The sequence below is a fragment of the Anabaenopsis tanganyikae CS-531 genome (genome assembly GCF_029891675.1).
In the GTDB taxonomy this organism is placed as follows: domain Bacteria; phylum Cyanobacteriota; class Cyanobacteriia; order Cyanobacteriales; family Nostocaceae; genus Anabaenopsis; species Anabaenopsis arnoldii.
This window is the reverse complement of record NZ_JANQDF010000092.1, coordinates 1-57,671: the sequence shown is the minus strand read 5'-3', so window position 1 is coordinate 57,671 and position 57,671 is coordinate 1. Positions and strand designations below refer to the sequence as shown.

Here is a 57,671-nt window from a genome sequence, read left to right as displayed (position 1 = left end):
AGGCTCACGTTTTTTAGTCGCCCAAACAACAGCTTAATATAACCGCCATAAAGCCATAATTAAATTGATAAATTAAATCAAAAAATCACAGAATAAATCAAAATCACCTCAACCTCCTTCCAAGTCGGTTTTTAACCGACTTGAGCTTTGAGACGGGGAATTCATTCCCCGGCTCCGGTGTGTGGATAAATATCGACTATACCTAACGTGTGGAAACCCATGGACTGGCTCCGGTGTGTGGATAAATATCGACTATACCTAATGTGTGGAAACCCATGGACTGGCTCCCCCGTATGGATAACGATCGCCCCTGCGGTGTGTGGATAACTATTCACCGGCTCCCCCACATGGTTGTACGCGGTTATAAAAATTAATCAGGTCTTCCCCCATTTTCAGGGAACTAAAACGTTGAATATTTTCCAGTCCCGCTTGCACTAGCTTTGTTGCTTCCTCCGATTGGTTGAGTAAAAAGTCACACTGTGCAACTATGGCTGATAAATCATCAGGACTGGCCATCAGAGCAGCATTACCAACTATTTCAGGGAGAGAACCACTGTTAGAGCAAACAACTGGACAGCCAAAAGCCATCGCTTCTAAAGGAGGCCAACCAAATCCCTCATAGTAACTGGGAAAAAGCAAGATGGAAGCCTTCAGGTATAGGGAAGATACCGCCCCATCATTGGGATGGGAAACAAAGGTAATTTTGTCACCTACTTGCAGTTCTTGAATGATCATTTGCAGCTCCATATCTGGAGGAGACCCAGCCATCACCAATGACAGGGGGTGACTCTTGACCAGTTCGGCAAAAACTCGAATTACCGTTGCTCGGTTCTTATAGAAGCCATTGTTACCAATGTGCAAAATTATTCTTTTCCCATCCCGCACTCGTTCCTGCCATCCGGGTATTTCTGCCGGAATTAAGTCTAATAAGCTACTCCTAATACCCGGAAAAATGACGGTGGGAACAAGATTGCTAACATTCTGTTGAAAGTCCTGACCTGTGCAGGTGCTGTCAACACATATATTTTTCTGGGATTTGAGGGATTTTAGGTTTTCTCTAATTAACCAGCGGGCGAAAAAACCAGGCGGGGGTATGGGGAATTCCCCTTTTTGTTGCAAAACCGGAATTAAATCATGAAGGGTGACCACACATTTTTCTGGCGGTATTCCCCTGAGAACATAGCAGCTACTACCATCCATCAGGTGAAATATGTCCCCATTGTATTTGCGCATATATTTGCGCAACTGTAGCGGGGAAATCAAGAGTAACCAAAGCTGTTGAAACCGTTTTTTCAGTTTAGCCGGGAGAAAAAAAAGATCGGGGACAAGGTTCAGTAAGTCAATCCTGGTCAGTCGGACTTTTTGTGAGTAAGAAGATAAGGTTTCCGTCACCATTTCCACATAAATCAGCATACTGCCTACAGACTCAGTTGAACAAGTGGTGATTAATGCTACTTCTATCCCAGTTTGATTATCGTTAAGGGAAGGTAAGAATCCAGCCGATATTTCGGTCAATTTATCGGTCAATTTCAGAGTTTCCTATTGTTAGATTTTGGTTTATATTCTGGGTTTGATGCCATAAAAAAGCTTGCCAATACTTGGCGAAGGACAATACTAACCCCAGGGAGAACGCAATAAAAAAAGCAATAAAAGGGTCTGCCAATATTTGCCCAGAGACCATCAAGCTGCCAATGTTTGCCAGGAAAAAGGCTAAAATTCCACCTGTGTAAACCCCTAAGTACATTTGCAACTTGAATAGGGACTGCACTTGTGCCCATGCTGAAAGGACTAAACTGAGCAGCAGAAGGACTAAGGCTATAAAACCCGGTACTCCCAGTTCGACCATCACCCTACTGGTGCCACTTTCTTGCCAAGTTCTCGGTCTTTGGACATTGAAGATGGCAAGATTCTGGCTTCCTGGGGAAGCTGACCCCAGACCGGCTCCAAAAAATCCCGACTGACGCACTGTTTCGATCAAGGCATCAAAATTATGCTGTTGAAATTGTTCACCCGCAACAGCAAAATTATCTTGGTAATATCTGACATAGGTGGAGTCTTCTCCCAGATTGTTGCCAATATATGTCATAATTAACAGTGGAATCAGTAGAACGGGCAAAACGGAAAATATCCGCCCTCCACGGGCTTGGGCATAGATCAAAGTAAAAACTATTGCCGCTACGGGTAACATATAAAGCATCTTGCGACGACCACAGAAAAACAGGGCGGCGATCGCTATGACACAAATAGCTAACCAGAGGTAGCGTTGGCTCGGTTTCGAGGTGGTGGACAGAAAAAAACTGAGTATAGAAGTTGCTGAAGCGTGCCAGCCCATCACATCTGGGGAACGGTAAAAACCTGCTATCAGCTTGACAACGTAGCCAGTACTATGTCGCACCCAATCAAAGTCTAAGGCACTGGTACCTATAAGAGTCCATCCCGGCACGACATTAAAGTATTCTAAAAATGTACCACTCAGCATGACCACGGAGAGGAGACAATAAAAACTAAATAGTCTTTGGATATCTTCCAGGGATTGGGCAAAGTGAAAACCCACCAAAATCGCCGCCAAGAAAACGCCATAGTTAAAGATGCCAAAGACTGTCAGGAGCCAGGAGTTGGCACTATAGGTCAGAGAAATCAAGGCTGGTGGGATGCAGGCCACCAAAAACCAGTTAAAACTGCGGTTTACATTGGGATACATTCGCCAGAATGAATGCAACCAGCCTTTTTGTCCCGACATACCCACTATTATACCTAATATAATTGGCACACTTGCTAACAGGACACTGGCGGGGGCACCGGGGATCATTTTTCTCAGGGGGTCCTGTACTGCTGCTAGGAATACTAGCCAGTATATCCCCCGCCGCCAATTGCCTAGGGCGAGAATCGCCCCTAAAACTGAAATAAGTAATACTATACCAGATGCCATAAATCACTTTCCATTGTTGCTGGTAACAGTTAACTCCGCACATAACGAATGGCTTCTGTAATACCACAGACTACTTTTTGGTAATTATATTCCATCATCACTTTTCTCTGGGCGTTACTTCCCATCTCAGCCAGCTTTTCTTGACCTAGTTTGATCGCAGTGGCTAGGCGATCGCCTAGCTTGTCTATTTGTCCCATGGGGTAAGTCCAACCGGTTCCCGGTGCAATCAGGTCAAGATGACATCCCACTTGATCGGAAACAATCGCTGGTAGTCCACAAGCCATGGCTTCATTGACCACTAGCCCCCAGGTTTCACCGGCATCAGAGGGGAGGACGAGACAGTCGGACACCAGGTAAGCAGCAATGATTTCACTCTGGTTGAGGAACCCGGCAAACCTAACTGGTAGTTGGTGCTCTCGGACAAATTGTTCACAGATGGGGCGTAATTCCCCGTCTCCCACCATCAGTAGTTGCCCTGTGGGTTGATGGTTTTGTTGTAATAGGGCGAGCGCCTGGAGTAAATCTAGGGGATGTTTTTTAGGGATAAACTTAGCACAGTAAAGGAAGGTGACGGTGTGGGGGTCTAAGCGGAATTTTTCTAGAAGAGAGGATTTTTCACCAAGGATCTGACTGGTATGGGCAGTAAATCTCTCGTTGTCTATACAATAGGGGGTAGAAAATAGTTTTTGTGGTGCTACACCATTGTTGAGATAAAACTGTTGGTTAGCTCTTCCAATAGACAAACAGGCACTATACTGACTAATTAATAGCCGTTGCAGTTGTTTTTTCCACCATGCCCTATGGGCAAGATGATTAGATTCCCCCCGGACAATACAGGGAATGCCATACAACCGGCAAGCTACCAGGAGTTGCAGGCAGCTTTTAACAACCCAACCATTGACGATAAAAGCATCCCAATTGCCGTTTTTGACGATCGCAAAAATTTCTGGGGTATCACAGCCCCCAGAGTTGGTTACAGATGGTGTTTGGGCAATATTTGTTAAAACTTGATATTCATAGCCATTTAATAAAGGAACATCCCACTCAAAAGCCACCCCAAATCCATCCCCCTGCTGCATAGCATTGGGAATCATACAGAAAAAGACGTGCAGATCGATGTCGGCGTTCTGGGCTAATAGGCGAAACCAGGGTACTTGATATTGAATTGGGTGGGTGGTGAGAATACCGACTTTAAAGACCATAATTAAAAGACATAATTTAAAGTTAAAGGTAGCTAATTAAAGGCTTGGAAACTTTGTGCCATCGGAATCGCTCTGTATTTTCTAGTGCCATGGTAGAATAATTTCTCCAAGTTTCCCTATCAGTCAGCAAACATTGAATTAGTGGAATCTGCTCCTGGATTTGTTGTGGATCAATGACTATACCACCCGGTCCAGCCACTTCGGGTGGAGCGCACACATCCGCCACAATAGTTGGAGTCCCAAAGGCTTGGGCTTCTACTGCGGGTATACCAAAGGACTCTGAACGGCTTAAAAGACAAAATGCCCGAGCGCGGCGATAGTGTTCCCGTAGTTGACTGACAGATACTTTACCAGTAATTGTGACAAAATTACTGAGTTTGAGGGCTTGTATTAATGTTTCAATTTTCGAGCGGTAATCATCCGTACTCCAAGGACCGACTAGGCTTAAATGGGCACGGGTATTCAATTCGTGGAGTCTTGAGAGTACTTTGACAACATCTTCAATGGCTTTGTGGGGTGTCATTGCGGAAACAGTCAGGATTTCTAATGGACGTTGTTCAAAGGTTAGGTATTGACTTTGAGCGATTTGGTAGGTTTCGTCATCAATACCAACATAAAGAATTTTACCAGCTTGAGGTTTTACCCCCGCATCGTTTTCGTAGAGTCTGGCGACATATTCAGATAAATAAAACATGGCCTGTGCTTTTTTTTGGGCTTGTTTGTAGCCCTGTCTTTGCAGCCGCGCCTTCAGTCGATCGCCAATTGTGTAGTGAAATTCCCTAACATAACACCAGGGATTCTGGGCAATAACCACTTGGGGTAATTTAGTTCCCGGAACCAGAGCGCCGGAGGTTGAGATCATCAGTTGAGCTTCTAGTTGGGTCAGAAGGGACTCTAACTGAGTAAATTGCCACCAAAGTCGAGCCGGCCAGTTTTCACCAAAATTAGGGCACTCTATCCAGTGAAAACTCGAGCCTAGATCGCAACAAAGATCCCGATTGTTGTGGTGATGTAGAACAAAAAATTGATGGCGATCGCCATGATACTTGGCCAACATTCGTAAATGCCCAGAAATGACGTGTCTACCTGACATATGATTAATGGGCAGAGCATCTATGATGATGTTCATATATAGGAATCCGGTTTGATTTATGAATCTTTCGCAGAGGCAGGGAACAGGGAACAGGGAACAGGGAACAGGGAAAGAAGGGTTTCAGTATGTACTGGGTCTTGTTCAATAATCAAATAGAAGTCCTATATAGGACTTTTTGTCAGTAGTCCGTACTGGATAACGGGGAACGGGTCGAGGTCAAACAATATTTGATACACTAATCATAACTTGACAAACATCCTCTTAGTTAGCGAAAAACTATCGGGTAGGATGGTCCTTGACTAATCTTATGAATGGCTAAACTTAGCCCTCTGGCCTCTGCAATTAACGTGGGGAAGATCCACCAAGGATGAGTGATATGGTGTTTTGTGCGAATGGAACGCAATGGTCGCCAAAGTATTTGCCATAGCCAGCCATTGGGTTTTGACTTTAACAGGTAATAGTAAGCTCCCACAGCATGGGCGGGTTGGGCAGTTCTCAGGTGGTGACCATAGCTGCGTGTTCCTCCCCTTTCTACCCGTAGGTGGTGAATCAGGGCTTTCGGTTCGTAGGTAATCAAACCGTATTTTTGACAGTAGCGATGGGCAAATTCAGCTTCATAGCGGTACGCAGCCCCTATGAAGTTTTCATCAAATCCCCCCAGGGCGATCGCCACAGTGCGCTTAATGGAAAAATTGCCCCCCATGAACTCCGTAATTTGCCTGGGAATGTTACTAGTAAAGCGAAATGGATCCCCTGGTTGTAATGTCAGAGATTTTTCCCCGGGCTGTAGTACCTGTCCTGCAACCAGATCAGCTTGTTGATGGGCTTGCTGGTGAGCCTGTAGTAAATCCTCATGGGGGATAATATCATCATCGAGGAAAAGGACTATCTCACCTTTAGCTTCCAAGATTCCCCGGTTCATGGCCATGGGAATAGATGGTTTAGGTAGGCGAATCCAACGAATAGAGCCTTGTTCGGCCAAGCTGTTTAATCTCGACTCAATTGTTACAGAATGATTTAAGGTCTGGTCAATCACCAAAAGTTCAAATTCTGGTGCCATTAGTCGCTGTAAGGACTCAATGGTATCAAGCAGAACTTCTCCCCGCTCATAGGTGGGGATGATCACGGAAAGTTTCATTAGTTTTTTCCCAGTCAAAAGGTTAGTTAAATATTATTATGTGGTTGATAGTTGGGATTTTCAACGATTACCGTTTTGACCTAGGAAACTCGCTGGACGACTGTTAATGAGTCACAATGATCAATTTCTTTATATCGTTCATCTTTGAGAATAACGTTTTGTGTATACTGGGCAGCACCAACGTGATCGATGTTTCTTCCTTCATAAGATCGGCTATCATGCAATGCAATTATTCCTCCACATCTAACTAAAGGTGACCAGAGTATCCAGTCGTTTTTTATTCCTTCATAGCTATGATCGCCGTCAATAAACATGAAGTCTATAGGTTGAGTCTCTATCTGCTTAAATTTCTCAATTGCTTTATGGGAAAACTCTTCTAACCATATGATATTGCCATTTTGGGTTTTAGATGCTTCGGAATGAGCAATCAGCTTTTGCCAAGAAATCCCCAACTTACCCGGCTCAAAAGGGTCAATTGCATAGATGGTTCCCTCGGTATTCATGACTTCTCTAAGTTTTCTGGTATTAACTCCATGCCCAATGCCGATTTCTACCAGGCAAGTTTTATTTTTCGCATACTTAGTCAAACATTTTGACTCAGAAGAAGTTGTTTGTGTCAAGGCTGGCTGAATAGCCACTAAGTAAGTAAGATAGTATAACAATGGGTTGTTTTTAAACATGAGAGATGCAAGAATTAGCGTTTAAATACTAACTGAGTTCCGTTTCGAGGGTATTCAAAGGGTAGTGCTTGAACCAGAATCAATCCTGATGTTTCAATTTCAGTCTTCAAAGAATCGACAGTCTCATAGCTCATTGTTGCCCACAAGTCAGGACTAATTCCTTCATTTGACCCAGGGTCGGCTTCAATTATCAAGTAACCATCATTTTTAAGTAATCTTTTTATTTCTGAAAGTATTAATTTCAACTCATAACAATGGTCAAGGGAGTTTGAATAGATTACATCAACAGAATTATCGGAAAATTCTAATTTGTGGAAATCACCGTACATGACATAAGGATTGTTGTTACCAGGATTTAAATCAACGCCAACGGCAAAATAGCCTAAATCTCGAAAGGCCGCAACTTCAGCACCTAATCTTGCACCAAGACACAATGCTGTACGGTTTGAGGGTTTAATATAATCCTGTGAATGTAACTCTGATAATCTTTGCCTTAAGGATGTCCTAAATTTTTTTTCATGGCTAGATAGGTCTAGGTATTCAAGCTTAGATTTTTGAAGCTTGATATACTGGTCATAGGATGGGACATTTCTCTGAGAAATGTTTCCCGTGTTTTTCCAGTCATTCCTGGCAATAACTCTAATCTCTTGAAATCTCAGCCATTTTTTGAGAGATGAATAATCAAATAATTTGCCTAAGCGTTGCGGGCGATTGAGTGTATCTTTTAATTCTTTGACTACTATTTGTATGAGGTTCATATTCAAAATATGTTCTATTTAAACAGGGCTTGTATGTAAAAACGAGTTGCCTCGGTGGCACATTTCTTCCATGTGTAGGATTGTGAAGTAGTCACAGCCTGTTTGCTCAATTTGGTGGAAAATTCTAAGTTTTTTAAAAGTAAGGATATTCGGTTAACAAATTCCTCTGAATTACCAACTTCACATAAAAACCCATTTTCTCCAGATTTTATATAATCTTTCATTCCTCCTTGATTACTGGCTACTACACAAAGACCCCTTGACAAGGCCTCTAATGAGGTTTTCCCTGCTCCTTCTACGAAGGAGGGAAAAATAAAAATTCCACATGAATCATATAAAGCAATAAGTTTTTCTTGGGGTTGCCAATCTAGAAATACTACACGAGATAAAATCTGGGCATTAAGCAAGGATTTTAAATAATTATGGGAGTTAACAGGAGTAACCCATGTCATTGTGACATCGCGATTAGAAAGTAATATTTTGTTGATGATTGCAGCTAAGATGAGTGGTGCTTTAAAAAAAGCAGATTGCCCGACATAGAGAAGTTGCTGATGTCTTTCTAAGGAATATGATTGATTCGGTGTATTGAAAAATGCTTCAGGAACTCCATGGTGTATGACTTTAATTTTCTCCGCATTGATATTAAGCTTACTTACAAGACAGTGGCTATCATCTTCACAAGTAACAATGACACCATCGCAGTATTTAATCACTTCATGCCACTGACGCTGTAACAGACTACGCAGCCCTGTTGTTAATACTGCAGGAAAACGCGATTCCGGAACACCGAGTTTCTGATACCAGTAAGGTAACACTTCATCCACTCTTAACTCAACCCCATGACTGCGATTGATTACCAATCCTTTAAAGCCCCCCTGTTTTAAAGCCTTGGCGGCTAAATAAGCTTGAGGTTGACTCATTTGAATAACATCATAATCTTTTGTGGCGATCGCCTTCATAACAGCCTGACGGTAGGCTCTAGGTTGCTCTAACAAGGAATGGAGATTACCGTGAGCAATGCGCCTGGGTCCTAAATCATCAGCCCAAATTTCATCTACCTCATGACCAATTTCTCTCAATGCTTGGTTGGTGTAATAAACTGTTCCTGCGGCTCCAGAGTTAGGATCGCAAGGAGTATCGGCAACTGTCAGAATGCGTAAAGAGGACTTCATCATCAATAGGGTATTGTGTGGACTTTAGCAAAGGGAAATTGCAGAATACTTTGCCCCAAACGAAACCATCCTTTCCAGTGCCAGGGACACAGACGTACTGTTTGCCACAGGTAGTTAACTGCTCGGCGATCGCCGTTGGTTAGTAATTGAGATCCCAAAAAATAGGCAGCTTTAGCAACAGCCAAGGGATCGGGAGGATGTTTTGGCGATTTGTTGGCGAGGAGTTGGCTGCGTAGTTGTTTTGCTTGTTCTAGATAAACAGATTCTGACTGGCTGTTTAAACGGGCGGTTTTACACAGTTGACCCAGTTCTCCAAATCGCAGTTGTATGGCACGATTAACACCGGAGGTAGAGTTAATCTCCCTGCGGTGAAGATATAGTACCTGGGACAAGCTGGCAAACTGGGCTTTTTCTGCTATCCTTAACCATAAATCTGAATCTTGAGCAAAATAGAAATCAGGGCGGTAACCACCGACGGCATTGTACAGTGATTTGCGAAACAAAACACTACCATGGGCACCCGGACCCTGGCGGCGATGAAGTAATTCCTGGGTGGCTATTTCCGGCGTTTCAGCTCGTTGAATAATGGTCAGTGGCTCTCCTTGAGGTCCGATATATTGGGTAGAGCAGGAAACCATACCAATCTGTGGGCTACTTTGGATTTTAGCCAATTGCAGTTCCAGACGTTGCGGGTGGGAGTAGTCATCAGCATCCTGACGAGCAATGAATTCACCTTGGGCTTGGTTACACCCCCGGATTAAGGCCTGGGTTAGCCCAGTATTTTCTTGGTGAATTACTCTGATCCGCGAGTCCTGACTGGCTAGGCGATCTAAAATTGTTCTTGTTTCATCTGTTGAACCGTCGTTGATGATAATGAATTCAAAATCTGTGAAGGTTTGGTTCAAAATACTGTCTACTGAGGTTTTAACCCTCTGAGCATCGTTATAGACGCTCATAACAACGGAAATGATAGGCATACAGAAAGATTTTTATTTGGCTGAGTTTTTTAGCGGGGGGAAGACCGTAACCATAGCACTGTGAAAATGACTCCTAAACCAGCCCCCCAATTACGTCCGGTTAATGCTCCCAGGAATATAGCATGGCGACTGGGGTTAGGTAATCGCCAGTTGCTCGGTTGCCATAGATCAGTTTGATATACTGTGTGGGCAATTAACCCTCCCAAACCTATACCAGTGCCAGTGATTGTAGCCACTAGTATTAATCCTAACAATAGTTGAACCAGTGAAAGGGGCTGTCTCCTGTCGAGTTTGTGGGATGCTGTTAATATTGTGCCCACAAACAGACCAAACCGGAGTCCCCAATCTTGATGTTCTTGGGGGATGACAATGTAATCATAGCTGAGGCGATATAAACCGTAACCCAGCACTCTACCACCGATGGCACCAAACAATCCGGCGACAAGGATAATGAATATATACACCCCAAGGCGGACTGACTTGCTGCTCATGTTATATTGGTTTTCATATGATCGCCCTCCACGAGTTTGAATAACTCGCTCGCTGCCAGCAAAAAACCTCCAACTGCATACGCTTCTGTGGTTTGGTATTCTGCAGCCCCGGGTTGAACTGACATGGGTTGAACATAGCCAAGTTTGCCATTGGGATGAACTGCTTGAATTAAAGCTTGCCAGCCACGCTCAATAAAGGGACTGTACTCTTTTAGCGTTAAATAATTGTGATTAACTCCCCAAGTTAACGCATAAACAAAGAATGCCGTGCCACTGGTTTCTGGATTGGGCAGATGATTTGGATCAAGTAAACTAGAGGGCCAGTAGCCATCTGACCGTTGTAAACTGGCTATCTTTTTTGCCATCTCCCGGTATAGTTTTTCATAACTAGGGCGGGCAGTAAAATTTTGTGGCATGGCTTGTAGTACCCGTACTAAACCTGCCATAACCCAGCCATTTCCACGGCTCCAAAATACTTTGCTGCCATTAGGAGTGCGTTGGTCAAAGAATCGACTGTCGCGGAAATAGAGATTTTCTTGTGGGTCATACAAATACTTAGTAGTTTTCCACCATAGGCGGTTCATCAGTTGTAAATATTTTTCATTTCCCGTGGACTGGCTGACCATTGCTAATGCGGGAGGAGCCATAAATAATGCATCGCACCAAGCCCATTCGCGATTGTGGATCTGGTCGTCCCAGGTTAGGGGTTCGTCAAAAGGGAGGGTGAGGAGCCAATCAAATAGTTCAAGTGTGGGAGCGAGAATAGTTGGGTCTGGGTTCCGCAGATATAGCTGGGCATAGGTTTGGATGACAGCTTGGTCATCGGCAAAGCGTCGGTTGGGTCCAGGTTGATATTGATTGCTGCGGGCCATTTTTTTCATGGCCTTCAGATAGCGCTCATCCTTGGATACATCCGCAAGGGCCATCATACCAGTGTAGTAAGCCGCCTGAGACCAGTGGGTGGGAGGATGTTTAGATGGATTTGCCAACTGCCAATCGGCAACATACTCCATCGCTTCTATTATGGAGTCAGACTTGAGTTGGAATGACAGGGTTTTAGGTGTTTGACAACCCTTGACTAGCAGTAAAAATAGTAATAAAAGGGAGACTACTAGTTTCATATGCAGTTAGAACTTGAGTAACAATTTCAACGTAACTCTTTGTTTTTCTTACCACCATAACTCCCAAACAAATCTGGGGATAAAACTTTATCAATATCCACAGTTGCTGGATGATCTTCATATTGAAGCCAACCAGGTCCAGGTCGGGGTATTGACCAACCTTGGAACCATTGAGGATTTGTGCCGGGGTTAGGATATTCCTGGGGTAATGTAATCATTGTATTATTGCGCACTGTCACCTGGGGATGCCAAGGGGGATTATTCATCCCTTCCACGGCAAAGAGATTTTTTTCCACCCATACATCTTTAACAGGTGGACCCCAATAGGCAAGATAACGCCCAACAAAGGTATTATTGCGAATCTGAATATTTTGAATCGGGCTTTGATTATTGGGCGAACCGGGTTTATACCAAGGATTGAGTAACTTGACTTGGGAGCCATTGACCCCACCAGCAGGATGCAGGAATCGGTTATTTTCTACTAAAACTGGCCCGGTTAAAACTGGACTTAATCCTAAGTTTTGTTCAAAGTCGTAAACTAGGTTGTGATGAAAATGAACTTTTTCAGCCAGTCCATCCATTTCGATGGCATCATCCGTACCATACATTAAAAGATTACCATAGATATTTGCCCCATTCTGCCCGGGTTTATCCAGATGGGGGGAAATCTGCAAGGCATCACCACCGTGGCTAACCACATTATGACGAATTACTAAATTAGGAGAACTCGCAGAAATCAGTGTAGAGTCTGAGTAATGAGCGTATACTTCATTCCAGGGAAGCCAATTCTTTAGCCAGTTGTATTGGGGATAATTATGGTAAAGGTTATATTCAACCACGAGATGGGATGGTGCATTGATGTGAGGTGAAGCACTAATTCCTGTGCCAGCGCCTGTCAGCAGAGTATTTTTAATAGTAATGTAACCACTATCCCACAGCAAAAAGCCAGAACCAACGCCAAGTTCTAACCGTAGACCGTCAAAAACTAGATGTTGTGCCTCTAGCCAAATATTGGCCACCCGACTATTGCCCCACTCTCGCGGTGACGGAATTTCTCGGTGAAATACTAGCTTTTGATTATTTGGTATTTCTCCATGGGGTAGAAAAAGATAAAAACGCTTTGTTTCCCTATCGTAGGTAAAAGTACTGTAGGAGTTGGGTTGACTTACTAAGGTTTTCAGTCTTTCTATTCCCCCCCAGCGAACATCATAAAGAACACTGCCGTTATACAGGGCATAGTAGATAGGCCAAGGGGTCTGGGTTGAATATAGTCCATTGCCATGCGATCGCCAGGTTAGATATTGGGTTACCTGTGGTGGAACAGCATTAGTGATGGTTACTGTTCCCGGTTGTTGGGCGCGAAAGGTAATGGGGCGATTGGGTGTTCCCCCACGGCGAACCCGCAGGTCTTCCCGATAGATACCGGGTAAAATAACTACCTCTTCTCCCGGTGTGGCCATATTCGCAGCCCGTTGTATAGTTTTAACAGCCCTTTGGGGACTGTTGCCTAGATTCCAGTCAGATCCCTGGGGAGAGACGTAAATTTTACCCTGGCGCAACCAAGGGGTTGGGGGTTGCCATAGATTGATGGCGGCTAAGAGGGTGCTAATTATTAGCAGTGTATCCCGCATCTGCTATACTGTATACATAGGATATAGCAAGAGTAGCACTGAATCATTCTTCAAAACCTAATAAGAATTGCTACATTAGTTATTAATGCAGTTAAGTATGTAATAAAGATTTTAAATGGGTGTAATCAACTTTGCCATTTTGCGTTAGGGGAAGGGATTCCAAAAACAGGAAGTCAATATACTGTGTGGGAATTCTCAAGTTTTTATAAAGGTAATCACATACTTGAATCTTAAGATTTTCACAGCCTATTTTCATGATGATAAACAACTTTTCATCTGCTTGAGAAAGGCATACAAAAAAGGTTTTATCAAGAAAACGATTACATAAAATATGTTCAATTTCATCTAGATTTATTCTTTCTCCTAATAACTTGATAAAACGTTTGCTACGACCTACGAGGTAATAGAATCCTGACTCATCCATTCGTGCGATATCTCCAGTATTTAGAGACTCCTGAAACAAAAAAGTATCTAAATCTAAATAGGAAGAGGCATATCCACCAAAAATGTTTTGTCCATGAAAAATTAACTCTTTACTTTCTGGGTCAATTTCAAAAGAACCATTTTTAACAGGCTTACCTATTGAGTTTGGTCTATGCTTTAAATCTAAATGCTTTATATAAGACATTCTAGGAGATGCTTCAGTTTGTCCATACATTACAAAAAAGTCTTTGTCATTCATATCTGAGTACTCAACCAGCGTGTTCACAATATCTGCTTTGAGTTTTCCTCCCGCCTGAGTAAAATAGCGAAGACTGGGTAAATTAGTGCTTAGAAAGCCAAGACTCAGAAGCATCTCGTATAAAGGCGGAGTCCCTGCAAAACTCGTCATTTTGAATTCAGTAAAATCAGACCAAAACCTCTTGTCAATATTATTTTTGCAAGAGGAAATAATAGTTCCACCGGAAATTAAGTTAGTTGTTAAAATTGACAGTCCGTAAGAGTAGTCTAGGGGTAAATTCAAAGGTGTTATATCACTGGATTCGATGGGTAAGTAATCAATGATTGAAAGCGCATTTTCTAGAAGATTTTTCTGAGAAAGCTTGACAAGCTTAGGTGAGCCAGTCGATCCAGATGTGCTTATTAAAGCATCGATATGTGGCGAAACTGTGTATTTTTCGTTTTGTTCTAGTCTAAGGAAAATTTTAGATTCCCGGCTATTAGGTAGAGTAGTTAATAACTGGAAACCATCAATAAAGTTTCGAGTATTGTCGTAAATAAAATGAGGCTGGAAATCATATTCTAGCTTTAACTTTAAATCAGAAGCTAGTTTATCCTTAAATAAGGCAATAGTTTGACCTCGACTCAAGAAACCAAGAAGAGCGGATACAGATATAATAGAGTTATCTAAATATAAAAATGCGAGTTTTTTGGGAAATTCTTCAATTATAGTATATGGATCAATCAAGTCCCAAAGTGTAAATGAAGTAGCTAATGAAATGTCATAAAAAATGCTGGTTTTTTTAGATTTAATAAGATTAATCAGATCTAACGTCATAGGTCTATTAAGGGTTTAATTTTTAGTAATGTGGGATTTTATTGAATAGTAATCAGCAAAGGTCAAATTTCTTCAATAAACTTTTTTATCATTTGTGATGCTAACAAGTTAGTTTGTGAATTATTTCTAACTCCCATATGGTCTGAGCCAATGATAGAAATGTTTACAGAGCTAACTGTGGTAGACCACTGATGATGATACAGTTGCATATTTAACAAGCTATTTCCAAATTCTGAACGAACAAAAAGATGGCATTTACAATTGATATTCATATCAAAAGTTTCTTTTTCAAATTGACGAAAATTTTTAATATTTTCTCGAAGATAGATTCTGTTTAAAAGGTTTTTTTTCACTGGTTTAATGATATCCAACAGTGGTAGTGAGACTTTTATAAGAACGTATAGATAATCAATAAGCTTACTTTTTATATTTTTCAAATCTAATTTTTGTATGTTTTTTTGACGAGGATAACTTTCAATTAGCCCTAGAAACACAACTTTCTTACCTTTTTCAATAAGCTTGTTAGCAATGGAAAGGGCAATCCATGATCCATGACAAAATCCTCCTAATAAGTAGTCCTCTGTTGGATTTAACTTAATGATTTCTTCAACACAAGAGTCAACGATATTATATATATCCCCCAATTTTAGATTTTCCTTAACTCCATGTATTTTTTCATAAATTCCAGGAGAGTAGTAAACCGGCCTTTGATCCTCAAAATTGGGTGCAAAAGCAAAGGCAAAAAATGGAGAAATATGTTGCTGTCCACTCACTAATGGATAGAAGTAGTGACAAGCGGTAGATTGCTCTACAACAGTATTTTCAGTCTCTACACTGCTAAATTTTGAACAATATGAGCAAAATTCTCCTAGGCATGGGTTTGAGAATATACTCGATATAGAAAGTTTGATGTTTAATTGTAATTCTACCTCATACAAAATCTCAAGAGCTTCCCGTGAAGATCCCCCTAAGTCAAAAAAGTTATCATTGGGATTAATATCTTGTATATTAAGAACTTTCTCCCAAATTTTAGCGATTGTTTGGCTGATATTCATGTAATTCTTAGTGTAATAGTTTTTTATATTTTCCGACATCTAACGGCTTTTTTTCAAGGCTGCTGTCCAGGTTACTGCTCTTGGCCAACCCAAGACTTTTGTTAACGCTTTGAAGGTTCTTATTTCCCAAGGTGCATGGTGGGTAGCAACCATCTGTGTGGCAAAGCTGAGGGCTTCCTTAGCCTCTGCTATCAGTTGTCGTTCGCCGCATAGTCGAGCAATCCAGAACATTTTACGAGAAAATTGTTCTAGATAACTCCAATCAGTTAAGCCCTGGGATTTCATCCGCAGCCAAATGGATTTATGGGCCCGGAAGAAATCACGGGTCAAGGCTGGGGTAAACCCTGTTTTCATCCCACTGGCCCGATCGCCTTGATGGTCTCGAACAATAACGGCAACTTCCGGCACATGGACGGTTTTGACACCTAACATCCCGGCTCTGAGATCGTGTTCCCAGTCTTCCATACAGCGGAAGTTACCCCACGGACCTATAGCATCGCAGACGCTACGTCGCCACAGAGGTGCATTGGTATCCCAGCCTCGTTGGGGCAAAAAGTCGGGAAAAATATTGTCAATTTTTTCGTTTGTTCTCGCCCAGGGTTTAATTTCACCTGTCACCATGTTTTTGCGTAGGGTAATACCGTAGGCTACCCCAGCATCTGGATTCTCTCGCAGGGCTTTGACCTGTAGCTGTAATTTTGTCGGTTCTAACAGGTCGTCTGAGTCTAAATATTGAATAAATTCTCCTTTGGCATGGGCTAAACCGGTATTTCTGGCGATCGCCTGGCCAGAGTTTGGTTGGTAGATATATTGAATTACACTTGTGTCAGTAGTTGACAAAGAAATTACTAGATCCTTGGTTTTGTCGGTAGAACCATCATCAATTACAATTACTTCAATGTAAGAATGGCTTTGTGCTAGCACACAATGTAATGCTTCCCTAAGCAACTGATAGCGATTAAAAGTAGGAATAATAACAGAAACTAATTCCTGTTTTATCATAGATAAAATATTCAATTTAAATTTAACTAGTTGATCGAGAGAATAATATGTCCGCTTGTAATGGGTTCCCTTCAGAATCAAAACAAAAGCCATCCATCAAAATAGGCTGAAAATCAAATAATCTTAGATAATCGACAATTTCTGTCCAAATAGGAGCACCTTCGTATAGTGGGATGAATTGAATTTCGCTAACAATGTATTCAACATCCTTAATTCTTTCACCACATCCTCTTAATGCATATAGCTCAAATCCTTGAATATCAAGTTTAAGTAATTTAACATCCTTAATATCATGCTCATCAAGATAAGAATCTAAGCGAATGATATCAACATAGTACTTTTTATGTTCGGAAAAATCAATATAACTCCAACCTTTTTTGGTTGCCTCAGCCGTGGGTAAAAAGGAACTGGAAGCATGAAATTTACTCACTGTAAACTCTCGCTTTTCATTATTTTCACCAACTCCAACCCCGACAACATGGCAACGTGGTTTTCCTAAGTTTCGCCCAAAAAGCGTTGCTTTATTCTTGAGATCTAAATACAATTCTTGATTTGGCTCAAAGCAATGAACAGTAGCAAGGGGAGCGTGTAAAAGAATATTGCCAGCAAATCCCCCTCTATTTGCGCCCACATCTAAAATCACACATTCTTTACTACCAAAATCAATCAAGTCTAGGACTGGCCTTGAAGGAACAAGATTTAATTTAAATTTTTGTTTAATCTTGCGGATATAGTATTTAATCAGATCCATAATTTTATTTGCAGATGATGTTCAATAGATAAAAATCATTACAACCAATAGTTGTTATTTTAACATAACCATATTGTTGCATATAACACGAAACAGATTTGTCAGAGCCACCAGAGTTGTCCTCTATGACTAGTAAATTTGGCTTGTATTTAGAAAAATTAATTCCTTTTAAAACATCTAGTTCTACTCCCTCAACATCAATACTTATAAAGTCAATATTCTCTATTTCATACTCTTTCAAAATGCTATCCAAGTTACGTGAAGGGACATCCACTGTTGTGATTATTCCTTTTTGGGATTGAATTCTCTGTAATTGCTTATCATTTGCTGATACAAAGCTTAGAGTGTCAACCCCCCCATTACCTGTAACCACAGAGAAATTAATATTACCACCGTCTGTTTCTCCTAATGCTGTATGGAGGGTAATAGAATTAGGTCGATTGACTTTACACTGTTTAGCTAATTCAGGATGGGCTTCAACCAAGATTCCCTTCCAACCAATTTTCTCAAAAAAGTAACTATTACTTAATCTAATTCCGTCATAAGCGCCAATCTCAATAAAAAAGCCATCAAGTTTAAAGTCAAGCAGTTGCCATATATATAGTTCTTCTCCATGTTGAGAATAAGTTGAAAGCTGACTGCAAAAATTTGGTACTCGAGCGCGAGCCTCAGCCAGACAAGCAATACGACTAAGATTAATACACTGCTTTTCTTGTTTGAGTAATTTAGACTCTATCTGGAATACTCTCAGGTAAGTATCTCGTATCTTGCTATACAGCCAAACAAATAGAATTGCTAGAGCAGTTATTAAGAAAAGGAAAGGTATAATAATTGGTATATTCATTTAATTTAAATTGATTTGGATATTTTCCCACCATTTACGGCTTTTTCGGATGATTTTATCCTGTAAAGATAATTCTCGATCAAAATAGCGCTGACTTGAATTCAGAAGATTTAATGGAATTTGAGAAGATAAACGTGAGAGTAAACCCTGATGATTATGCCAGTTTTCCTGAACTGCCTTGAGTTTGTTTTCAATCAAAAATGGATACATTTCATCGTAAAGATTTGGAGATAAGTTATCTAAAATTGATATTAGTTCCTCTTTGGTCTTGAAAGTCAGTATCCCTTTTGGATTAAACAATTCAGAAATATCGGGAAAACCATAATAAATTGGAACAGTCTCTAAAAGCAGGCAATCAACAAGTTTTTCAGAAAAGTAATAATTACTAGCCACATTTTCCATTGCAATCGAAAAATAATAAGGGGCGATCGCCTCTCGTTTCCCTGGTACAGGATTAATTGATTTACCAAAGCACTCAACATTATTTGCAGTTAAACACAGATCGGCGATTTCTCGACGAAATTTATAAGCCCCATCATCGGGATGAGCTAAACTCCCCATAAATGATATTAATTTTGATTTTGGTGGATGCTCGGCTAAAATCTGTTCTGAGTCTATCTCATTTCTAATGCCTAGCCAGTTGGTTCCAAATATTAGAGGTTTAAAAGGCTTTCCCAAATCCAGTAAGTGTTGTTGGTGTGTGAAGACAATGGGAAACCTGCGGACAATTTGGGCAATATGCTGGTAAGAATAATCAATTGGACTTTCTGTTAACATAGCAATGCGCCGATCTCTTGGATAGCGAAATACTTCATTGGATAAGACTGCCTTGCTTGCAAAAAGTCCCAGGACAAACTCCTGACCAATTTTTAAACTCGGTTCAAAAATGAAGTTAAAAGTTTGGTCTTGGAACCTGACGGTAATCGAGTCTTGACTTACCTGCTCGCCATATACATCGATGTTATAGCATTTCATTTTTTTGCTTGAGTGTATTAATCCGAACCTGAGATGAACAGGTCATTTTTTGAATAAGAATTTGATTATTGCGATCGCCGTTGGCTTTTTGAGGGGACGCAGGATGCCAAAGATGGATAATAGGCAGGTAAGCTCCTTCTGAAATCTTGAAAGTTCTTAATCTATCCATAAACTCATCATCTTCGCCTCCCCAACCCCAAAAGTCTTCATCATGTCCGCCAATCTCTAGATAAACATCCTTCGTTGTGGCGATGGGTGTTCGGTTATTGGCTATTACCTCACTAACGGCAAATTGCGTCGGTAAGATATGTTTTTTTTGAATAAACTCAGAAGTATGTTGATCTAAATAAAAAATGAATCTAGGCAAACGAACTGCATCTAGCCCCGTACTTAAAATATTGGCTATTGATATCGCAAATTTTTTAGGCACAAGCATATCAGCGTCATGAAGAACAACATTTTTTCCTTGAGCTTTTTTTACCCCAAAATTAAATGCCCATGAACGATTGTATGGTGCATTGCTAGTAGGGGATTTTTGGTGGAAATACTTAACGCCTCTGGGCAATATCTTTTCAAATTCGTTTTCCCAACTTTGCTCTACAACAATAATCTCATAATCTATTCCTTCTTGAGCTTGTAATGAAGCCAAGCAAGCAAAAAACTGGGGCAGGCGACTTTTTCCTCGTACACCAACAATAATACTAACTTCAGGATTACGGCTCTCCCGAATAGTATTAACGGGTTGTAAATTAATTGGCCAATCAGTTAAACAATGATGAAGTAACCTTCCCCCAACTTCTGGAAAAAATCTAGCAACAGTTAAGCGAGAACTGAATTGCCACTGACAAATTCGCCCCCCGGTAATTAGATCAGGTTGCAAAACTTCAGAACGATTACACAGATCCAACCAGCTTAAACCCAGCAATTGGGCTAATTTAGGGGATCTTAAAACTAACTCCGTTTTCCAGCGCTCGTTCAGCCAACATCCTAACTGCTCTTTTAATGTTGCCATCGGTTATCTGTCTCCTAGTTTTTTGGCAGGGACTCCACCCCAGATTTCGTAGTCAGGAATATCATGATTAACAACTGCATTGGCAGCAACCACAGCACCATTGCCAATAGTAACCCCTGGCAACACGGTTACACCAGCTCCCAACCACACATCATTCCCTAGGATTACACCAGTACGGTTTTGATCCGATGGTTGGACTTTAATCGGTAAACTCCTGTGTTTTTGATGATTACTGGCAACTAATGTACAGAATTGGCTGATCAGACAGTCTTGGCCAATCTGGATGTCACCACCCCCAGCTCGTAAATTATTGTACTGCCCAATCCAAGTGCGATCGCCAATGATAATATTGCCGTAGCCATTCAGGGGATCCCCAAATGCCAGTATATTTCCTTGACTGATGGTGACTTGTCCTGTAAGTTTTAGTCGTTGAGGTTCGTGATTGATCAAAATCACATCATTACTAATTTTCGCTTTGGGAAACCCTTGACGTATTCTATCAACCTTAGCCAAGTGAAAACGACGTTCTCCTAAATCTCGGATCAACAGCGGATCGCGCAGTTGCCAGATTCCTTGAAACCAAGTTTTTAGCATTGGTTACTTAATAAGGTTCTCCATATATTTTTTCACTTGTTGAGCACCAGTCTGCCAGTTTAGAGATCGAGCAAATAGTTGATATGAAGAATGGACTAATTCTGTGTACTGTTCAGGATTGGAAGTAATCTTTATAATCCAGTTTGTAATTTCTTCAACCGAAGCATGAAGGGGGAACAGCTTACCATTTTGATTGTTTATGACTGCTGAACTCACTCCACCGACATCGTGCGCAATAGATGGAACTCCATAGGCGATCGCTTCACAATAGACAATTCCAAAGGTTTCTGCTACTGAGAGCATTATAAAAAAGGTAGACTGCTGAAAAATGCTCTCAAATAATTCCTTGCCTTCAACAGTTGATTTATCTACGAAACCATGATTGATGATAAAAGGCTCAAATGGTAAAATGTTAGGGTCGATCCATCTAGCACCTAAAATATGGAGTTCAGCCGGATATCCTTGTTGATTAAGTGTACGGACAACTTCAACGACTTTATTGCCTCCTTTTCTCGACCAGTCTGTTCCCATGTATAAAAACTTTAAAGGAGTCTCTAGGCGGGCGGAAATAATCGAGTCAAAACTATCAAAGTTAGGGTTGCTCAGTAAGTTTGCTCCATAAGGAATTGTTTTGACTTTTGACGCATCTACACCGTAATGATTAATTGCGTTGTTTACTGCCCACTCTGAAGGGAAAATTAGTAAACTCGCTTTTTCATACGCCAACCTGTCCGCTTTTTCTGCTTTGATATAGGACTCTTTACATAAATTTTTGTACCAAGGGTAAAAGTTATAACAATTATTAAACGTTGCTTCACCCCAAATAACTAAAGGCGCGTTAATTTCAGTGTTTACTGAGGCAAAAGGTAGTGAATCAATGCTGAATATAATATCAGGCTTTATCTCTAAAAGTTTCGTTCTTACTTGATTCCAATACTGTCGAATAATCGGAGGTTCACGATCTCGCAAAAAACTTTGCTTTATGTATTTACGATAAACGTAATGCTTTGCCTTAATGCCAAAAGTTGCTTGATCCTCTAACGGAGTGATGTAGTGAATATCACAGCAAACACTCTGTAGTGATTGGGCGATATTATAGGGAATTCCAGAGTAAGCATTGATATCTAAAGCATTGGGACGACTGACAAAAGCTAATTTCATATTTATTGCCTAAATCAAAAGAGAGAGCAAGTTAAGTTATAATCGAAACACAAATTATTTTTTCTTCAACCTCGTCCAGGTACGGACTTGTAGTTTTTGAGGAACTCTGTTAGGCTGTAAGTCTTGCCCTATAGTTATTTAAGCCTTTGCAGTAAAACTAGGGTTTTCAAGTTGGACAAGGTTTATACTAAAAAGACAGAAATCTTCAGAGAAGTTTATTTGGCTCTCCTAGACTAGATATGACCATTTAACACTTAATCCTTGGTTAAATTCATTATGTATCAAGAGATTCAATAAAATCAAAATCAATTTTTATTAAATCTATTATTTTTGATTGATGGAATCGTTATACAGTAATGGTTTTAACCGTTGTTTTTTATTAAATTACCATAGCAACTCTAGGAAAGGCGTTTATTTTAAGACAAAAAATAAATCGGAATTGTTGCTATACATATGATAATTAGGACTAAACTTTTTTATTAATTTTAAGCAATCATGATACTTTAAATGCCTAAACTCGATAAGGAGCATTTGAGGAGGACACTGCTTTAGACTGATTTGTCTTGCAACTTGATAGTCATAACCTTCAACATCAATATGCAAGAAATCGATCTTTTGAGATTCATAATCATGCTTGGCAAGCAAATCGTTAAAAGACAATGCTTGTAATTTTTCTTGCTCAATATAAGGAGTAATTTTTTTTACCCAAGTGCTTTATTATATGCTCTTGAGAGAGACTACTTATTTGATCATAATACCAGGGGAGATCAAAAACTTCTTGAGCAGCAGGATTAACAACGTAGAAATCTACTGTTTTCGCTTTATCTGAAATAACGCTCTGCTCAAAAATCAAACCAGATCGCATTGAATAGTTTTTAATTAGTCTTTCGTATAACAGAGGAATAGGTTCAACTAGAATGCCCTTCCATTTACTTGATATACTGACAATTTCATAGATAGGATCTCCAGTTTTTCCATCATTTGATCCTATTTGAACAAAAAATACGTCTTTTTTGTCTTCGCTATATTTAATGATAACGTTTTTTATTTCTTTGTCTGAAATTTTTGGTATTTTTAGAAGCTCTACTAAATCAGTAGCAGATGCTTTTTTGGTTTTAAAAGCTCTGTACGCTTCTCTTAGCGAGAAGATGTAAGGGAAAATAATACTTGGGATGATAAAGCTAAACAGAGAAAATATCATATTTATTGAGTAATGGTTGCAAATATTTTGTTTTCATCAATATTATTCTTGATAAGCAATCTCTATTTTTTTTTGCGAGTACACACTTTTTTGTTCTTTGGTTATTTGCCACTTTGTTATAAGTTGAAATCTTCTAATTTAGATAATTCAAAAAAAACTTCTTGATGTTCTTCGTAAGCTTGCCAACTGTGGGGCCATTCTCCTCCTGCTCCCGTATTTGGGCAAGTTTTCCCCAGAAATTGACGAATATATTCACCTGTTGATTTACCAAGCCATCGATCTAACCTAGATTGACCCCCTGTGGCATTTTTGCTGTTAAAAACACTAACAGCTTTCAAAGGCATTGAAATGACAGACTGAAATACCTCGTTCCATTGTTTGATCGAGGCTTCCTCTGAATATCTTAGCCTTGCTAGATCCCAAGCATTCTGACGGATATTTTGCCAACACTCTGGATCTGAATATAGTGTAATCAATTGCTGGGTTGCTGTTTCCGTATCTCCGACATTAAAAAGCAGACAATTTTCTCTATTTTTGAGGGCATTTTCTAGACCGCTTCCTATATAACGAGAACTAACCACAGGTACCCCCATTGCCATTGCTTCCCAAATAACGATTGGGCCTGTTTCCCAACAGGATGGCATTAACAAGGTATCGGCCTGAAAATAGGCTTTTTCCCACAGTTCATGGGAAGGGACATGGCCTAAAAATGAAACCTCTCCTGAGTTAATGAATTGTGATAAACGATCACGTAGTCTGATTTCTTCAGGTCCAGTACCCACAATTTTCAAGTGGAAGGGAATCTGCTGACTGCTTAAGTTCTCCAGAATAGCGGGTAAGTCATGTACTCTTTTTTGTTGCTGCTCTAGTCTTCCGACAAAAATAATTTTAAATGTTTGTTCAAATTTCCGTGGGGTTAAAGGCCGAGTTGGCGCTCCACAGGGAGCGTAAAATACTGATGATTTATCTAGGCTAGAATAATCCTCTGCTAACTTACAAGCCAATTTATTTGTACAAACTACGGCATCCAGGGAATTTTTAAATAGTTTCATATCGGCAAATAGGTCTTCCTGAATGCCGTGACAGGTCATCACAATTTTAGCTTGAGTTTTACCCCGACTTCTGAGTTCTGCTGTAGCGGCGATCGCATCAGGAATATTAACCGTCACCACAATATCCGGTGAATATTCTTGAATTGCCCTTTGCACCGCCCACCGTCGTCCTTGGGGAGTTCCAGTTTTGCAGGTAATGGCGATCGCGGTTTCACAGGGATGAACTGCTAAATATTCAGCGACTCGATGATACCGAGCCCCTTCTACTAGCCCCAAGGTAGTGCGCCACCCCAGTTGTTTTAGACCAGGTAACAGGTAGTCTAACCAGGTTGCCAAGCCACTAAGGGTGTAAGCGGAGGGTGCAATAAAAAGAATGTGAGGATTCATATAATAATACTAGCATAAATACATAAATACTTAAGTATCAAGGTCTTTCAAAACTTGGGAAATTTCCTCCAGCAAAGACTCAGAATGATGACGATAAAATAACGGCCACTCTTCTCCACCAGGGGGAATGGGTGACCCCAACAAAAACCGACGGAGGCGACGTAACCCGTCAATGACACTGGCTGGAATCCCCAACTGTTCTAATCGTCCAGTTGTGGTGGGAATCTTGGGTAAAGGAGACGAACTTAAAAGCGGAGGGCGAGCCATGACTTGTTCTAAAATTATTTTCCAATTAGTGAGGGAATTTTCCCAAGTATAGGGCTGTCCATGCACTTGCCCATTGCTAGACAGGCGGTGTCGTAAATCACCATCCTCGGCTAAACGCTGAATTTGTTGAGCCGCGCCAGCCATATCTCCCACAGGGAAGGACAAACCGGTTTCGTTTTCTTTGACTAAACCTTCGGCGTAAAAGCCGACATAACGGGAAGTGACCGGGATTACACCGTGCATCAAGGCTTCCACAATCACAATGCCAAAGGCTTCCGATGAGGATAGTAAAATCAGTACGTCAAGGTTGGGAAATATCTCTTGATAAACAACCTCGCGAGACAAAGCTCCGTGGAGTTTAACTTGGGGAGCCTTACCCAAAGCTTCATGGAGTTGAGCAAAACAAGGGCCGTCCCCGACAATATCTAATTGATAATTTAGGTTCAGCTTTTCGAGTTCTTGATACAGGGTAATTAAATCCGGCGATCGCTTGTCAAGGGTGGTTAAGCGGCCAATATATCCTATGCGAATAGGCTTTGCTTTTCCTGATGAGATGGGACGTTGTGAACTGCACTTTGGCTGATTAGCACCGTTGGGGATATGAGTCACTCTGTCTGATGGAAACCCTCCCCAGTTAATTAAAACTCGTTTGGTTAGCTCTCCGGGGCAAATTACTTGGTCAATCCCATCCCGGTAACTCCTGAGATCGGCAAGCATTGGCTCTAAGTTTCCCTGAGCATGAATTACTAAACGAGTATCTAGCCCTTTTTGCTTGCTGCGAATCCCAGCCTCATAAGCATCGGCGATTCCCAATGGAATCACTATGTCAGGTTTAACTCCTTCAATACAGCGCATTAATGCCTGAACTCTACCTTCCCGATTACAGCCCCGTCCATCGACTTCAATGGTTTTTAGCTGGGGATGAACAGCACGATAGCGCTCTGGTTGGTTAAACTGCTGTCCTCGCAATAACCCGACTAATACTTCAAATTGATGCGTTGTTAAGTAGTGATAAATTTCATCAAGCCATGTCTCCACGCCGCCTGCGACAGAACTAGTTGGCATCAAAAACAAGAACCGTTTGGGATAACTCATTTGAGAAACACAATAATTGTACTGTACTAACTAGTTGGGGGTTCCAATTCAATAAACTGTTTTACCTGCTTGACAAAATTTTGGTGACTTAATTCTTTTTCCCCAACCCAAGCAACCGTTTTAGCAGAGGCTTCATAAAGGCTGGTATCTTCTGCTAGGGCGGTAATTTGTTCAGCAATGACTTTTGGATCTAACGAAGTACAAAGCGCACCTAATGGATACTGCGCGTAAAAATCCACCAATGAAGCATATTCAGGCACGTGGGCAAAAATTGGGCGACCGAGGTTAACATAGGTACTGAGTTTAGTGGGGAAGGAGAGTTGAGCCAAGGGTTTGAGGTAGGAAGTAAAGGGATAAGGAACATAGAGCAAATCGCACTCAGCTAGTCGTTGTCTAACTTCATCAGTGGTTCGCCAACCTAAGTATTCAACATGGGCGGGGCTTGTACAGGGTAGGGTGATTTTTCCCGACATGACAATCAATTTAATTGGCTTGTTGTCTGCGATTTGCCAATTGATATAAGCCAGAGCTGCAAACAATGCCTGCCAAGCATCAGGGGCATACATCCCCCCGGAAAAGCCGATGCGGAATTCATCGGTTGATGAATATTCAGTCCGAGCTATTACCTGATTAGGTAGTCCATGACGGATAATTTCACAACGGGCTGTGTAGCGTTGTTTATAGCTTTGAGCCATAGTCTCACAAATCACACCAGTCTTAACTGATTTTTTCAGGAGTAGACCAAATCTCTTTCGGGTGCGAAATCGCATGGTAGCGTCGAGTCCACGCTGTTGGGTGAGGTAATCAATGTCATCCCAGACCTGGGTGTATAAAGGTAAATCACACTTTCCCATCAAACCAAACAGGGCATCAACCACCACGGTTGTATTCAAAATGCCCCAGATACGAGTGATACCTAATTCCCTCACTTGCTCCTCGATCTGGCTAACTAGGACTTTGATCTGTCTATCGTAAAATAGTAATCGTTCACCCGCACAGACTAAACCCCCCAAACGTCCACCCCAACGCCGAACGGCATGTTCTGGGGGAGATTTTAGCGGAAAAATTGTATTCAACTGCTGACTATTACCCCTGGCTTCTTCGGTAAAGGTCTCCCCAGTTAAAAGAGGAGCAACAATAAACTCTTCTCTTTTGAGACAGGTCAACATATCCCGCAACAAGATTTCTCCCACGTTAGCCCCTCCAGGGACAACGGAACCAATAACAATTAATGTTTTTGTCATCGCTGCAATAGGTACATGGTAGCCATTTCCTGGAAAATGCTATCTAAACTGCGGGTGATTTGCCAGTCGGGAAAATGGTTGTGAATTTTCGTCAGGTCACTGATATAGCAGATGTGATCGCCTTCACGATTTTTGTCAATGTAGGTGGTTCGGAAGGGTTTATTTAACAGCTGTTCCGCCTTGGCGATCGACTCCAGGACGGAAATACTGTTTTTTCTACCACCACCCAGATTATAGACCTCACCGCAACGGGGATGTAAATAAAATTGATGCAACAAAGCACAGACATCAGATGCGTGGATATTATCCCGCACCTGTTTACCTTTATAACCGTAGATTTTATATTCTCTTCCTTCTGCACAGGCTCGCACCACGTAAGCTAAAAAACCATGGAGTTCAGCAGCGCTGTGGGCTGATCCCGTCAGGCACCCGCCGCGAAAACAGGCGGTTTTCATCCCAAAGTAGCGGCCATATTCCTGTACCATCACATCCGCTGCTACTTTACTCGCACCAAATAAACTATGTTTACTCTGGTCAATGCGACAGGTTTCGGTAATACCGCCATAGTCCTGGGGATTGGCATAGTCCCAACGGCTCTCTAGTTCCACCAATGGCAACTCATTGGGGGCATCACCATAGACTTTGTTAGTGCTAAGGAAACAAAACACTGCTTCAGGGCAAGCCCTTCTGGTGGATTCCAGGAGGTTTAGTGTGCCAACGGCATTAACATCAAAATCATCAAAGGGACGACTGGCGGCTAAATCGTGGGAGGGTTGGGCTGCGGCGTGAATAATCAGGTCAAATTTTTGTTCTGAAAAGAGGTTCAGAATAGAGGGGCGATCGCGGATATCAAGGGAGAAATGCTGATACTCCGGACAGTCAACTTGTAACCGCTGCAAATTCCAGGTAGTGTCACCGTCTTTGCCAAAGAAGTCGGCTCGCATATTATTGTCAATACCTGTAACCTGCCAGCCCAGTTGGGTGAAATAACGCACCGATTCAGAGCCGATTAAGCCAGCGGAACCGGTGACTAACAGTTGCTTATCAAAAGGCATATTTAGAATTTAAAAAGGTTTATACTACCAAAATAACCCTATATCTAAAAAAACAAATTTCCCCTAAATTAGGGAGAGTAACTAGATACCGATATTTTCAAAAATCGCATCTGCGAAAAGTATTTTATCGCCGGATCGAGAGCGAAATTGCTCCAGGTTGCCCCGATAAACAAAACCCAAATTGCATAGGTATTTGTAGATATCATCAAACAGGGGTTGTTTTTCATAAAACTCATAAAAAGAAACCTCAATAATTACTAGCTTGGCACTTTTGAAAGTCTTCTCTCCTCCTTTAATAACAGAAAGTTCATAGCCTTGTACATCCAGCTTAATTAAAAGATCATCCCCAATAGTTTTATTGTTCTCTTTTACCCATTGGTCTAAACAAGTTTGTTGAACCATAACACTGGTATTAACTGATGATTCTGGCCATTCTTCTTTATGCAGTTTAGACATATTCAACATCGAAGAACTAGGGGAAAAGGAACTTGAGAACATTTGCTTTGTGCCAACTTCGTTTCCTAATGCTAAATTAAAAGTTTTAATGTTAGTATCTTCTGCTACTGATGAATAAAGCACCTTATAAACATCAGGTAGGGGTTCAAATGAATAGATAGTTGCAGCCGGAAACACATTACGAATTGTCCTAGCAAACTGTCCCTCGTTGGCACCAATATCGATAATACTTTTTATATGAAAATTCCCCAGAAATTTATAATCTTCTAATTCTTTCATTTTCTTTTCTCGTTTTTGTGCTTCACGAATATTCTTTAGAAGCCTAATTTCCAAACCAAGAGAATTGAATATTTTATGCATCACAGCTTTAATCATAGGGCTAGAAGATTGAGTTTCAAAAGATGGGTTTTAAACATATAACTAGGAAGTGATCGACAAGTTTCATAGTCCAAGGCACACTGGTTAAATGCTTAAGATGTGAGTATTGCGGGATTGAAAAGATGGCTCTTTGAGGAAGTCGCCAAAAACCACCCCGTTGCCAACACTCATAATAAGCAGCCTTGACGCGATCATCCCAAACCTCCCGACTGCTTCCCAATTGATGAGGAATCTGATACACACCTTTAACTTTAAGGGGCAATTTTTTCTCAACATAATCAAAAAATTGCCTTGTAGCAAAAGACAAATGCAATGGCGTTTGTAAGTACCAATGATTGCCCTTAAACCAACGCCAAGTCCAAGCATCCATATCGCCAGTGCTAATCAGCAATACCCCCCCCGGTTTAAGTAAATATTCTGCTTGATCTATTCCCTCTAGTGGATTGATGAGATGCTCAAACACATCAAACATTGTTACCACATCAAAACAATGATGCCACTTTGAATCTATATCTTGTAATCGCTGTGCAATAACATTAACTCCCTTAGCGCCAGCTGATTTAGCCGGTTGAATTCCCCCCTCAACGCCAAACTTGTGCCAATGAGTGGGTAAATTATGCAGAAACTTGCCCTCATTACAACCTACGTCGAGGACAGAAATAGACTCTTGATTCTGGAAATACTCTAGCAATAACGTCTTACTTCTTGACCACCCTGCATTCTTTGCCAACTCATAATCCATTGCTCCACCCGGCGCTGTGGCATAAACCTGTTTAAGTTCATCCGCTGTTAAGCAAGGTAGCCGTTGTCCTAACCCACAGTCCTGACAACGATATAACTGACCGGGGGAAAGATCCGATAGTCCGACCTGTTCGAGTAATCCATTGGGAAAGGGGGCACAATCCCATAAATAAACAAGACGATCAGAACCACAGGCCCGACACAGTATTTTTTTAGATTTTGTTAACACTGAATTTACACTCTATATATTTCAAGTATTCTGTGAAGGTGACAACGGCACTCTCTTTTGGCTTGACTGTAACTGCCAATAATTCCTATAAATACCCGACAACCCCAGTAACTCACTGTGGGTTCCCCTTTCCACAATGCGTCCCTGCTGAAGCACCACAATCTGATAAAATTGTACCTGGGGTATGTTGACTAATAGTTTGTTGTTGCAATATTTGTTTTTTATCATCCGTGAGTGTTAGTTTTTCTCGGATGTGTTCTGGAACAAGAGAAAATACGTTAATCATCTGAAGTCAAAGGTGGAATTTATTCTAGAATGAGAGAATATAGTTTATTCATCTGAGTTTAAAGGTGGAATTTGTTCAGGAGTTAAGGTAACAACTTGGCCATCTTGCCAAATGCTAATCGCCTCGCCTAATTTACGGTGTCTTTCAATAGCTTTAGCAATAGCGAGTTTAACACCTGCATCAAGGCTAGATAATTTCTCAGGAATTGGTTTATTTACAGAAATTGGCTTATTCATTAGTAGTAATTTGACTCCATAGTTGAGGTTGATAAATGATAGGTTCTTGATTTAAAGGGCGTTCAGCTATTAGCTGTAAAATTGGGTTAGAGTTATCATAAACAATCCATCTATAGTGATCCGATTTGATTCATGAATTTTTCGTAGAGGCAGGGAACAGGGAACAGGGAACAGGGAACAGGGAACGGGAAAGAAGGCTGTCAGTATTTATGGTGAGCGAAGCCGAACCATGTACGGAGTTCTGTTCAAAAATCAAATATTAGTCCTACATCACATAAAGGTAAGTATAATTCAATTAAGTTCTTTCTACCACGTTCGTAGCGACGGCGAATAGTGTCTTCTGGGATGTTGTGACCGCCACTTTCTACCCGTCTGCGTACCCTGGCGATCGCTAATTCTGGACTTTGCAACCAAAAGTAAATTAAGTTAATCATATAACCTTTATCTTGACATTCTCTCAAAAATCGGGCAAAGTTACGGGCTGCTAATGTAGTTTCAAAGGCAAAATCAGTGTTAGCATTTACCAGTGTTTCTAATCTTGCTAACATTAATCTTCCGGCTTGAACTGCTACAGATTCGGGGTTAAAAGGAGAAAGTCCGGCTGCTATTTCATCAGCGTTGACGTATTCAAATACTTCTAGAAAATAGGGGAGAATTTGCATAGCGGCGGTAGTTTTACCAGAACCGTTTGCACCACCAATAATGTATAAGTTAGGCATTATTTTAATGGTAAGTTTATTCAGCAAGCCCTATATATTTCAAGTATTCTGTGAAGGTGACAACGGCCCTTTCTTTTGGCTTGACTGTAACTGCCAATAATTCCTATAAATACCCGACAACCCCAGTAACTCACTGTGGGTTCCCCTTTCCACAATGCGTCCCTGCTGAAGCACCACAATCTGATCCGCATTAACAATCGTCGATAATCGGTGAGCAATCACTAACACCATCCGGTTTTGCCCAAACTGATCCAAAGCCTCTTGGACAAGCTTTTCCGAAACCGTATCTAGAGCGCTAGTAGCCTCGTCTAAAATCAGCAAATCCGGATCGGATAAAATCGCCCGGGACAGGGCGATCCGTTGCCGCTGACCCCCACTGAGTCGGTACCCCCTCTCCCCGACTACCGTGTCATAGCCCAGGGGTAAATCCTGAATAAAGCCATCGGCTTGAGCCGCCTGGGCGGCCGCCATCACTTCCCAATCTGTAGCAGTCGGACAAGCGAAACGAATATTTTCAAGGATAGTGGCATTGAACAGAAAAGTATCCTGACTGACAACCCCCAATCGTTGCCGCCAGCTACTAGGATGATAGTCGCGCAAATCCCGACCATTGACCACAATCTTTCCTCTGGTCGGCTCATAAAGCCCCACCAATAAATCCGCCAAGCTAGACTTACCCGCCCCCGACTGTCCCACCAGGGCCGTTACTTTGCCCAAAGGTAGGACAAGATTAATATCTTGCAGTACCTCCCCCTGATCAGCCAAGTAACGCAGACAAACCCCATGGAAGCTAATATCTGTGGCTAGGTTAGTAAAGGGCACTGTTCCCAGTCGCCCAAACTCCTTATCCCTGGGGTCAAGAATCTCTTGAAAGCGGGCTAACTTACCATAGTTATCAGCAAACCCCGTGACCGCTCCAGTAACACCCTGAAGACGGATATTAAACCGTTGCAAGGCCAACACAAAGGTGACTAAGCTGGGTAACACCCCAGTGCTCCGCCGGGAAAACAGCAAAAAGGCAATCCCCGCAATAATAGCCAACAAAACGACCGGTAAGGTTTGGGTAATGGGATTGGTAATATTCAGCAAGCGGATCTGTTTTTGCAGCCCCGGCTTAACCTGCTCTACTAATGCCTTAACTTGAGCCACAGCGCTGGATTGACGTCCCGTGGTGTGCAAGAGCCTTAACCCCTGCAAATTTTCCGTTACCCGTTTGCTAATTTCCACCAGTCCTTGCTCATTAACACTAGAGTAACGGCGGATACGGGGGAGTAATTGCTTTTGGATACCATAAAAAACTAAGACAGTGGCCAGAGCGGCCAATAACAGCCAAGGGGAAATGACCACCAGAATGCCTAGATAGACCAAAAGCAGCAAAAAGTTAGTGATCAAAGTATTAGCTAACTTAATCTGGGTTTGAACCGTGGGGCCAGCGCTAGCGGCATAGGAAGTTAAATCTCCTACCTTATAACGACTGGCACAGGCAAAGCTAAAACTGAGAATCAGGCGATGAATATACTCTGTGAACTTAACCTGTAATCTCACCCCTAGGTCCCCCGCAGTCACCAGATTCCAATAGTTGCAAAGCCCCAGGAAGATTTGGGACGTAACTGCTAGCCCTAATAAAAGAATAAATAACACCTCCTGACTAAGGGCATTCAACCAACTCCCTAGTCCGGGGACTCCTGCTAAGATGGCGTACTGGTTCGAGTCTATTCCTTGGGGGGTGCTCAACAGGGTAACCGCCAAGAAGATAATGCCAAAGGTTCCTCCTTCAAACATAGCCCCTACAATACCAGTGGCAAAGTTGGCTAGGATTAAGCCCCTGTTCTCCATTGCAGACTGCCAAATCAGTCGATCCGCTTCAGTTTTTAGGTAACGGTTCAAAAACCTAGAGGCTGATCTGCGTCCAAGCTTCACTGTCTTTGCTAAAGTCATTAATTCGGTTAAGGTTGTTTACAATAGTCTAGGGTAGCTGGGGAATGAATTAAGAGTCTAATAGCTTAACTCGGTTAAAAACCTACTGGTGTGGCTGGGTGTACCCAGTACCCAAGGCGATCGACCAAGGGTTGCTGCAAGCAGATCGCCCAATCGCCCAATTAGTTTAATATTTGCCATCACCTAGACAATCTAGCCGGTTTCAACTGGCTTGAGCTTTGAGACTGGGGTTTTAACCCCAGGATCCTGGCTGGTGTGGCTGGGTGTACCCAGTACCAAAAATCGCGTTAGCGCTGTTTGCAAATCCTTATGCCGATGGTAAATACTTATTGCCAATCTTGGCTAGTATCACAAAGAAAACTATCTGCGATCGCTTCTTCAAACCTGTAGGGACATTTTTCCGGAAAAGTTCTCAAGGGTAAGTTGGTTTCTCGTAGAGCTAAATCCACCCCCGCTGCAAAACCATCCTCTACAGCCTCAGCCATGGAAGACTTTAAGCTAGGATTGCGACGAAAATGGCGGTTGATTGCACGGCGCTGTTCTCTGATATTCAGAAACCAACTGCGACAACGGTTTTCTGGCTGATATTCCCACTTGAGCAGATGACCTAACAAGACAGTAAGACGACTGACTAATTCTCGGTATTCCTGTCTTCCCAACCCTTCTAATTCAGCTTGTAAATTTTGCCAGTCTAATTCTGATACTTGCCTTTCTGCTAGTGCTTGTACTTGCCACTGAGTCCAGCCATAAAAATCCTCTTCGTATCGTGAAGCCCCTTCAGATTTCATAGTCTTGATATTAAGCTTCAAGGGTAAAACTTTTACTATATATTTTACAGGTAGCCTGGGAATAAATTAAGAGACTAAGAGGATGTTTGATAAGTTTTCAGCCGTAATTTTCATCACATCTTCACCCCATTTAATTGATTAAATCCTGTCCCCTTTCCCTTCTAAAGGGAAAGGTGAGGGTGGGGTAAAATAATATTCGATACACTAATCATGACTTGACAAACATCCTCTTAGACTTCAATAATACTCCATGTCGATCGCTGCTTTGCGCAGAAGGTCGCCAGAAACCACCACTGGATCAGGAAATACTATCATTTGTGGATACTAAAGTTGCTGCTGATGAAGTTATTTCAGTGTATCACCATTTGCGACTGGCACTGTCTAGATAACGTTTGCGATTGCGGTCACACCTTTTGGGCAATTCGGCCCCCTAATATCAAAATCAATAGGAAGGTTACGTTTGGAGAAACTGAGATCAATTAGACCGTCAAAGCCCACTCCTAAAAAATCAGCCTATGCCGAGAGTAACTATTAGTTTTTTAATATAGCATTTCCCATGCTCGTGAGGTACAATTTTTTTTAGTTTGAGGGAACACCGGAATAGGGAATAGGGAATTGGTGTGTACTTCATGAGCCTGAAAAAGGCTATAAACTTGAGATTAAAACTTCCGTTAGGAATTATTTCGTTTTTAAAATTTTTTTTTATTACACATATCCATTGTACCACAAGAGTAAGAGCTAATTTCAACAATTTTTACTCTTTTTAATATTCGCTGTTTGTAGTAAAACCTCAAGATACTGTTGGCAAATAATTTGCGGTGTAAAGTGGGATTGTAGATACTCACGACCAGCTTTACCCATCTGTTCTGCTAGTGTTTGGTTATTTTGCAATAAACGGATAAATTCCGCCAGTCCCTGACCATCCCCATGGTCAAATGCCGACCCACATTCAGCCTCCGTAATTATTTGTCTTAAGCTAGAGTAGGGTGAACAAACTACCGCCAATGGCCTCCCAGCTGATAATGCTGAATACAACTTACTAGGTAATACTAAACTTTCGCTGCTGGGGCTAACACTCACCAAAGACAGGTCGCCGGCTGTGAGAGAATAGCCCAAATCTTCCTTATCTTGATAAGGTAAAAATGTAAAATTACTTAGCCCTAGTTCAAAAGCTTTAGCAATCAACTCTTCCCGTTTAGCACCCCCACCAATACACACAAACTGCACTGACTCATGTTGTAATTCTCTGGCCGCTACTAACAAAGTATCGATGTCATGACATCGCCCCATATTCCCAGAGTATAGGACTGTGAACTTATTGACTAACTTGTACTTCCAAGCAAACCAGTTTTCTGATTTGGCAATAGGTACAATTAAATCTGGGTTAGCCCAGTTATGAATTACAGAAACTTTATGGGCGACTTGGGGACAGTACTCTACAACCCGTTGTTTCATCTCTGGACTGAGAACCACAATTCCCCCTGCTTTGAGCCAGACTCGCTGATTTAAACCTTGCCAAAGTTTTGTTACCCAGTGCTGCTTTGATACTACACCCAGTGCGATCGCCACATCTGGATACAAATCATAGACTATACAAACATAGGGCAACTTCCACAGCACATTAGCCAAATAACCCACAATGGGCAAGAATGGTGGCGCTGTCGTGATCAGCAATACATCACTTCCCCGCCAAGGTGCGAGCAGATACAAAAAAGCACGAATGGTGTATAAAAGTCCATTTACAGCCTTACCGCGAATTCTCCCAGGCCACATTTGCGCAGTCCGAGACCTATAAATCCTAGTTTGCTCACGCAGTTCCACACGGGGAGCCTTACTCACCCTGAACGCATATCCGGGTTGACTGGTAAACACATTAATGTCTACCCCTTGCTGTTCTAACTGCTGCACAAGTTCCTCAATTAATTGTCCTGTAGCAGCATAGTCTGGGGGAAAAAACTGTGTGACCACAGATAACTTAATTGGTTGATCACAGGAACGATCATCAACGTTGTTTGTCAAGGGTATTAATGATTTGCGCCTCTGTTGGAGATTCTTCATAAAGAATGTTGCAAAACTTGAGGGTGTAGGCGAGCGGACTTTTGAATGAAAAGTTACAATAGACAGAAAATAAATTCAAGGTTAATATATCACCTAAGATAGGCTTTTAACAATAAACGATACAAGTCGTCACAAGTCGTCATCAAAGAAATAACATTAAGTTGAGATGTATCTATCGAGACTTAGTATTTTTGATTCACAGTTAAAATAATTAACTTCAGCTTTTTATTTAGTGATATTTCAGTATTAAATATGTCTATCATTCACAACCAAACTGACAAACCCGTAAATCCCGAACAGACGAGAAACTCCATCACACCATTTTTTCCCTATTCCCCCATTCTGGAAAATCAGCAGCAAGGGGAGGATTGGAATTATAAAGAATTGTTAAGTTTGTTACGGCGTCGAGTTGTAGTTGTTGTGGGAGTAGCCACAGCTGTGCTCACAGGTGTAGGTCTAAATATTTACTTAAATCCCAAAACCCCAGAATATGAAAGCAGTTTTCAGATGCTGGTTGAACCCGTTGATAATGGGAGTGAGGTGTTAAACTTAGGCGGTAACATCAACCCAACAAGTAACCCAATAAGTTCAAGTCGTTTCGATTACGAAACTCAAATTCTAGTGCTCTTGAGTCCTCAAGTTCTGCAAAACAGCATTAAACAGTTACAAGCTAATTATCCAAACATCAACTATGGATATCTGAGTCGAGGACTGAGGATTTCTCGTGTAGGTCAAACCAAAATTATCCAGGTCAATTATCGTAGCCAAGACCCAGTGGAAGTGAAGGATGTATTAGAGAAAATCGCCGCAGATTATTTAGGCTACAGTCAAGGACAACGGCGAATTACCCTCAGTCAAGGTTTAAAATACCTAGATGAAGAACTACCCAATATACAGAAACGCGTCAACCGGGTTCAGGAAGAATTGGAAGTGTTCCGACGTAAGTATAATTTTCTCGGTCCAGATGTCCTAGCTGGTGAAATTGGAGAGCAAACCACAGATTTAACTCAACAACTCGAACAACTGGAACTACAGCTAGCCCAAGCTCGTGCTGATTGGAATTTCTTACAAACTGAAGATGGTGTCAGGTCTGTGCTGGATAACTATCCTGTATATCGGACATTAAATCAAGAATTGCGCCAATTAGAGATTCAAATTGCCACACAATCAGCTGTTTTTCAAGATGAAAACCCCACCCTAATTACACTCAAGGAAAAACAGGACAAACTCAAACCATTAATCGAGCGAGAATCACAACTATATATCCAAACCAGGCGAGCAGAAGCAGATAAATTACTCAAATCCTTAGAACTTAATCAACAAGAACTGGAAAAAAATCGCCGAATTTTAGAACTAGAACGTCAGGAATTACCCACCCTCATCCGAGAATATACAGAAATACAACGCCGTTTAGATATTGCTAATGAAAGTCTGAATCGTTTTTTATCCGCCCGGGAAGATTTGCTCATTCAAACCTCTCAGACGGAACAAGGTTGGCAATTAATTCATTTACCTAACCTACCCACAAGTCCCATAGCCTCTTCAACTATTATCCGGGATATTATTCTGGGAATTGCCGCGAGTATCTCCCTAGGGATTGGTGCAGCTTTACTCTTGGAAAAGCTAGATCATACTTATCACAATGCTTTGAGCCTCAAAGAAAGAATCAAAGTTCCTGTATTAGGGAATATTCCCTTGAACCAAGAGATGCAGCTGGGTAAATCTTCAACCCTCAAACTCAAAGATGCTTTGATGCAATTCTCGGATGGGCTGATGGAAACAAATACTCAGAGAAGCACCGTAGCCAAACGACGCTATAGCAATTACGCTAACCATTTTATCGAAGCCATCAGGCTGCTCTACACAAATATACAATTATTAAGCTCTGATGGTCCCATCAGTTCTATTACCATCAGCTCCTCTATGCAAGGTGACGGTAAAAGTACAGTTGCCTTTTATCTGGCTCAAATAGCTGTATCTATGGGGAAAAAAGTATTACTGGTAGATGCAGATTTGCGCCGCCCTAGTATTCATACCTTGGCAAATTTAAGTAATCTCTGGGGGTTGAGTAGTTTAATTACCACGGATATGTCCATAGAAAATGTAGTCACACCACTACCTGCTATGAATGAATTATCTATCATTACTTCTGGACCTATTCCCCCGGATGCACCTAAGTTACTCTCATCAGGGAAAATGAAAAAACTGATGACACAGTTTCAATATACCTTTGATTTAGTGATTTATGATGCTCCTCCCATTGTGGGGCTAGCTGATACTAATTACATAGCTCCCCAAACCGACGGTGTGGTGATGATCGCCAGGATGGATAAAACAGATCGTTCTGTGTTTGAGCGGGCTTTAACTGATCTGAAAAATTCGCCGATTAATGTGTTAGGTGTAGTTGCCAATGGACAGCAGCGTCATTCAGACAATTACTACAACTATTATTACTACCAACCTGACGATAAATAAGCCTCCCCTCCCGGTGCTATCCATGGGAAACCTAGCTTTTCATACCCCATGGTAGCTTTACCAGATTATGGAGTTGGTTTATGACCCAGTTTGATATGAGATAAACACGATTCTAAATATATACAGTCTTCACACTTTAGTTCTTTCCCAGGATTTGCACAGCCACAGGGAGGATTGACGAAACATTCCGCAGTATTTTGCGGTGTGGAATATTTTTTCCATATATAATACACAGCAGCTTCTTTTAAACAGAAAATAATATCTTGCACCATAAAAATTACCAATTACAGCATAGGCGACCTTGTACATCTTCCCATTCGATTAACCAATGCCAAATACTGAAGCAACAGTTGATTTCAATGAATCCCTAGCATCCCTGAAACCTTGAGCCAAAGGATGCTTGGCTTGCAAAAATACCCGGGCACAATTACGTCCTGGCATTCCCGAAATTGACCCACCTGGATGAGTTCCCGCACCAGTTAAAAATAGATTTTCAATTGGTGTTTTATAGTTTGCTAATTCTGGTAAAGGACGGAAAAACACCATCTGATCTAAGGTCATATCAATATGATAATAATTTCCCTTATAAGCTCCTAATCTTTCTCCCAATTCCGCGGGACTCTCCACCCGACGGGCGATAGTTGCTGCTTTTACATTTGGCGCGTAGTTAGCCAACTTATCAATTACTCTGTCTGCAACTTGGTTTTTGAGTTCATCTGTCCAACCTGTACCTTTTAAACCCGTACCTTGCGCACCTGCTATCTGGTAGGGAGCAAAAAACTCAATCCATAAAGTATGTTTACCTGGTGGTGCTAATGTAGGATCAAGGGCGCTAGGCATGACCACATACATAGAGGGGTTGGTATCGGGAATTTCCCCCAAGGTACATTTACTGTGGGCTTGTTCAACATGAGCCATGGAATCTGCAATTAAGATCGACCCAATCAGATAATCATCTTTGTGGTCATGGTAGGGAAAATGCAGAGGTTCATCTAACGCCAAGTCGATTTTCAGGATGGTTTCGTTATTATTAATAATCCGGCGTTCTAATCTTGGTCGTAAATCCGGGTCAGCATCATCTACCTCATCAGTGTCAATAAGTTGTAAAAATAGACGTTTAGCATCAATGTTAGAGATAATGCCATATTTAGCCCGATATTCTTGACCTCCCCCAACTCGGACACCCACAGCCTTACCATTGTCAATTAATACTTTCTCTACCTGCTGCTCTGTTAAAATCTTACCACCTTTGCTAGTAACTAATTTAACTAATGCCTGGACTAAGGCCCCAGTTCCACCGCGGGGTCTAGTCATACCGGGATGATGACGCATAGCCATCATCATCACACCAATGGCTAGGTTTTTTTGTGAAGGGGGCGCACCGAGTTCGGAAGCGAGTCGAGACAGTGGGGCTTTTAAGAATTCTTCATCAAACCATTCTTCTAGAATATCCTCAGCACTATTCAACATGGTACGAACAAAATCCAAGCTTTTGGATGGTGAACCGATGACGGAAAATAAATCTTTGAATTTTTGGATGTTATAATTACCAAAAATATCTATAAATGATTTGGGTGGGGCGTTAAACATCGGACCCATGGCACTGATGACCCTTTGCCAGTAGTCTGTAAATTCTGCGTATTTTTTAGCGTCCCGTTCATTATAACGGGCGATTTCTGCACAGGTCTTTTCTACTGATTTGTGAGCTAAAAAATACTTACCATCAGGATGGGGACAAAAAACCACTGGGTCACAATCTAAGTATTGTAAACCATATTTTTCTAGTTCTAATTCTTCGACAACTGGGCCTAAATGAATAAATTCGTGATCAATTGCACACAAGTTAAATTTAAATCCCGGGGCTTCTTGGGGTAAGCATTCCTCCGTTGTGGCTGCACCACCTGGAACTGAACGCTTTTCTAGCAGCAGAACACTATAACCAGCTTTGAGCAAATACGCTGCACATACTAGTCCGTTATGTCCTGCGCCAATGATAATAACATCATACTCTTGCATATTTGTGCTTGGATAATATGGTGATAAATTATTATTATTATAATTTGGGTTAGAAAGAATTTTGTTGATAATTGTATTCTACACCTGTGGTTATATGTCATGTAGTTTTACCCTGGTGTGGTTATCTATACCCCTTAATTTAAACTCTGGATATTCAACAATATATCTACAGTAAGTTATATACAAATAGCTGGTATTAATAATTAATTATCTTTGGCGTCTTTGGCGATCGACCGATCGCCCTTGTTGTCATACCATAATAATGGTTGAAATACGAAGGATTTAAAGTTCTTATCCTCACCTTGTGAAAAAGCAATAAATCCTCACCACCTCAAAGATGTGAACTACCTACACTGACCTGGCGGTACAGTATAGGCTTCCCAATTCATCGGATACCGCCTCAGCCTTCGTAGATTTTTTACGTCCCGAAGACTTTGGTCTTACATCCCCTCCAAGGGCACAAGAGCTAGTTCCTAACTCTAAAAGTCGCAATCCTTCATTTCTAATATTTATCGCCGCATTAATATCTCTATCATGCTGTTTTTGGCAGTGGGGACAATCTACAAGCCTTACACCCAATGAATCATAACCTTACCTCCCTATCGGGTAGGTGTGAGCCTTCTTGCTGTTTAAGGTAAAATTTCTGTTAAGTTCATTAAGCATCTACAGCTTGCCCAGTTTTTATAAGGTACTCAGTATGACATCCACAGCATCTTCCGCCCTGCCAAATTTTTGTGAAGGAATCCAATATTTTGGTGAGGCCTTGCCAAATTTTGCAACTTATGGTAAAATAGCTGCAATAGAACCAGGAAAAAAGGCGATCGCCGATCCCACAGATCCCGCAGCGGTATATCAAACCTTACTAGCTGCCGATGCCCTGCGCTATTTAACCCTACAAATCACAGCCAGTAAAGCTTCCGGACATCCGGGCGGTTTTGCCAGTCAAGCAGAAGCCTACGCAGCCTTGGTAATGCTAGGTCATAAAAACATCATGACAGAAGTGGGACACCACGCCCCCGGATTCTATAGCGCCATGTTTTTAGACCGCTCCCTAGAAGACATGGGGATTAATACAGTACAGCAACTGCGCGATCGCTTCCGGGAAAAGCACGGACTTTTAGGGCATCTTTCCGGCTACATCCCCGGCATTCTCGCACCCGCCGGACCCCTAGGACAAGGACAACACTTTGCCATGTCAGCCGCACTGCTGCACCCAGATAAGTTATTCCCCTTCACCCTGGGTGACGGCGGACTAGGCGAACCATATATTATGAGTTCCATGGCACATTTTAACACAGCCTATCCCAGTGCCACCAACTTCTTACCCGTCCTGGTGTGGAATGGCTACAGCCAAGAACATCATAGTATGGTTTCCCTCAAAACCAACGCCGAAATGAAAGCCTATTGGCAAGGAAACGGTTTTGCAGAAGTAATTCTAGTCGATGCCAAAGACTTTGACGACCAACACCAACCAGGGGACTATGTTGATAGTACCGCCTTTTCCTTTGAGCAGCGCCTAGCCTTCACCAAAACCGTACTTTTAGGCATAGATAAAGCCGCCCACTCCGCCCTCAACGGCAAACTTACCGTATTTATCATTAAACAACTCAAAGGCGCAGGGGTTCACGCCCGCGGTTCCAAATCTCATAACCTCTACCCCAAAGACACCCTAAACGCACCCCACATTATCAGTGCATTGCAAACCCGCGCCCTCCCCCCAGAAGCTTGGGAAATAGTCAGAACCAACGCCGAACGCGCCGGTGGCGGACCCGCAGCCAAAACAGTAGTCACAGAATTTGAATTACCATTACCAGACCTAGGGAAATTACCCCTAGAAGAATATACAGTCGCAGGTGACCCCCAAGTTTCCACCACCGCCATGGGGCGCTTAGTGGGAATCGTCGGTAAACAAGATAGTAAATTCCTAGTCACCAACGCCGACGGTAACGAAGCATCAGGAATTGCTAACATTAACCAAGCCCTCAAAGTCATTCACCCCACCACCGATGATTTATATAACCAAGCACCCAACGGTCAAGTTTATGAACCATTGAGTGAAGATGCTTGTGCAGGTTTAGCTGCGGGTTTAGCCCTCATGGGTGCGAGAACCCTATGGTGTTCCTATGAATCCTTTGCCATCAACGGGTTACCAATTTGGCAAACAGTCACCCAAGCCATGGCAGAATTACGCCGTCAAACTCCCTCAACCATCACCTTATTTACCGCCGGTGCATTAGAGCAAGGGCGCAACGGTTGGACACACCAACGCCCAGAAATTGAAGCATACTTTGCTTCCCTCATGCGTAATGGTAATATTTTCCCCCTATTTCCCCCCGACGCTAACAGCATTCAAGTTTGTTATGACTGGGCTTTGAACACCAAAAATAAAGGAATCGTCATCACCGCCAGTAAATCACCCTTACCAATTCGTACCACCCTAGAACAAACTCGCCAAGGTTTAGCAGACGGCGCAATCTTATTACAAGAAGTTCCCGGTGATAAACAAGTTGTATTTGCAGTCATTGGCGATATGACCTTAATTCCCGTATTTGAAGCCGCCGCTTTCTTAGAAACTGAAGGTATAGGCGTAAAAATTGTTTCCATCATTAACCCCCGCCGTTTGTATCGTCCTCATGACACAGCTTGGGAAACTTGCTCAGAACCCGATGGCGGTTTCATGGATGATGCTCAATTTGCCCAATTATTCAGCGGTGACGCATTAATTGGTGTCACTGGTGGCGCAGCGGCCATGCTTGAACCAATCATGTTACGCAGCAACTGCAAACGTGATACTTTCGCCTGGAAACGTGGGGAAACCACCGCCAGCGCCGGGGAATTGATGGCCTTTAACGGGTTAACTGCTGAAGAATTGACTAAACGCGCCATTGAATTAGTCCACTAAACTCAGTTTTCACCCTTGACCACATACCCAAGTCCCTTAGAGGATGTTTGTCAAGTCATGATTAGTGTATCAACTATTGTTTGACCCATCCCTAACCCTCCCCTTGTAAGGGGAGGGGACTGGATTTTATTGTTTTTTGTGTGTTCGGTGTGTTCCCCAATCCTTCGGTGTTCCCTGTTCGGTGTGTTCCCTTTCCTCACTGATAATTTCTCAACTCAAATAAGATTCCTATATTACCTAGAAAATTGAGCAATAGGCATTCTGGGCGGTGCTGTTCTCCACATTAAATCAATCTCCTCTGCTGTCAGTTCATAGGCTTGGTTAACTAAATCAGCAAGTCGATATTCTAATTTTACAGCTTCATATTTCCGACTTTGGATTGCTGGAACATAATCATTATATCCTTGACGCAGCGCTTTAAACTGGGAGACACCCAAAGGGTCAACTGTTTTAGATTTTGGCATTCTTTTTCTCACCTCTTCCACAAACTCAGCCAATTCTAAACCAGCGAAATCTCCTAATTTTTGTCCCAGCTTCTCAATTTTAAATTCTATTTGCAACCACTCCAGGAAATCTTGCTCAACTTCCCCGTTCAGTTGAGTAATTTCAATTAACTTGGTAACTATTATTTCTACTTCTGCACGTATTTCTGCGGTAGGTGACGCAATGGGTAGAGTTTCTATCAAATAGCCGGCAGGGTTTAAAGCCTCATCTTTCATCCGTGGTAAACGTCGCCAATTATACCACCATATCAGAGGAGAATTGAGAACTCCCAGAATATATAAGTCAGATGTGGGAATGATAAAACCCTTATCATTTGTAAAATAAGCTCGTGTATCATAGCTGTAAGCTGGATGAAATTGTATTACCTGATAAATTATTTTAGGTTGTTCCAAAAGAGGGTAGAATGATGGTGATGCTTGCAGCTGCCACCATAACTGTTTACCCGCTCTAGCTTCCAACTTATTTCTATAAATTTCTAAATGTTGTTTGATTACAGGATATTCTTCTATATCTATATCTTTGTGAGCGAAAATCATCCATAAATTTTCCCATTTAGGAACCCACCTTTTAATATCTTGGCCTCTTAAATAAGGCTGAATGATTTCTGCAGATTTCGGGTCAGCTTGAACCAACTTCTTCTTAGTCGCTTCATCTATTAAAAACGCCTCATTAAAACCTGTCTTGATTCCATAACAAGGTTTTACCCCAGCAAACTCCTTTAACGGAACTCCTACCCGCTGAATTTTCCCCATTAATTCCTCAACCGCAGGGGGTTCTAAACTCCAAGCATTGCTAGTAAACCGCGACCAAGGGATAGTATAACTGTTCTCTGGATTCTGCACATATTGAGTCAGGTTAATTTTAGCTATCTCCTGACGGGGAACAGAACAAACTAAAACTGATTGATTCTCATTTGATATCTGAACAATTTTAGGTTTCCTCACTACCACAATACAGGGAAAGGTATCAGCATCTTGAAAAATTGGCGCGTGTCCAAAATCTATAATTTCTTCAAATACACTCGACTCAGAAAAGAACCGTCGCAACGGTTCACCGTAACCAGAACGTAACCATTTATTAGTAACAATATAAGAAAGTATTCCTTCTGGCTTTAATAAATTTAAACCTTTTTCATAGAAATAAACATAAATATCCGCAACTCCATTATAACTTTGATAATTTGCTTGTAAATAAGGTTTAAATTCTGATAATAATTCCTGACGGATATAAGGAGGATTCCCAATTACGACATCAAAACCACCCTCAGCAAACACTTGGGGAAACTCACCTCCCCAATTAAAAGCTAAATCTGTCAGTTGTGAATCACCCACAATAGAATTACCAACTTTAATATTATCATCCAAATAAGTTAAACTTTTTCCCTGAGTTGCAGTTTTTAACCACAAAGATAACTTAGTAATTTCTACCGACTCCGGCGATAAATCAACGCCAAACAAGTTATTACTGAGAATAGTTCTATCTAATTCGATATTTTCTAACCCCTGATATTCCAGAAAGAGTAAATTATCATTAACTCGTCGATACTGACTTTCTAAATAATCAAAAGCTGCAATTAAAAACGCACCTGAACCACAAGCGGGGTCAATAACTCGCGTTTTTACTAATACCTCATCTCGGTAAGTTAACCAAAACTGAATTTCTTGTTCTCGCTGTTGTAGTGTATCTGCTGCTAGCTCAAACCGCTGTCTTAACTCATGCTCTCGCGTTTGCAAATAACCACCAATGGCTACTTCAACGATATATTGCGTAATATAAGCAGGGGTGTAAAATACCCCTAATTTCTTACGCTTACCTTGTTTTTTATCAAATTCCTTTTGAGTGATATCAGCTTTTAACTCTTCTAAATCTGTAATTGACTGCTCAAAAATCCGTCCCAGAATATCTACGGAAACTTCGGAATCAAAATCAAAGCGCGTCAGTTGTTTCAGTTGAGTACATAAAGAATCTGGAATATTTAACTGTTCATCTAACAGGGAATCATGTTGAAACAAACCCCCATTATAACCCGGAATTGGTGGATCATCATGACCTTGGTCAACCCAGCGGAAAACATTTTTATAAATTTCCCAAATCGGAACAGGAGTATAAGGGTTTCTACTATCATGAGCATTACTAATTGTCCTCTCTGGTAATAGTCCCCTATCCTCACAAAAAGCAATAAATAAAATTCTATCTAAAGTCTTTTGTGCTTTCTCAATTAAAACTTGCTCCCGGTTGGGAATATTTAAATCACAGATAAAGCGGAAATGTTTAACAATGTTTAATCTAACTTGCTGATATTCGTCATAGAGTTGTTTTGTAATTTCCTCTTGTGCTTGATTAGAAGCAGTTAACAACCTATCAATTACAGATACATTTTTAATGGGTAGAAAATTTTGCCGACAAAAAATAAAGTAAAATATTTTAAATTCCTGGAAATCTGCTAAATCTGTCAAAGAGAACCTTTGATAATAAGCAGGAGTTTTATTAATGTGATAGAGTCTTAACTCTCGATAATTAGAAATAATAATCCAATGACAATCAGGTGTATAATTAGCATAATGCCATCCTTGATCAACCGCTGATTTGTCCCTTCCAGATACAGCACGGTCTAAATTATTTTTACTTCCTTTTAATTCAATGGGCGCAACAACTAAACCCTGTAATTTTACTTGACCTTTATGGTTTTCTACGGCTGTAAAAAATCCCAAAGCTGCATCAGCAGCACCCCCACCATCAGCGATATGTTTTTCTGGGTAAATTTCCCAAGCTTTACCACCACCATCAATGACTGAACGATAACCCAACACATTTTGAAAGATATCTTTGAGAAAATCACCATGTAAGGAAACTTCACTTATTTGGTCAAGTGTACCTGTTTGTAGAGCCTTAACCCATTTTTGAATAGTCTGGTGACGTTGCTCTAAATCGGAGGGAAACTTAAAATTACCTAAAGCATTTTTGAGAGCCTTTTTTTGAAATAAAGCTTTATCATCTTGCTGAATCATATATCCATATTCTCAGTAACTATATGCTGTTTTAAAAACCTTAAACTCATGTATATAGCATTTCCCATGCTCGTGAGGTACAATTTTTTTTAGTTTGAGGGAATAGGGAATTGGTGTGTACTTCATGAGCCTGAAAAAGGCTATAAATAAACAAGTATACATTATACATTAGCATCTACCATCTCAATAACCGATGATACATATACCTAATCCTGATAAAATACTTAGTGGCTAAGTATACTTTATATGTTGTTGAGATTTTATACCTGCGTCTTAATCCATCTTAATATTCACCCATAGGTAAAAAAATGGGGACACCACCGACTGAACAGCAGTATCCCCAAAAACCTATTGCCAAATATAGATAAGGATAAACAAAACAATCCAAATCACATCTACGAAGTGCCAGAATAACGAGGTCGCATTGACCCCAAAGTGACCGGAATCGTAGTTTCCCGGTAAGAAAGAACGGAAAAAAATAATCAACTGTAACAGAATACCAGTGAGAACGTGCAAACCGTGAAAACCAGTCAGCAGATAGAACATCCCACCGAATACCCCGGAAGTGAACCCAAACTCGAGGTTACTCCATTCAATACCTTGTCCCACTAAAAAGTAGGTACCCATGGCCATAGTGGCGGCCAGATAGATGCGAAATCCCCTTAAATCGTGTTTTTGTAGGGCTCGTTCTGCTAAGTAAATCACAAAGCTACTGGAAACAAGAATGACTGTATTGATGGCGGGTTCTATAATTTCTAGCCCGGAAACTCCATCTGGTAACCAGTTAGGAGTTGTGGTTTTGTAGACGATATACCCGGCGAAGAAACTCAGGAAGATAACGCTTTCCGATAGGAGGAACACAATGAAGCCAAACATTTTATTGCCTTCTTCGTCGTGTTCGTGTTCAACGCCTGTGTGATGGTGAGGTAATTGCAACTCTTCTGAGTTGATGGAACTGTCCATTGATGGGAATTCTCCTTTTTTAAACCCAGAGGAACGCGGAGATTTAGTCTGCGTTTTTTAATGCGGGGTTGTTGGCTGTTAAGGGTTCTAATTTGCCGTAGCCGTAAGGTTCAGAAATAATGATGGGAATTTCCTCGAAGTTTTCCACTGGGGGGGGTGAAGAAACCATCCACTCTAGTCCGATCGCTCTCCAGGGATTATCAGGTGCTTTTTCCCCTTGCATCCAGGAAATGACCATGTTGAAAATGAATGGTAAGGTGGACATTCCCAGCATGAAAGCCCCCAGACTGGCGATAATATTCCAAAATTCGTACTCTGGAGCGTAGGAGGAAACCCGGCGTAACATTCCTTGCAAACCCAAGGGGTGCATGGGTAAAAAGTTCAGGTTAGTGCCAATAAATGTTAGCCAAAAGTGCAATTTACCCCAGCCTTCGTAGTACATTCTGCCGGTCATTTTGGGGAACCAGTGGTAAATGGCGGAATATAAACCCATGGTCACTGTGCCAAAGAGGACATAGTGAAAGTGACCGACCACAAAGTAAGTATTGTTGACGTGTACATCTACAGGTACTGAGGAAAGCATAATACCTGTGATCCCGGCGAATACAAACATGATTAAGCCACCCAGGGAAAACAGCATGGCTGTATCTAGCCGCAGTTTACCGCCCCAAATGGTTGCTACCCAAGCAAATACTTTAATCCCTGTGGGTACGGATACAAACATGGTGGTGAGCATGAATATTAACCGCATCCAACCAGGTGTACCACTGACGTACATATGGTGTACCCAGACGATACCACTGACTACCGCAATTAACATTGAGGAGATGGCAACTACTTTGTAGCCAAACAATGGTTTGCGGGCGTAGACTGGGAATATTTCTGAGAAAATGCCAAAGATGGGCAAGATAATCACGTAAACAGCCGGGTGGGAGTAAAACCAGAAGTAATGCTGAAACATCACTGGATTACCGCCGTGGCTGGGGTTAAAAAAGGCAGTTCCTGCGGTCAGGTCTAGTAGTAACATCACTGCACCGGCTGTGAGTGCAGGTAATCCAAACAATTGGATAATCTGGGCGCTAAATACTGCCCAGACAAATAAAGGCATCCGAAAGAAGCCCATCCCCGGGGCGCGCATCTTGACGATGGTGGTAACAAAGTTAACAGCACCCATGATGGAGGAAACACCGGAGATGGCTACTGCTAGTAACCAAACTACTTGACCATTAATTAAGTTACCGGTGGGGTTTTGCAAGCTTACTGGTGGGTAAGACCACCAACCGGCTTGGGCTGGACCACCGGGGACTAAGAAACTGGTCATTAAGAGAATCCCTACCACCGGTACCATCCAAAAGGCGACGGCGTTGAGTCGGGGAAATGCCATATCCCTCGCCCCAATCATTAGGGGTACTAGATAGTTGGCAAAGCCTACTAGGGAGGGAAATGTCCACAAGAACAGCATGACAGTGCCGTGCATGGTGAACATCCCGTTATAAACGGTGCGGTCTACTAGGTCAGATTCGGGTGTAATTAGTTCTCCGCGAATTACCATGGCGAAGATCCCGCCGACGAGAAAGAAGATAAATGAGGTGACCAGGTACTGTATACCAATTACCTTATGGTCGGTGCTAAAGCTGAAGTATTTTTTCCAGCTACCTGGTTGCTCACCAGGGTGACTGATGTCTGTAACAGAGATATGTGTCATTGGTCATTACCCAGGATAATTGACTAGAGGAGATGTTGCTGGTGCTACTCTAGCCCAACCGTTTTTGACTGGCTGACTGGCTGCTTGGGCATACTCAGAGGCTGCCTGATTTGGGGCTGGTGTGGGCTTTTGGGTGGCAGCGTAGGATAGCCATTGATGGTAATCTTCGGGAGATTCCACAACTACATTGGCCTGCATGGTGGCAAAGTATGTACCACTATATTGAGAATCGGTTAACCGATACTGTCCCTCACGGATGGGTGTAAATTCAAAGTCAATGGTGTGGTTGGGTACAATGTCCTGCTTGAGGCGGAATGCAGGAATATAGAAGCCATGTAGCACGTCTTCTGATTTTAGTGCTAAACGTACCCGGCGATCGCTTGGTAAGTGCAATTCGGTACTGGTAACATTTGTTTCAGGATAGTGGAACACCCACGCCCATTGTTTAGCCACTACATCAATGTTTTCTACCGGTTCCCCTTGCTCCTGGGGTGCTGCATCAGCGGATTCCATACTTACAGGATGATGCAAATGGACTAGTTCCATGGGTCCTTGAATCCCCATTTGCTCGTAGACTTGGTAGCTATAGGCAGCAATCCATAACACTAACATAATGGGGATTGCTGTCCACACCACCTCTAAGGTAACGTTACCCTCAATGTGGGGGCCATCGCTCAAGTCCCATCTTTGTGCCCGGTGGAAAATGATCGAGTACATCAGAGTCCCGGTTACACCTAAAAAGATGAATGCACCCAGGGTGACTAAGAAGCTAATTAAATCATCAATTAGCTGAGATTCTGCTGCTGCTTGGGGGGGAAGCCAGCTATAAGCCTGCTGTCCTATCCAGAGACTGATGATAGTCACAATGGTTGCAGCCACCAACACGGTGAAAATATTTGAAATCTTCCGCAAGTCCATAATTGTTAGTTACTTGAGCATTGTGTTTAGGTCTGCGCCCATTCTCAGCAAGTTATCTGCTGTATTATGTATGCCAAATTCTGCCGCCATTTGCGCTCCTAGTGTGCCGTGGACGTACATAATCAACATCACTACTATTCCAGTGGCTAAATAACTCCACTGCACTTCTTGTGCTGGGTCTTGACTCCAAATAAAACGCTGCCATCCTCTCCAAACAGTCATCCCTAGAATCAGCCCCAGCAAGAATACCCCACCCACACCATGCCAAAGCATGGTTTCCATGGCCTGCATTCCCCAAGCACTTTTGACATCACTAGATGGTGTTGCGAGCAGCATTTCATAAAAGCCCGCAGCTACAGTGAAAATAGTAATGATAGTGGAGCCGACCATGTTGTACCACCCCACATCAAAAAAGTTGGCAGGTTCGACAGGAATGGCTAAAAACTTGAAGACCCATTTTTGCCAGGGGAACAGCATACCTACAAGATCAAAGGTAATGCCAATGATGAACAGACCCAAGGTAAGATGGACTAAGTTAGGATGAATGGGAATCGAGTAGGGTAATCCATTGGCCCCGAATTGGCCGCTTATTTGATCAATTAATTCCGAGTTCATGGCAAGATACCTTCCTTGACTGCTTCAACAACTGGTACTGTGTGCAGTCCATATACCCACACCAGTTGATCTCCCAGATATACTTGCACGCCGACAATCACAGTTAACAACAACCCAGCCAGCATATAATGAATGGGCAATTTGTACGGGTTGCGGCTGCGAATTACATACCGCCAAGCTGTAACGGATGCGATAATTCCCGATAGGGACCAACCAACCAATGTATGTACATTTAATACTGATTTAGCTTGGGTGTAGGGTTGTGCTAAACCGGCTTCAAATTGACCGAAAATAATGGCCACGAAGATAGCGATGGTCGCCACAAACATATTCCACCAACTCACTTCAAACAGATGAGTTCTACCAGTAAAGTAACCGAGTATATCGCAGAAGAATGCAAACAAAACCATCGCAATTACGAAGTGGACAATGATGGGGTGCATCGTATCTGGATAGGGCAAATTGTGATCGTTTAAAGATGTCAGATACTCAAGCATTGTGTTCTCCTGGACATATCTATTGCACCTCACTTGTCAATGTTGCAAATCCTCACACCACTATCATGATTAACACGTGACCGGAGTTTGTATAGCTACTTGCAGCGAAATCCGGTCAATGTCAAAATATCTTACTCCTAGGTCTCTACTGAAGCTCAAAGTGATGCCGTTACTATTTATCATCAAGCATTGAGTTCAGTTCATTTGTTCATGCCGATAATCTACAAGAGCAATTTTTAATTTATCTAACAAAATTGCTGTTTTCTGTCGGAACTGTGTAACCTATCTTTTAGCTTAAAGATTTTTTTACTAATTGTCAAAAAAAATTAGAGAAAGTTGGAAAATTGTTTATCTGAAGCAACGTAATATTTCTCTAATGTAAATTATCTTGCTATTTTTCATATATTGCATATATGAAAACTTTTAGATGTATAATCTGATAGGAATACGGGGAAAAAGCCATACATTAATCAATTATTAATTTGTGATTTCCATGACTTAACACATCTGTGAGGATGTTTGTCAAGTCATGATTAGTGTATCAACTATTGTTTGACCCCACCCTAACCCTCCCCTTGTAAGGGGAGGGGACTAGATTTTATTGTTTTTTGTGTGTTCCCCAATCCTTCCCAATCCTTCGGTGTTCGGTGTGTTCCCTGTTCCCTAAGATAAAAATTACCTGTTGAAAACTTATCAAACAACCTCTAAGAGTAAGTATTCAATCATTGAACAGCAATCTTTACCCTTTAATGGCAAGGACTTAACCAAAATCAGGGTAGGGTAGGTAATTTAGGGACGATTATACATCCACCTCAAAGGTTTTCCCTTCTACTGTTACTTTGTCGCCTAATACTAATTTGCGTCCTCTTCGGGTTTCCACTGTACCATTGACTTTTACGCCACCATCAATAATCATCAGCTTGGCTTGTCCTCCGGTTGCGGCTACACCCATGAATTTGAGAAACTGGTCTAGTTTAATCATTTAATTCGTTTTGCACGGGTCATATTTGATCCTATATGCCAGATGGCTAGTGATTCGCTATGCTGTCAGTATGTTGTTGCTCTGGGTGCAAGGTGAGAAGATATTGGCAAGTACTAGGGTTATTTTGGAGTACGGCGATCGCCTCTGAGATGGAGTATCGCCTGAATTTTCTGATAGCTACCCTCAGCAGTCTGGGTAATCTTGCAGGTAGTTTATTCGGACTCTTCTTATTTTACCGGACTGGTTACACCTTTACCGGCTGGTCATGGTCGGCGGCTTTACTAGTTCTGGGAATTTTTACTCTACTACAAGGGTTTTCAGCTACTTTTTTAGCGCCAAACCTCAATCGCATTGTCCGCCATGTCCAGGAAGGTACATTAGATTTTGTGTTACTCAAACCTATCCGCAGTCAGTTTTGGCTTTCGACTCACACCTTGTCACCTTGGGGACTACCAGATTTAGTTTTTGGTAGTATTGTCATTGGCTATGCAGGTACAAACCTGGGTTTAGGCATCAAGAATTACCTGATGAGTGCAGTACCGTTGTTATTTGGTTTGGTAATTCTTTATAGTCTCTGGTTTATACTGGGTGCTACCAGCATTTGGTTTGTAAAAATATACAATTCTACAGAAGTTCTGCGGGGTTTGTTAGAAGCTGGTAGATATCCGATGGTAGCTTATCCCACGGCTTACCGCTTTTTCTTTACTTTTGTAGTACCAGTGGCATTTTTAACTACAATACCAGCGGAAGCTATGCTGGGTCGGGGTGAAGTTAACTGGTCTATAGGTGCTGGGGTGTTAGCTGTGGTGCTGTTCTGGGTTTCTAGTAGTTTTTGGCGGTTTGCCTTGCGCTTTTATACCAGTGCTTCGAGTTAGGGCGAGAAGTGTCCAAATTAAAAATAATTATAAATTACTGTTGAGCCAAGTTCTAAAATTACGCATAGCTTGACTTCTGCCAATAGTTAAACATTGCTGAACATATTCATTAATTAATTCCACAATGGGGATATTAGGAAAATTAGGACTAGATAGAACTTTGAGATATTTTCCTTCCTGTAGCACAGAAATTTCTAAACCTTGTTTTGTATATCGCCACAGTTCAGGAACTCCTAAAATCTCATAGTTATCAAATCGAGTCCGGGAAGTAATATCAATTTCAATTGCTAAATCTGGTGGTGGGTCTACAGTTAAATCAAGACGATTTTTAGCAATTACAGCAGCTTGATTTTGAATATAAAAACAAGTATCTGGTTCGACTGCTTGCCGCATTTGTTCGTTTTTTAGTGTAGTGGAACCAAAAGGTTCAAAATCAATTTGGAGTGTTTCTAGCAAAATTTTAACTAAATCACCAATATATTCTTTATCTTTTTCGTGTTCAGGTAAAGGAACCATAATTTCTAACCAACCATCACTATAAGAAATACGTGCAGCGCGTTTTTCTCCCATTTCTGCCAAAATATTTTCTAACTGCTGCCAAGTAATATCTTGTAGCAACATTTCTTGTCCTGGTTTGACGATAATCTGTTGTAGTTCTAAAAGCATACCGCCGCAAAGAGTGAGTGTAAATATTATTCTAAATCCTGCTTGGGGATTTAGGCGATCGCTCAACCATAATTCTCTTGTTTAAATATAGCTAAAATCCGTTAAAATTAAAGCTTATGGATTATGGATAGGGGGATACAAGGGTGCCTACACTGGGGGTTAATATTGACCACATCGCCACCATCCGTCAAGCGCGACGGACAGTGGAACCGGACCCCGTAGCAGCGGCGGTACTGGCAGAATTAGCGGGTGCTGATGGCATTACTGTACATTTACGGGAAGATCGGCGGCATATTCAGGACAGAGATGTGTTACTGTTACGGCAAACAGTGCGATCGCACCTCAACTTAGAAATGGCCGCCACGGACGAAATGGTGAGAATTGCCCTTGATATTAAACCCGACTACGTGACCTTAGTGCCCGAAAAGCGGGAAGAAGTTACCACAGAAGGCGGACTAGATATCGCTGGGCAAACTGCTAGAATAGGGGAAATAGTTGATAAATTGCAGAGCGCTGGTATTCCGGTGAGTCTATTTATTGATGCCCAAGATGCACAAATTGAAGCATCTGTCAAGGTCAAAGCCCAATTTATTGAACTGCACACCGGCCAGTACGCTGAGGCTAAAGAGGAAAAAAGTCGCCAGCAAGAACTAGCCTTATTAGCTCACGGATGTGAGCAAGCAATAAAAGCCGGCTTACGGGTTAATGCAGGACATGGACTGACCTACTGGAACGTTTACCCTGTAGCTGCATTACCAGGAATGGAAGAACTCAACATTGGTCATACCATTATCAGTCGAGCAGCATTAGTAGGAATAGAAAGAGCAGTCCGGGAAATGAAACAAGCCATACAGGGGCTGTAACTATATCTACTGGTAGAAATTCAAAATAGAGGGGTTGGAACTGCGAAATCCACCAAATTTTGGAGTTACATCTTTGAGAAGGAAGTTCTATGACCTCAACAGAGTCTAACGGTCTACCCCTTTGGGTACAGCACAGAGATCAAGTACTAGAACAGAGTACAAATATCGAATGGCGCTATGGGAAGTTTCCCGACTATACCCGTTCCAATGAGAATCTGGCGAAGGAGAGTACACGTAATCATCCCCAAGGTTCACTAGAGGCGATAGTGCAAAATCTGGTGAGAACTTTTGATGTAGAAGCTAACTTCAAAACCAACCCCCAGCAGTGGATATCAGTTGTCAATGATCAGTTCCGCATGAGTACCAATGGAGGTCCTAGCTACACTCTATCAGATGTGGTAGAGTCAGGGACTTACAAGCTGTTGATTGGTAATACTCAACATTACAAAGCTGCTGAGGAAAACTTTGAAACATCCACAAACCTCTTCCATACAGCATTTCCCGAAGGATTTCTCTGGGAGGTGTTAGAAGTGTTTTCAGCACCCCCGACTGTGGCTTTTAAGTGGCGACATTGGGGACACTTTAAAGGTGCATATAAGGACTACGCACCCACAGGAGAAACCATAGAAGTAATCGGTATGAGCATTGCCCATGTTAGCGATGACTTGAAAATCCTCTCCTTGGAACACTATTATGACAACACCAAGTTTTTGGAGAAGCTGACAGCAAGCGCAAAACCAGAAACTGGCGATCGCGATCGGGTGGTATCAGCCATACCAAAGCAGAAGCCAGGAAATTTTTGGAGTTTTCTCCAAAAATTGTGGTATGGGCAAGAAAAACCCAAAAGTGACTCAAGAAAACCTAGTGCTTGTCCATTTAGTGCCTTAATTAGGTAATTCCGGTTTAATTATTTTTCAGGGTGACAGTGGTGCATCTTCCTCAATTTATTGAATAGCAAGGGTTGAAAAATGCAAACATATTATTACGTTTTGGCAAGTCAAAAATTTCTCATCCACGAGGAACCAACCTCGGAGGTGCTCAAGGAGCGGACTCGATACTACCATGAACAAGAAAAAGAAATTGATTTTTGGTTGGTGAAGCAGCCAGCTTTCCTAGAATCACCTGAAATGGCACAGGTAAAAGCGAAGTGTCCTCAACCTGCCGCAGCCATTATTTCTACCAACCCCCAATTTATAACCTGGTTAAAACTGCGATTTGAGTATGTGATTACCGGAGAATTTCAGGCTCCCTCCGAGACTATCTCGGATCCTTTAGCATCTCTGAGCTATGTCTCTTAATATACTCTTATATTCCTGAGTTTGCTACTGAGGACTTTAGTCCTGATATTTTTGGGGACTAAAAGAGAAGAAAATCTAGGGTAGGTACAATACCTACCCTGACGGTAGGGGAACAAAAAATGCATTTTTGAAATCTTGGGCAAAGATTCCACCTGACGGCTAACAAAGAAGCTGCAAATCAAAAGATAAATTAGAGCCGTCTTGTGATGTGCAAGTGGTAGTGAATTTTGAAAGCAGTTTTGGGAGAATTTAGCTATCATTATCCTTCAATAGGTCTTGTTGAGAATCCGGTCATACGGTTCTAGTTTCTTGGCTTCAACCCCTTTTTACCCCTCAAGAATTCCATTTATGCCTGCCAATTTTATCCATAAATTTGATACTTTATCTAGGGCATTAGCACTGACTGCAGCCAGTTTGATGGGGAGCATGACTTTTGTGTCCGCCCAACAAAATCTTCCCGTTTGTGAACTCCCGCGCCCTGGGGAATATGTGTTATTGGTACTGAGTCCTAGGGCAGATAGTTACCAACAGCTACGCAATATTATACCAAATCAGATTCAAGCTACAACTTGCCGATATCTTACTGATACAGTCACACGCATAGGCGGATTTAACAGTATTGATGACGCGAATCGTTGGGGAAGATATATAAAGAATATTGCTGGCTTATCTAGTATCATCAGTACAAGAGCAGTAGCGGGTGATGTTGTACTAGATCCAGTTCAACCACCACCAACTCCAGGTCAGACAATTAGCTTTAATCCCCAATTACTAGGGGATGGTTATGCTGTATTGGTAGATTATTTCAATCGTCCAGAACTAGCAAATAGTATACAACAAGTAGTAGGCGGTAACATAGGTTTAGTTTCCTACGGACAACGCCCTTACCTATTGGCGGCTCATACTGGGAACCAACAGGAGGCATACAGGAAACTACAAAGGCTCAACGAAAGCGGTTTTTTTGCCATTCTAGTAGATGGAAATAAGGTAATGTTACTGCGCTCATCTGTAGCTGCTATATAAAAACTAGACAAAGCTAGACTTTACTTTCTACTTCAACGGGAGCATGGGAGCGGTTATCCCTGGTGTAGACTTGCACGCCTTAGCCAGACGCGATATTTCTCTTAAGATTTACAAGAAAGACTACCGCTATCATTGCTTGGTTTTCGC

The 57,671-nt window shown here is 41.8% G+C and carries 52 protein-coding genes and 1 pseudogene; 7 read left to right on the top strand and 46 right to left on the bottom strand.

Annotated elements, in window-relative coordinates:
- Positions 1 to 161: 161 nt before the first annotated feature.
- The 36 genes from NWP22_RS09830 to NWP22_RS09660 form a co-directional block, all read right to left on the bottom strand.
- Positions 162 to 335: a hypothetical protein gene (locus NWP22_RS09830; RefSeq protein ID WP_271734381.1), complete on the bottom strand. Its 174-nt coding sequence runs from the start codon at positions 333 to 335 to the stop codon at positions 162 to 164.
- Positions 328 to 1,527, bottom strand: a complete 1,200-nt coding sequence (locus NWP22_RS09825) for a glycosyltransferase family 4 protein (RefSeq protein ID WP_271734382.1) — start codon at positions 1,525 to 1,527, stop codon at positions 328 to 330. The genes NWP22_RS09830 and NWP22_RS09825 overlap by 8 nt, the downstream gene beginning before the upstream one ends.
- A complete protein-coding gene (locus NWP22_RS09820; RefSeq protein WP_271734383.1) occupies positions 1,517 to 2,929 on the bottom strand; it encodes a hypothetical protein in 1,413 nt (470 codons plus the stop codon). Before NWP22_RS09820 ends, NWP22_RS09825 begins: the two co-directional genes overlap by 11 nt.
- A gap of 29 nt (positions 2,930 to 2,958) precedes the next feature.
- Positions 2,959 to 4,131: a glycosyltransferase family 4 protein gene (locus NWP22_RS09815; RefSeq protein WP_271734384.1), complete on the bottom strand. Its 1,173-nt coding sequence runs from the start codon at positions 4,129 to 4,131 to the stop codon at positions 2,959 to 2,961.
- A gap of 22 nt (positions 4,132 to 4,153) precedes the next feature.
- A complete protein-coding gene (locus tag NWP22_RS09810; RefSeq protein WP_271734386.1) occupies positions 4,154 to 5,260 on the bottom strand; it encodes a glycosyltransferase family 4 protein in 1,107 nt (368 codons plus the stop codon).
- A 229-nt stretch (positions 5,261 to 5,489) separates the two neighbouring features.
- Positions 5,490 to 6,362 carry a glycosyltransferase family 2 protein gene (locus NWP22_RS09805; RefSeq protein WP_271734387.1) on the bottom strand — a complete coding sequence of 291 codons (873 nt, stop codon included), beginning with the start codon at positions 6,360 to 6,362 and terminating at the stop codon, positions 5,490 to 5,492.
- Between the two features lie 80 nt (positions 6,363 to 6,442).
- The gene (locus NWP22_RS09800; protein WP_280801812.1) at positions 6,443 to 7,024 is read right to left on the bottom strand and encodes a class I SAM-dependent methyltransferase; all 582 of its coding nucleotides are present in this window, start codon (positions 7,022 to 7,024) and stop codon (positions 6,443 to 6,445) included.
- Between the two features lie 32 nt (positions 7,025 to 7,056).
- Positions 7,057 to 7,800 (bottom strand): class I SAM-dependent methyltransferase, encoded by a 744-nt coding sequence (locus tag NWP22_RS09795; protein WP_271734389.1) that lies wholly within the window; start codon positions 7,798 to 7,800, stop codon positions 7,057 to 7,059.
- 14 nt (positions 7,801 to 7,814) lie between these two features.
- Positions 7,815 to 8,975 (bottom strand): glycosyltransferase family 4 protein, encoded by a 1,161-nt coding sequence (locus NWP22_RS09790; RefSeq protein ID WP_280801811.1) that lies wholly within the window; start codon positions 8,973 to 8,975, stop codon positions 7,815 to 7,817.
- A complete protein-coding gene (locus NWP22_RS09785; protein ID WP_280801810.1) occupies positions 8,975 to 9,928 on the bottom strand; it encodes a glycosyltransferase family 2 protein in 954 nt (317 codons plus the stop codon). Before NWP22_RS09785 ends, NWP22_RS09790 begins: the two co-directional genes overlap by 1 nt.
- Before the next feature lie 50 nt (positions 9,929 to 9,978).
- Entirely contained in the window at positions 9,979 to 10,440 is a 462-nt protein-coding gene (locus tag NWP22_RS09780; RefSeq protein ID WP_280801809.1) for a hypothetical protein, read from the bottom strand.
- A complete protein-coding gene (locus NWP22_RS09775; protein ID WP_280801808.1) occupies positions 10,437 to 11,561 on the bottom strand; it encodes a glycoside hydrolase family 88/105 protein in 1,125 nt (374 codons plus the stop codon). Before NWP22_RS09775 ends, NWP22_RS09780 begins: the two co-directional genes overlap by 4 nt.
- Positions 11,562 to 11,587: 26 nt before the next feature.
- The gene (locus NWP22_RS09770) at positions 11,588 to 13,192 is read right to left on the bottom strand and encodes a right-handed parallel beta-helix repeat-containing protein (RefSeq protein ID WP_280801807.1); all 1,605 of its coding nucleotides are present in this window, start codon (positions 13,190 to 13,192) and stop codon (positions 11,588 to 11,590) included.
- Positions 13,193 to 13,283: 91 nt separating this feature from the next.
- Positions 13,284 to 14,690 carry an AMP-binding protein gene (locus NWP22_RS09765; protein WP_280801806.1) on the bottom strand — a complete coding sequence of 469 codons (1,407 nt, stop codon included), beginning with the start codon at positions 14,688 to 14,690 and terminating at the stop codon, positions 13,284 to 13,286.
- Between the two features lie 62 nt (positions 14,691 to 14,752).
- Positions 14,753 to 15,745: a phosphopantetheine-binding protein gene (locus NWP22_RS09760; RefSeq protein WP_280801805.1), complete on the bottom strand. Its 993-nt coding sequence runs from the start codon at positions 15,743 to 15,745 to the stop codon at positions 14,753 to 14,755.
- A 39-nt stretch (positions 15,746 to 15,784) separates the two neighbouring features.
- Positions 15,785 to 16,747 carry a glycosyltransferase family 2 protein gene (locus NWP22_RS09755; protein ID WP_280801804.1) on the bottom strand — a complete coding sequence of 321 codons (963 nt, stop codon included), beginning with the start codon at positions 16,745 to 16,747 and terminating at the stop codon, positions 15,785 to 15,787.
- Positions 16,748 to 16,769: 22 nt separating this feature from the next.
- Positions 16,770 to 17,498 (bottom strand): FkbM family methyltransferase, encoded by a 729-nt coding sequence (locus NWP22_RS09750; protein ID WP_280801803.1) that lies wholly within the window; start codon positions 17,496 to 17,498, stop codon positions 16,770 to 16,772.
- A gap of 4 nt (positions 17,499 to 17,502) precedes the next feature.
- Positions 17,503 to 18,342: an FkbM family methyltransferase gene (locus NWP22_RS09745; RefSeq protein WP_280801802.1), complete on the bottom strand. Its 840-nt coding sequence runs from the start codon at positions 18,340 to 18,342 to the stop codon at positions 17,503 to 17,505.
- On the bottom strand, positions 18,343 to 19,317 hold the full coding sequence (locus NWP22_RS09740) for a glycosyltransferase family 10 domain-containing protein (protein WP_280801801.1): 975 nt from the start codon (positions 19,315 to 19,317) through the stop codon (positions 18,343 to 18,345). It abuts the gene before it with no gap.
- Positions 19,304 to 20,329, bottom strand: a complete 1,026-nt coding sequence (locus NWP22_RS09735) for a galactosyltransferase-related protein (protein WP_280801800.1) — start codon at positions 20,327 to 20,329, stop codon at positions 19,304 to 19,306. The genes NWP22_RS09740 and NWP22_RS09735 overlap by 14 nt, the downstream gene beginning before the upstream one ends.
- A 3-nt stretch (positions 20,330 to 20,332) precedes the next feature.
- Positions 20,333 to 20,923 carry an acyltransferase gene (locus tag NWP22_RS09730; protein ID WP_280801799.1) on the bottom strand — a complete coding sequence of 197 codons (591 nt, stop codon included), beginning with the start codon at positions 20,921 to 20,923 and terminating at the stop codon, positions 20,333 to 20,335.
- A 3-nt stretch (positions 20,924 to 20,926) separates the two neighbouring features.
- Positions 20,927 to 22,084 (bottom strand): glycosyltransferase family 4 protein, encoded by a 1,158-nt coding sequence (locus NWP22_RS09725; protein ID WP_280801798.1) that lies wholly within the window; start codon positions 22,082 to 22,084, stop codon positions 20,927 to 20,929.
- A gap of 411 nt (positions 22,085 to 22,495) precedes the next feature.
- On the bottom strand, positions 22,496 to 22,729 hold the full coding sequence (locus NWP22_RS18360; RefSeq protein ID WP_425332611.1) for an FkbM family methyltransferase: 234 nt from the start codon (positions 22,727 to 22,729) through the stop codon (positions 22,496 to 22,498).
- A gap of 34 nt (positions 22,730 to 22,763) precedes the next feature.
- The gene (locus NWP22_RS09720) at positions 22,764 to 23,285 is read right to left on the bottom strand and encodes a hypothetical protein (RefSeq protein ID WP_280801797.1); all 522 of its coding nucleotides are present in this window, start codon (positions 23,283 to 23,285) and stop codon (positions 22,764 to 22,766) included.
- Positions 23,286 to 23,401: 116 nt separating this feature from the next.
- The gene (locus NWP22_RS09715; protein ID WP_280801796.1) at positions 23,402 to 24,724 is read right to left on the bottom strand and encodes a glycosyltransferase family 4 protein; all 1,323 of its coding nucleotides are present in this window, start codon (positions 24,722 to 24,724) and stop codon (positions 23,402 to 23,404) included.
- 30 nt (positions 24,725 to 24,754) lie between these two features.
- Positions 24,755 to 26,086, bottom strand: coding sequence for a glycosyltransferase family 4 protein (locus NWP22_RS09710; RefSeq protein WP_280801795.1), 1,332 nt, complete (start codon positions 26,084 to 26,086; stop codon positions 24,755 to 24,757).
- A 26-nt stretch (positions 26,087 to 26,112) separates the two neighbouring features.
- Positions 26,113 to 27,330 carry a glycosyltransferase family protein gene (locus NWP22_RS09705; protein ID WP_280801794.1) on the bottom strand — a complete coding sequence of 406 codons (1,218 nt, stop codon included), beginning with the start codon at positions 27,328 to 27,330 and terminating at the stop codon, positions 26,113 to 26,115.
- On the bottom strand, positions 27,327 to 28,385 hold the full coding sequence (locus tag NWP22_RS09700; protein WP_280801793.1) for an NAD-dependent epimerase/dehydratase family protein: 1,059 nt from the start codon (positions 28,383 to 28,385) through the stop codon (positions 27,327 to 27,329). The genes NWP22_RS09705 and NWP22_RS09700 overlap by 4 nt, the downstream gene beginning before the upstream one ends.
- 81 nt (positions 28,386 to 28,466) lie before the next feature.
- Positions 28,467 to 29,216, bottom strand: a complete 750-nt coding sequence (locus NWP22_RS09695) for an FkbM family methyltransferase (protein WP_280801792.1) — start codon at positions 29,214 to 29,216, stop codon at positions 28,467 to 28,469.
- A gap of 19 nt (positions 29,217 to 29,235) precedes the next feature.
- Positions 29,236 to 30,189, bottom strand: a complete 954-nt coding sequence (locus NWP22_RS09690; RefSeq protein WP_280801791.1) for a class I SAM-dependent methyltransferase — start codon at positions 30,187 to 30,189, stop codon at positions 29,236 to 29,238.
- A 330-nt stretch (positions 30,190 to 30,519) separates the two neighbouring features.
- Complete coding sequence (locus tag NWP22_RS09685; protein WP_271734409.1) at positions 30,520 to 30,711, bottom strand: hypothetical protein; 192 nt, start codon at positions 30,709 to 30,711, stop codon at positions 30,520 to 30,522.
- Between the two features lie 245 nt (positions 30,712 to 30,956).
- A complete protein-coding gene (locus NWP22_RS09680) occupies positions 30,957 to 31,430 on the bottom strand; it encodes an ATPase (protein WP_271734410.1) in 474 nt (157 codons plus the stop codon).
- A 39-nt stretch (positions 31,431 to 31,469) separates the two neighbouring features.
- Positions 31,470 to 33,368 (bottom strand): ABC transporter ATP-binding protein, encoded by a 1,899-nt coding sequence (locus NWP22_RS09675; protein WP_280801790.1) that lies wholly within the window; start codon positions 33,366 to 33,368, stop codon positions 31,470 to 31,472.
- A 57-nt stretch (positions 33,369 to 33,425) separates the two neighbouring features.
- Entirely contained in the window at positions 33,426 to 33,548 is a 123-nt protein-coding gene (locus tag NWP22_RS09670) for a hypothetical protein (RefSeq protein ID WP_271734412.1), read from the bottom strand.
- Between the two features lie 146 nt (positions 33,549 to 33,694).
- A complete protein-coding gene (locus NWP22_RS09665) occupies positions 33,695 to 34,156 on the bottom strand; it encodes a DUF29 domain-containing protein (RefSeq protein ID WP_271734413.1) in 462 nt (153 codons plus the stop codon).
- 744 nt (positions 34,157 to 34,900) lie between these two features.
- On the bottom strand, positions 34,901 to 36,175 hold the full coding sequence (locus NWP22_RS09660; protein ID WP_271734414.1) for a glycosyltransferase family 4 protein: 1,275 nt from the start codon (positions 36,173 to 36,175) through the stop codon (positions 34,901 to 34,903).
- Between the two features lie 291 nt (positions 36,176 to 36,466).
- Here NWP22_RS09660 and NWP22_RS09655 point away from each other — a divergent pair, with 291 nt between their 5' ends.
- Positions 36,467 to 38,689: a GumC family protein gene (locus NWP22_RS09655; protein ID WP_271734415.1), complete on the top strand. Its 2,223-nt coding sequence runs from the start codon at positions 36,467 to 36,469 to the stop codon at positions 38,687 to 38,689.
- Between the two features lie 321 nt (positions 38,690 to 39,010).
- Here the strand turns inward: NWP22_RS09655 and crtO are convergent, their stop codons facing one another.
- On the bottom strand, positions 39,011 to 40,705 hold the full coding sequence (gene crtO, locus NWP22_RS09645) for a beta-carotene ketolase CrtO (protein ID WP_271734417.1): 1,695 nt from the start codon (positions 40,703 to 40,705) through the stop codon (positions 39,011 to 39,013).
- A 348-nt stretch (positions 40,706 to 41,053) separates the two neighbouring features.
- Positions 41,054 to 41,296: pseudogene (locus NWP22_RS09640) on the bottom strand (zinc ribbon domain-containing protein); the annotation flags it as partial.
- A 106-nt stretch (positions 41,297 to 41,402) separates the two neighbouring features.
- Between NWP22_RS09640 and NWP22_RS09635 the strand changes: the two are divergent.
- Entirely contained in the window at positions 41,403 to 43,607 is a 2,205-nt protein-coding gene (locus NWP22_RS09635; protein ID WP_280801789.1) for a phosphoketolase family protein, read from the top strand.
- 233 nt (positions 43,608 to 43,840) lie between these two features.
- Here the strand turns inward: NWP22_RS09635 and NWP22_RS09630 are convergent, their stop codons facing one another.
- The 7 genes from NWP22_RS09630 to NWP22_RS09600 all read right to left on the bottom strand — a co-directional run bounded on the left by NWP22_RS09630 (position 43,841) and on the right by NWP22_RS09600 (position 52,799).
- Complete coding sequence (locus NWP22_RS09630) at positions 43,841 to 47,119, bottom strand: Eco57I restriction-modification methylase domain-containing protein (RefSeq protein ID WP_280801788.1); 3,279 nt, start codon at positions 47,117 to 47,119, stop codon at positions 43,841 to 43,843.
- Positions 47,120 to 47,467: 348 nt separating this feature from the next.
- Positions 47,468 to 48,082: a cytochrome c oxidase subunit 3 gene (locus NWP22_RS09625; RefSeq protein ID WP_271734421.1), complete on the bottom strand. Its 615-nt coding sequence runs from the start codon at positions 48,080 to 48,082 to the stop codon at positions 47,468 to 47,470.
- 43 nt (positions 48,083 to 48,125) lie between these two features.
- Positions 48,126 to 49,787 carry a cytochrome c oxidase subunit I gene (gene ctaD / locus NWP22_RS09620; protein ID WP_280791613.1) on the bottom strand — a complete coding sequence of 554 codons (1,662 nt, stop codon included), beginning with the start codon at positions 49,785 to 49,787 and terminating at the stop codon, positions 48,126 to 48,128.
- Between the two features lie 6 nt (positions 49,788 to 49,793).
- A complete protein-coding gene (locus tag NWP22_RS09615; protein ID WP_280801787.1) occupies positions 49,794 to 50,705 on the bottom strand; it encodes a cytochrome c oxidase subunit II in 912 nt (303 codons plus the stop codon).
- A gap of 9 nt (positions 50,706 to 50,714) precedes the next feature.
- Positions 50,715 to 51,320, bottom strand: a complete 606-nt coding sequence (locus NWP22_RS09610) for a DUF2231 domain-containing protein (RefSeq protein WP_271734425.1) — start codon at positions 51,318 to 51,320, stop codon at positions 50,715 to 50,717.
- Positions 51,317 to 51,817, bottom strand: a complete 501-nt coding sequence (locus tag NWP22_RS09605) for a DUF2231 domain-containing protein (RefSeq protein WP_271734426.1) — start codon at positions 51,815 to 51,817, stop codon at positions 51,317 to 51,319. The genes NWP22_RS09610 and NWP22_RS09605 overlap by 4 nt, the downstream gene beginning before the upstream one ends.
- Before the next feature lie 799 nt (positions 51,818 to 52,616).
- Complete coding sequence (locus tag NWP22_RS09600) at positions 52,617 to 52,799, bottom strand: RNA-binding S4 domain-containing protein (protein ID WP_271732433.1); 183 nt, start codon at positions 52,797 to 52,799, stop codon at positions 52,617 to 52,619.
- 92 nt (positions 52,800 to 52,891) lie between these two features.
- Here NWP22_RS09600 and NWP22_RS09595 point away from each other — a divergent pair, with 92 nt between their 5' ends.
- A complete protein-coding gene (locus tag NWP22_RS09595; protein WP_280801786.1) occupies positions 52,892 to 53,674 on the top strand; it encodes an ABC transporter permease in 783 nt (260 codons plus the stop codon).
- A gap of 27 nt (positions 53,675 to 53,701) precedes the next feature.
- On the opposite strand, the gene NWP22_RS09590 is transcribed toward NWP22_RS09595, so the two are convergent.
- Positions 53,702 to 54,340, bottom strand: a complete 639-nt coding sequence (locus NWP22_RS09590) for a Uma2 family endonuclease (RefSeq protein WP_280801813.1) — start codon at positions 54,338 to 54,340, stop codon at positions 53,702 to 53,704.
- A gap of 143 nt (positions 54,341 to 54,483) precedes the next feature.
- Here NWP22_RS09590 and NWP22_RS09585 point away from each other — a divergent pair, with 143 nt between their 5' ends.
- The 4 genes from NWP22_RS09585 (at position 54,484) to NWP22_RS09570 (ending at position 57,524) form a co-directional block, all read left to right on the top strand.
- Positions 54,484 to 55,203 (top strand): pyridoxine 5'-phosphate synthase, encoded by a 720-nt coding sequence (locus tag NWP22_RS09585; protein WP_271732431.1) that lies wholly within the window; start codon positions 54,484 to 54,486, stop codon positions 55,201 to 55,203.
- Between the two features lie 89 nt (positions 55,204 to 55,292).
- The gene (locus NWP22_RS09580; protein ID WP_271732430.1) at positions 55,293 to 56,099 is read left to right on the top strand and encodes an ester cyclase; all 807 of its coding nucleotides are present in this window, start codon (positions 55,293 to 55,295) and stop codon (positions 56,097 to 56,099) included.
- A gap of 72 nt (positions 56,100 to 56,171) precedes the next feature.
- A complete protein-coding gene (locus NWP22_RS09575; protein WP_271763480.1) occupies positions 56,172 to 56,501 on the top strand; it encodes an MgPME-cyclase complex family protein in 330 nt (109 codons plus the stop codon).
- A 348-nt stretch (positions 56,502 to 56,849) separates the two neighbouring features.
- A complete protein-coding gene (locus NWP22_RS09570; protein ID WP_280801785.1) occupies positions 56,850 to 57,524 on the top strand; it encodes a hypothetical protein in 675 nt (224 codons plus the stop codon).
- The last annotated feature ends 147 nt before the right edge of the window (positions 57,525 to 57,671 follow it).

Coding starts and splice junctions, on each gene's coding strand:
- NWP22_RS09755 (WP_280801804.1), bottom strand. CDS start 16,747: ATGATAAAACAGGAATTAGTTTCTGTTATTATTCCTACTTTTAATCGC.
- NWP22_RS09575 (WP_271763480.1), top strand. CDS start 56,172: ATGCAAACATATTATTACGTTTTGGCAAGTCAAAAATTTCTCATCCAC.
- NWP22_RS09615 (WP_280801787.1), bottom strand. CDS start 50,705: ATGGACTTGCGGAAGATTTCAAATATTTTCACCGTGTTGGTGGCTGCA.
- NWP22_RS09785 (WP_280801810.1), bottom strand. CDS start 9,928: ATGAGCGTCTATAACGATGCTCAGAGGGTTAAAACCTCAGTAGACAGT.
- NWP22_RS09590 (WP_280801813.1), bottom strand. CDS start 54,340: ATGCTTTTAGAACTACAACAGATTATCGTCAAACCAGGACAAGAAATG.
- NWP22_RS09810 (WP_271734386.1), bottom strand. CDS start 5,260: ATGAACATCATCATAGATGCTCTGCCCATTAATCATATGTCAGGTAGA.
- NWP22_RS09770 (WP_280801807.1), bottom strand. CDS start 13,192: ATGCGGGATACACTGCTAATAATTAGCACCCTCTTAGCCGCCATCAAT.
- NWP22_RS09760 (WP_280801805.1), bottom strand. CDS start 15,745: ATGAATATCAGCCAAACAATCGCTAAAATTTGGGAGAAAGTTCTTAAT.
- NWP22_RS09570 (WP_280801785.1), top strand. CDS start 56,850: ATGCCTGCCAATTTTATCCATAAATTTGATACTTTATCTAGGGCATTA.
- NWP22_RS09655 (WP_271734415.1), top strand. CDS start 36,467: ATGTCTATCATTCACAACCAAACTGACAAACCCGTAAATCCCGAACAG.
- NWP22_RS09805 (WP_271734387.1), bottom strand. CDS start 6,362: ATGAAACTTTCCGTGATCATCCCCACCTATGAGCGGGGAGAAGTTCTG.
- NWP22_RS09715 (WP_280801796.1), bottom strand. CDS start 24,724: ATGAATCCTCACATTCTTTTTATTGCACCCTCCGCTTACACCCTTAGT.
- NWP22_RS09680 (WP_271734410.1), bottom strand. CDS start 31,430: ATGCCTAACTTATACATTATTGGTGGTGCAAACGGTTCTGGTAAAACT.
- NWP22_RS09600 (WP_271732433.1), bottom strand. CDS start 52,799: ATGATTAAACTAGACCAGTTTCTCAAATTCATGGGTGTAGCCGCAACC.
- NWP22_RS09665 (WP_271734413.1), bottom strand. CDS start 34,156: ATGAAATCTGAAGGGGCTTCACGATACGAAGAGGATTTTTATGGCTGG.
- NWP22_RS09710 (WP_280801795.1), bottom strand. CDS start 26,086: ATGAGTTATCCCAAACGGTTCTTGTTTTTGATGCCAACTAGTTCTGTC.
- NWP22_RS09610 (WP_271734425.1), bottom strand. CDS start 51,320: ATGAACTCGGAATTAATTGATCAAATAAGCGGCCAATTCGGGGCCAAT.
- NWP22_RS09780 (WP_280801809.1), bottom strand. CDS start 10,440: ATGAGCAGCAAGTCAGTCCGCCTTGGGGTGTATATATTCATTATCCTT.
- NWP22_RS09580 (WP_271732430.1), top strand. CDS start 55,293: ATGACCTCAACAGAGTCTAACGGTCTACCCCTTTGGGTACAGCACAGA.
- NWP22_RS09820 (WP_271734383.1), bottom strand. CDS start 2,929: ATGGCATCTGGTATAGTATTACTTATTTCAGTTTTAGGGGCGATTCTC.
- NWP22_RS09795 (WP_271734389.1), bottom strand. CDS start 7,800: ATGAACCTCATACAAATAGTAGTCAAAGAATTAAAAGATACACTCAAT.
- NWP22_RS09790 (WP_280801811.1), bottom strand. CDS start 8,975: ATGATGAAGTCCTCTTTACGCATTCTGACAGTTGCCGATACTCCTTGC.
- NWP22_RS09765 (WP_280801806.1), bottom strand. CDS start 14,690: ATGACGTTAGATCTGATTAATCTTATTAAATCTAAAAAAACCAGCATT.
- crtO (WP_271734417.1), bottom strand. CDS start 40,705: ATGCAAGAGTATGATGTTATTATCATTGGCGCAGGACATAACGGACTA.
- NWP22_RS09705 (WP_280801794.1), bottom strand. CDS start 27,330: ATGACAAAAACATTAATTGTTATTGGTTCCGTTGTCCCTGGAGGGGCT.
- NWP22_RS09675 (WP_280801790.1), bottom strand. CDS start 33,368: ATGACTTTAGCAAAGACAGTGAAGCTTGGACGCAGATCAGCCTCTAGG.
- NWP22_RS09605 (WP_271734426.1), bottom strand. CDS start 51,817: ATGCTTGAGTATCTGACATCTTTAAACGATCACAATTTGCCCTATCCA.
- ctaD (WP_280791613.1), bottom strand. CDS start 49,787: ATGACACATATCTCTGTTACAGACATCAGTCACCCTGGTGAGCAACCA.
- NWP22_RS09725 (WP_280801798.1), bottom strand. CDS start 22,084: ATGAAATTAGCTTTTGTCAGTCGTCCCAATGCTTTAGATATCAATGCT.
- NWP22_RS09695 (WP_280801792.1), bottom strand. CDS start 29,216: ATGATTAAAGCTGTGATGCATAAAATATTCAATTCTCTTGGTTTGGAA.
- NWP22_RS09815 (WP_271734384.1), bottom strand. CDS start 4,131: ATGGTCTTTAAAGTCGGTATTCTCACCACCCACCCAATTCAATATCAA.
- NWP22_RS09745 (WP_280801802.1), bottom strand. CDS start 18,342: ATGAATATACCAATTATTATACCTTTCCTTTTCTTAATAACTGCTCTA.
- NWP22_RS09775 (WP_280801808.1), bottom strand. CDS start 11,561: ATGAAACTAGTAGTCTCCCTTTTATTACTATTTTTACTGCTAGTCAAG.
- NWP22_RS09740 (WP_280801801.1), bottom strand. CDS start 19,317: ATGAAATGCTATAACATCGATGTATATGGCGAGCAGGTAAGTCAAGAC.
- NWP22_RS09670 (WP_271734412.1), bottom strand. CDS start 33,548: ATGGCAAATATTAAACTAATTGGGCGATTGGGCGATCTGCTTGCAGCA.
- NWP22_RS09735 (WP_280801800.1), bottom strand. CDS start 20,329: ATGGCAACATTAAAAGAGCAGTTAGGATGTTGGCTGAACGAGCGCTGG.
- NWP22_RS09720 (WP_280801797.1), bottom strand. CDS start 23,285: ATGATATTTTCTCTGTTTAGCTTTATCATCCCAAGTATTATTTTCCCT.
- NWP22_RS09685 (WP_271734409.1), bottom strand. CDS start 30,711: ATGAATAAGCCAATTTCTGTAAATAAACCAATTCCTGAGAAATTATCT.
- NWP22_RS09635 (WP_280801789.1), top strand. CDS start 41,403: ATGACATCCACAGCATCTTCCGCCCTGCCAAATTTTTGTGAAGGAATC.
- NWP22_RS09750 (WP_280801803.1), bottom strand. CDS start 17,498: ATGGATCTGATTAAATACTATATCCGCAAGATTAAACAAAAATTTAAA.
- NWP22_RS09700 (WP_280801793.1), bottom strand. CDS start 28,385: ATGCCTTTTGATAAGCAACTGTTAGTCACCGGTTCCGCTGGCTTAATC.
- NWP22_RS09630 (WP_280801788.1), bottom strand. CDS start 47,119: ATGATTCAGCAAGATGATAAAGCTTTATTTCAAAAAAAGGCTCTCAAA.
- NWP22_RS09625 (WP_271734421.1), bottom strand. CDS start 48,082: ATGGACAGTTCCATCAACTCAGAAGAGTTGCAATTACCTCACCATCAC.
- NWP22_RS09730 (WP_280801799.1), bottom strand. CDS start 20,923: ATGCTAAAAACTTGGTTTCAAGGAATCTGGCAACTGCGCGATCCGCTG.